This window comes from Nocardiopsis terrae, assembly GCF_014651695.1.
Classification (GTDB): domain Bacteria; phylum Actinomycetota; class Actinomycetes; order Streptosporangiales; family Streptosporangiaceae; genus Nocardiopsis; species Nocardiopsis terrae.
The window spans coordinates 546935-604605 of record NZ_BMXJ01000006.1 but is presented as its reverse complement, the minus strand read 5'-3'; the positions used below and the strand labels follow the sequence as shown (position 1 = coordinate 604605).

50 protein-coding genes (1 of these 50 cut by a window edge) are annotated in these 57671 nt (G+C 70.9%); 10 read left to right on the top strand and 40 right to left on the bottom strand.

The window, feature by feature from the left end; genetic code table 11:
- The 7 genes in view from argH to argC are tightly spaced (at most 51 nt apart) and all read right to left on the bottom strand, a layout consistent with a single transcriptional unit that may run on beyond the window.
- On the bottom strand, nucleotides 1-314 hold the beginning of the coding sequence (gene argH, locus IE195_RS19855) for an argininosuccinate lyase (protein WP_191273639.1). Its footprint begins 1105 nt before the window's first position; 314 of the gene's 1419 nt are visible here — the first part of the coding sequence; it begins with the start codon at nucleotides 312-314; its stop codon lies off the left edge, out of view.
- Nucleotides 315-365: 51 nt separating this feature from the next.
- Nucleotides 366-899: an arginine repressor gene (locus IE195_RS19850; RefSeq protein ID WP_191273637.1), complete on the bottom strand. Its 534-nt coding sequence runs from the start codon at nucleotides 897-899 to the stop codon at nucleotides 366-368.
- A complete protein-coding gene (gene argF, locus IE195_RS19845) occupies nucleotides 896-1843 on the bottom strand; it encodes an ornithine carbamoyltransferase (protein ID WP_191273635.1) in 948 nt (315 codons plus the stop codon). The genes IE195_RS19850 and argF overlap by 4 nt, the downstream gene beginning before the upstream one ends.
- On the bottom strand, nucleotides 1840-3048 hold the full coding sequence (locus IE195_RS19840; protein WP_191273633.1) for an acetylornithine transaminase: 1209 nt from the start codon (nucleotides 3046-3048) through the stop codon (nucleotides 1840-1842). The genes argF and IE195_RS19840 overlap by 4 nt, the downstream gene beginning before the upstream one ends.
- A complete protein-coding gene (gene argB, locus IE195_RS19835; protein ID WP_191273631.1) occupies nucleotides 3045-4046 on the bottom strand; it encodes an acetylglutamate kinase in 1002 nt (333 codons plus the stop codon). Before argB ends, IE195_RS19840 begins: the two co-directional genes overlap by 4 nt.
- Entirely contained in the window at nucleotides 4043-4879 is an 837-nt protein-coding gene (locus tag IE195_RS19830) for a bifunctional ornithine acetyltransferase/N-acetylglutamate synthase (protein WP_191273629.1), read from the bottom strand. Before IE195_RS19830 ends, argB begins: the two co-directional genes overlap by 4 nt.
- Before the next feature lie 28 nt (nucleotides 4880-4907).
- Nucleotides 4908-5936 (bottom strand): N-acetyl-gamma-glutamyl-phosphate reductase, encoded by a 1029-nt coding sequence (gene argC / locus IE195_RS19825; RefSeq protein WP_191273627.1) that lies wholly within the window; start codon nucleotides 5934-5936, stop codon nucleotides 4908-4910.
- A 591-nt stretch (nucleotides 5937-6527) separates the two neighbouring features.
- Here argC and IE195_RS19820 point away from each other — a divergent pair.
- The 7 genes from IE195_RS19820 to IE195_RS19790 all read left to right on the top strand — a co-directional run bounded on the left by IE195_RS19820 (nucleotide 6528) and on the right by IE195_RS19790 (nucleotide 14397).
- Nucleotides 6528-6989 (top strand): hypothetical protein, encoded by a 462-nt coding sequence (locus IE195_RS19820; RefSeq protein WP_191273625.1) that lies wholly within the window; start codon nucleotides 6528-6530, stop codon nucleotides 6987-6989.
- Between the two features lie 31 nt (nucleotides 6990-7020).
- Nucleotides 7021-8223: a hypothetical protein gene (locus IE195_RS19815; protein WP_191273623.1), complete on the top strand. Its 1203-nt coding sequence runs from the start codon at nucleotides 7021-7023 to the stop codon at nucleotides 8221-8223.
- A gap of 26 nt (nucleotides 8224-8249) precedes the next feature.
- Nucleotides 8250-9476: a J domain-containing protein gene (locus IE195_RS19810; RefSeq protein ID WP_191273621.1), complete on the top strand. Its 1227-nt coding sequence runs from the start codon at nucleotides 8250-8252 to the stop codon at nucleotides 9474-9476.
- Between the two features lie 45 nt (nucleotides 9477-9521).
- Entirely contained in the window at nucleotides 9522-11069 is a 1548-nt protein-coding gene (locus tag IE195_RS19805; RefSeq protein WP_191273619.1) for an Hsp70 family protein, read from the top strand.
- Complete coding sequence (locus IE195_RS19800) at nucleotides 11066-11626, top strand: nucleotide exchange factor GrpE (protein ID WP_191273617.1); 561 nt, start codon at nucleotides 11066-11068, stop codon at nucleotides 11624-11626. Before IE195_RS19805 ends, IE195_RS19800 begins: the two co-directional genes overlap by 4 nt.
- Complete coding sequence (locus IE195_RS19795) at nucleotides 11623-13278, top strand: serine/threonine-protein kinase (RefSeq protein ID WP_191273615.1); 1656 nt, start codon at nucleotides 11623-11625, stop codon at nucleotides 13276-13278. The genes IE195_RS19800 and IE195_RS19795 overlap by 4 nt, the downstream gene beginning before the upstream one ends.
- Nucleotides 13279-13587: 309 nt before the next feature.
- On the top strand, nucleotides 13588-14397 hold the full coding sequence (locus IE195_RS19790; protein ID WP_191273614.1) for an FHA domain-containing protein: 810 nt from the start codon (nucleotides 13588-13590) through the stop codon (nucleotides 14395-14397).
- An 8-nt stretch (nucleotides 14398-14405) separates the two neighbouring features.
- Here IE195_RS19790 and IE195_RS19785 read toward each other — a convergent pair whose 3' ends face one another.
- The 19 genes from IE195_RS19785 to IE195_RS19695 form a co-directional block, all read right to left on the bottom strand.
- Nucleotides 14406-15329 (bottom strand): hypothetical protein, encoded by a 924-nt coding sequence (locus IE195_RS19785; protein ID WP_191273612.1) that lies wholly within the window; start codon nucleotides 15327-15329, stop codon nucleotides 14406-14408.
- A 106-nt stretch (nucleotides 15330-15435) separates the two neighbouring features.
- A complete protein-coding gene (locus IE195_RS19780) occupies nucleotides 15436-16857 on the bottom strand; it encodes an NAD(P)/FAD-dependent oxidoreductase (RefSeq protein ID WP_191273610.1) in 1422 nt (473 codons plus the stop codon).
- Between the two features lie 195 nt (nucleotides 16858-17052).
- Complete coding sequence (locus tag IE195_RS19775; protein WP_191273608.1) at nucleotides 17053-17547, bottom strand: MarR family winged helix-turn-helix transcriptional regulator; 495 nt, start codon at nucleotides 17545-17547, stop codon at nucleotides 17053-17055.
- 199 nt (nucleotides 17548-17746) lie between these two features.
- Nucleotides 17747-18973, bottom strand: coding sequence for an aminotransferase family protein (locus tag IE195_RS19770; RefSeq protein WP_191273606.1), 1227 nt, complete (start codon nucleotides 18971-18973; stop codon nucleotides 17747-17749).
- A 482-nt stretch (nucleotides 18974-19455) separates the two neighbouring features.
- On the bottom strand, nucleotides 19456-21945 hold the full coding sequence (gene pheT / locus IE195_RS19765; protein WP_191273603.1) for a phenylalanine--tRNA ligase subunit beta: 2490 nt from the start codon (nucleotides 21943-21945) through the stop codon (nucleotides 19456-19458).
- On the bottom strand, nucleotides 21945-23063 hold the full coding sequence (pheS, locus tag IE195_RS19760; RefSeq protein ID WP_191273601.1) for a phenylalanine--tRNA ligase subunit alpha: 1119 nt from the start codon (nucleotides 23061-23063) through the stop codon (nucleotides 21945-21947). Before pheS ends, pheT begins: the two co-directional genes overlap by 1 nt.
- Nucleotides 23064-23248: 185 nt before the next feature.
- Nucleotides 23249-24487, bottom strand: coding sequence for a sensor histidine kinase (locus tag IE195_RS19755; protein ID WP_191273599.1), 1239 nt, complete (start codon nucleotides 24485-24487; stop codon nucleotides 23249-23251).
- Nucleotides 24488-25034: 547 nt separating this feature from the next.
- Nucleotides 25035-25883 (bottom strand): TrmH family RNA methyltransferase, encoded by an 849-nt coding sequence (locus IE195_RS19750; protein WP_191273597.1) that lies wholly within the window; start codon nucleotides 25881-25883, stop codon nucleotides 25035-25037.
- 25 nt (nucleotides 25884-25908) lie between these two features.
- Complete coding sequence (gene rplT / locus IE195_RS19745; RefSeq protein ID WP_191273595.1) at nucleotides 25909-26280, bottom strand: 50S ribosomal protein L20; 372 nt, start codon at nucleotides 26278-26280, stop codon at nucleotides 25909-25911.
- A 170-nt stretch (nucleotides 26281-26450) separates the two neighbouring features.
- Nucleotides 26451-26645: a 50S ribosomal protein L35 gene (gene rpmI / locus IE195_RS19740; protein WP_191273593.1), complete on the bottom strand. Its 195-nt coding sequence runs from the start codon at nucleotides 26643-26645 to the stop codon at nucleotides 26451-26453.
- A 186-nt stretch (nucleotides 26646-26831) separates the two neighbouring features.
- Nucleotides 26832-27380 (bottom strand): translation initiation factor IF-3, encoded by a 549-nt coding sequence (infC, locus tag IE195_RS19735; RefSeq protein WP_229826313.1) that lies wholly within the window; start codon nucleotides 27378-27380, stop codon nucleotides 26832-26834.
- Nucleotides 27381-27811: 431 nt separating this feature from the next.
- Nucleotides 27812-28648, bottom strand: coding sequence for a shikimate dehydrogenase (locus tag IE195_RS19730; protein ID WP_191273591.1), 837 nt, complete (start codon nucleotides 28646-28648; stop codon nucleotides 27812-27814).
- Nucleotides 28648-31032 carry an endolytic transglycosylase MltG gene (gene mltG / locus IE195_RS19725; protein ID WP_191273589.1) on the bottom strand — a complete coding sequence of 795 codons (2385 nt, stop codon included), beginning with the start codon at nucleotides 31030-31032 and terminating at the stop codon, nucleotides 28648-28650. Before mltG ends, IE195_RS19730 begins: the two co-directional genes overlap by 1 nt.
- A complete protein-coding gene (gene ruvX, locus IE195_RS19720) occupies nucleotides 31029-31517 on the bottom strand; it encodes a Holliday junction resolvase RuvX (RefSeq protein WP_191273587.1) in 489 nt (162 codons plus the stop codon). The genes mltG and ruvX overlap by 4 nt, the downstream gene beginning before the upstream one ends.
- A gap of 511 nt (nucleotides 31518-32028) precedes the next feature.
- Nucleotides 32029-34695: an alanine--tRNA ligase gene (alaS, locus tag IE195_RS19715; RefSeq protein ID WP_191273585.1), complete on the bottom strand. Its 2667-nt coding sequence runs from the start codon at nucleotides 34693-34695 to the stop codon at nucleotides 32029-32031.
- Nucleotides 34696-35044: 349 nt separating this feature from the next.
- Complete coding sequence (locus IE195_RS19710) at nucleotides 35045-35671, bottom strand: hypothetical protein (protein ID WP_191273583.1); 627 nt, start codon at nucleotides 35669-35671, stop codon at nucleotides 35045-35047.
- A gap of 168 nt (nucleotides 35672-35839) precedes the next feature.
- The gene (locus tag IE195_RS19705; RefSeq protein ID WP_191273581.1) at nucleotides 35840-36427 is read right to left on the bottom strand and encodes a hypothetical protein; all 588 of its coding nucleotides are present in this window, start codon (nucleotides 36425-36427) and stop codon (nucleotides 35840-35842) included.
- A 119-nt stretch (nucleotides 36428-36546) separates the two neighbouring features.
- Nucleotides 36547-36831: a hypothetical protein gene (locus IE195_RS19700; RefSeq protein WP_191273579.1), complete on the bottom strand. Its 285-nt coding sequence runs from the start codon at nucleotides 36829-36831 to the stop codon at nucleotides 36547-36549.
- Nucleotides 36828-37220, bottom strand: coding sequence for a DUF948 domain-containing protein (locus tag IE195_RS19695; RefSeq protein ID WP_191273577.1), 393 nt, complete (start codon nucleotides 37218-37220; stop codon nucleotides 36828-36830). The genes IE195_RS19700 and IE195_RS19695 overlap by 4 nt, the downstream gene beginning before the upstream one ends.
- A gap of 392 nt (nucleotides 37221-37612) precedes the next feature.
- Here IE195_RS19695 and IE195_RS19690 point away from each other — a divergent pair, with 392 nt between their 5' ends.
- Entirely contained in the window at nucleotides 37613-39181 is a 1569-nt protein-coding gene (locus IE195_RS19690) for a serine/threonine-protein kinase (RefSeq protein ID WP_191273575.1), read from the top strand.
- An 80-nt stretch (nucleotides 39182-39261) separates the two neighbouring features.
- Here the strand turns inward: IE195_RS19690 and IE195_RS19685 are convergent, their stop codons facing one another.
- Entirely contained in the window at nucleotides 39262-40593 is a 1332-nt protein-coding gene (locus IE195_RS19685; RefSeq protein ID WP_191273572.1) for a replication-associated recombination protein A, read from the bottom strand.
- Nucleotides 40594-40644: 51 nt separating this feature from the next.
- Nucleotides 40645-42681 carry a SpoIIE family protein phosphatase gene (locus IE195_RS19680; RefSeq protein WP_191273570.1) on the bottom strand — a complete coding sequence of 679 codons (2037 nt, stop codon included), beginning with the start codon at nucleotides 42679-42681 and terminating at the stop codon, nucleotides 40645-40647.
- A gap of 576 nt (nucleotides 42682-43257) precedes the next feature.
- Between IE195_RS19680 and IE195_RS19675 the strand changes: the two genes are divergently transcribed.
- On the top strand, nucleotides 43258-43398 hold the full coding sequence (locus IE195_RS19675) for a hypothetical protein (protein WP_191273568.1): 141 nt from the start codon (nucleotides 43258-43260) through the stop codon (nucleotides 43396-43398).
- Nucleotides 43399-43518: 120 nt separating this feature from the next.
- On the opposite strand, the gene aspS is transcribed toward IE195_RS19675, so the two are convergent.
- Nucleotides 43519-45288, bottom strand: a complete 1770-nt coding sequence (gene aspS, locus IE195_RS19670) for an aspartate--tRNA ligase (RefSeq protein ID WP_191273566.1) — start codon at nucleotides 45286-45288, stop codon at nucleotides 43519-43521.
- A gap of 160 nt (nucleotides 45289-45448) precedes the next feature.
- Nucleotides 45449-46126: an MBL fold metallo-hydrolase gene (locus IE195_RS19665; protein ID WP_191273766.1), complete on the bottom strand. Its 678-nt coding sequence runs from the start codon at nucleotides 46124-46126 to the stop codon at nucleotides 45449-45451.
- A 461-nt stretch (nucleotides 46127-46587) separates the two neighbouring features.
- Between IE195_RS19665 and IE195_RS19660 the strand changes: the two genes are divergently transcribed.
- A complete protein-coding gene (locus tag IE195_RS19660; protein WP_191273564.1) occupies nucleotides 46588-47820 on the top strand; it encodes a DUF349 domain-containing protein in 1233 nt (410 codons plus the stop codon).
- Nucleotides 47821-47904: 84 nt separating this feature from the next.
- On the opposite strand, the gene IE195_RS19655 is transcribed toward IE195_RS19660, so the two are convergent.
- The 10 genes from IE195_RS19655 to IE195_RS19610 form a co-directional block, all read right to left on the bottom strand.
- Entirely contained in the window at nucleotides 47905-48990 is a 1086-nt protein-coding gene (locus IE195_RS19655; protein ID WP_191273562.1) for a hypothetical protein, read from the bottom strand.
- 127 nt (nucleotides 48991-49117) lie between these two features.
- Nucleotides 49118-49777 carry a DUF11 domain-containing protein gene (locus tag IE195_RS19650; RefSeq protein WP_191273560.1) on the bottom strand — a complete coding sequence of 220 codons (660 nt, stop codon included), beginning with the start codon at nucleotides 49775-49777 and terminating at the stop codon, nucleotides 49118-49120.
- A gap of 158 nt (nucleotides 49778-49935) precedes the next feature.
- On the bottom strand, nucleotides 49936-51129 hold the full coding sequence (gene metK / locus IE195_RS19645; RefSeq protein WP_191273764.1) for a methionine adenosyltransferase: 1194 nt from the start codon (nucleotides 51127-51129) through the stop codon (nucleotides 49936-49938).
- 309 nt (nucleotides 51130-51438) lie between these two features.
- Nucleotides 51439-52659 (bottom strand): bifunctional phosphopantothenoylcysteine decarboxylase/phosphopantothenate--cysteine ligase CoaBC, encoded by a 1221-nt coding sequence (coaBC, locus tag IE195_RS19640; RefSeq protein WP_505819850.1) that lies wholly within the window; start codon nucleotides 52657-52659, stop codon nucleotides 51439-51441.
- Between the two features lie 140 nt (nucleotides 52660-52799).
- On the bottom strand, nucleotides 52800-53066 hold the full coding sequence (rpoZ, locus tag IE195_RS19635) for a DNA-directed RNA polymerase subunit omega (RefSeq protein WP_191273558.1): 267 nt from the start codon (nucleotides 53064-53066) through the stop codon (nucleotides 52800-52802).
- A gap of 113 nt (nucleotides 53067-53179) precedes the next feature.
- A complete protein-coding gene (gene gmk / locus IE195_RS19630) occupies nucleotides 53180-53770 on the bottom strand; it encodes a guanylate kinase (protein WP_191273556.1) in 591 nt (196 codons plus the stop codon).
- 328 nt (nucleotides 53771-54098) lie between these two features.
- The gene (gene mihF, locus IE195_RS19625) at nucleotides 54099-54422 is read right to left on the bottom strand and encodes an integration host factor, actinobacterial type (protein ID WP_017546565.1); all 324 of its coding nucleotides are present in this window, start codon (nucleotides 54420-54422) and stop codon (nucleotides 54099-54101) included.
- Nucleotides 54423-54802: 380 nt separating this feature from the next.
- Complete coding sequence (gene pyrF, locus IE195_RS19620) at nucleotides 54803-55510, bottom strand: orotidine-5'-phosphate decarboxylase (protein WP_191273554.1); 708 nt, start codon at nucleotides 55508-55510, stop codon at nucleotides 54803-54805.
- Nucleotides 55511-55829: 319 nt separating this feature from the next.
- Nucleotides 55830-56771: a dihydroorotate dehydrogenase gene (locus tag IE195_RS19615; RefSeq protein WP_191273552.1), complete on the bottom strand. Its 942-nt coding sequence runs from the start codon at nucleotides 56769-56771 to the stop codon at nucleotides 55830-55832.
- 61 nt (nucleotides 56772-56832) lie between these two features.
- Nucleotides 56833-57671: dihydroorotate dehydrogenase electron transfer subunit (locus IE195_RS19610; RefSeq protein ID WP_191273550.1), on the bottom strand; the 839-nt coding region annotated here is incomplete at its 5' end.

Below are 57671 nucleotides of genomic sequence, written 5' to 3'. Positions count from 1 at the left end.
TCGGGGCCGACCCGTTCGATGAACCCGCGCTCCAACGCGGTGTGCACGTCCTCGTCCTCCAGCACGGGGGTGAAGTCCCCCGAGGCCACGTCGGCCTCCAACCGGTCCAGGCCGGCGATCATGCGGTCGAGTTCGTCCCCGGTGAGCAGTCCGGCGCGGTGCAGGGCGCGGGCGTGGGCCCGCGATCCGGCGATGTCGTGGCGGGCGAGGCGCCAGTCGAAGTGGGTGCTCAGCGAGAGGCGGGCCAGGGCCTGGTCCGGTCCTCCCTCGAAGCGGCCGCCCCACAGGCGCAGGGCCTCGGGCTGGTCGGCCATCGTGGTCTCCTTCGTGGAAAGTTCGGGTGGTGCGGTACGGCGCGCCGGCCGTCAGGGGCTGCGGTCGGCCAGCCGCAGGAGTGCCGTGGCCAGGTCCTCGCCGCCTCGGGGGTCGCGGGAGATCACCAGGATGGTGTCGTCCCCTGCGATGGTGCCCAGGATGGCGTGGAAGTCGGTGTGGTCGATGGCCGAGGCCAGGTACTGCGCCGCCCCCGGAGGGGTGCGGACGATGACCATGTTGGCGGAGGCCTCCGCCGAGACGAGCAGGTCCTCGGCCAGCCGGGTGAGGCGGGCGCCGGAGACCTGTTCGAGGCTGAGGGTGTCCGGGCGGGTGCGCTGGAGGCGCTCCCCGCCCTCTCCCGGCAACACGTAGGCGAGGTGGCCGTCCGCGGTGCGGAGTTTGACCGCGCCCAGCTCGTCCAGATCCCTGGAGAGCGTGGCCTGGGTGACCTGGACCCCGGCCTCGGAGAGGCGTTTGGCCAGTTCTCCCTGGGACCGGACGTCCTCGCGGGTGAGGACGTCCGTGATGCGGGCGTGCCGGGCGGCCTTGGTCATCGGGGCCGTGGCGCTGTTGTCGTTGGTCATCGCGGTCCGGGGTCGCGTACGTCGCTGCTTTCGAGGAGGAAGGCGAGCAGGGCCTTCTGGGCGTGGCGGCGGTTCTCGGCCTCGTCCCAGACCACGCTCCGGGGGCCGTCGACGACCCCCGCGGTGATCTCCTTGCCGCGGTAGGCGGGTAGGCAGTGCAGCACGACCGCCTCGGGGTCGGCGGCGGCCATGAGCGCCTCGTCGATGGCGTACGGGCGGAAGGGGGCCTCGCGGTCCTGCTTCTCGTCCTCCTGCCCCATGGAGACCCAGGTGTCGGTGGCCACGACGTCGGCGTCTCCGGCGGCCTCGCGGGGGTCGGTGGTGACGGTGACCGATCCGCCGGTGCTCCGGGCGATCTCGGCCGCCCGGGCGAGGACGACGGGGTCGGGGTGGTGGCTCTCCGGTGCGCCGATCCGCACGTGCATCCCGGCGGTGGCGCAGCCGAGCAGGTAGGAGTGGGACATGTTGTTGGCGCCGTCGCCCAGGTAGGCGAGGGCGAGGCCGGTCAGGGAGCCCTTGTGCTCGCGGACCGTCTGGAGGTCCGCGAGGATCTGGCACGGGTGGAACTCGTCGGTGAGAGCGTTGACCACCGGGACGTTGATGTGCCGGGCGAGGTGCTCGATGCCGGTCTGGGCGAAGGTGCGCCAGACGACGGCTGCGACCTGGCGCTCCAGGACCCTGGCGGTGTCCTCCAGGGGTTCGCCCCTGCCCATCTGGGTGCTGGTGGAGTCCAGGACCAGCGGGTTGCCGCCCAGGTCGGCCACGCCCACGGAGAACGACAGGCGGGTCCGGGTGGAGGGCTTGTCGAAGAGGAGGGCGACCGTGCGCGGTCCGGCCAGCGGCCGGTGCGCGAAGCGTTCCTTCTTCATCTCGTCGGCCAGGTCGAGGACGTGGGCCTGCTCCTGGGGTGTGAGGTCGTCGTCACGCAGGAAGTGCCGGGTCATGAGTGGTTCTCCTTCGTCGCGGCGGCCTCGGCCGCGTCCAGGACGGTCGGCAGGGCCTCGATGAACACACCGATCTGCTCGGGCGTGATGACCAGGGGCGGGGCCAGGCGGACCACGTCCGGGGCGACGGCGTTGACGAGGAACCCGCGGACGGCGGCCTGTTCCTGGACGTGCGCGGCGTGCGGCCCGGTGAGCCGGAGGGCACGCCAGAGTCCGCTGCCGCGCTGCCCGGCGAGGAGGGGGTGGTCGATGCCGTCGATCTGTTCGGCGAGCAGGTCCCCCATCACCTCTGTGTGGGCGAGCAGGCCCTCGCTCTCGATGGTGTCGATGACGGCGAGGGCGGCGGCGCAGGCCACGGGGTTCCCGCCGAAGGTCGACCCGTGGTCGCCCTTGTCGAAGGCGTCGGCGAACCGGCCGAAGCCGACGCAGGCTCCGATCGGCAGTCCGCCGCCCAGGCCCTTGGCGAGGGTGAGGACGTCGGGGCGGATCCCCTCCGCCTGGTGGGCGAACCACTGGCCGGTGCGGCCGATGCCGCTCTGGATCTCGTCCAGGACGAAGGCGGCGCCGGTCCGGTCGCACAGGGCGCGGACCCCGGCGAGGTAGCCCTCGGGTGCGGGGACGACCCCGGCCTCGCCCTGGGTCGGTTCGACGAACACCGCGACGCAGTTGTCGTCGACCGCCTCGGTGAGGGCGTCGAGGTCGCCGTGGGGCACGAAGCGCACGTCCATGCCGAACGGGCCGAAGGGTTCGCGGATGGAGTCCTTGCCGGTCAGGGCGAGGGCCCCGGCGGAGCGGCCGTGGAAGCCCTTGTCCGCGGCGACGAAGTAGTGGCGGCCGGGCCCGGCGGCGCGCTTGGCCAGTTTGAGTGCGGCCTCGTTGGCCTCGGTGCCGGAGTTGGCGAAGAAGACCTTGGCGTCGCCGCCCACCAGTTCCACGAGGCGCTCGGCCAGCTCGACCTCGCGTTCGTGCACGAAGAGGTTGCTGGTGTGGGCGAGCGTGGCCGCCTGGTGGGCGACAGCCTTGACCAGGGCGGGGTGCCCGTGCCCGAGGCTGGAGACGGCGATGCCCGCGATGAGGTCGAGGTACTGGCGGCCGTCGGCGTCGTAGACCTCGCAGCCCCGTCCGAGGCTGAGGGCGATGGGCGGGACACCGTAGTTGGGCATGAGTGAGGCGGCGAAGCGCTCCCTCAGTTCGCTGCTGGTCATCGGGAGCCTCCTGTTTGTGCTGCGGTGCTGGTGTGTGCGGGGCGCCAGGGGCGCGGGTAGTGGCCGTTCCCGGCGAGGAGTTCGGCCTCCAGTTCCTCGTCGGCGACCATGGTGCCCACGCCCTGGTCGGTGAAGACCTCGAGGAGCAGGGAGTGCGGGACGCGGCCGTCGATGATGTGGGACTGGGGGACCCCGCCCTCGACCGCGGTCAGGCAGGCTTCCATCTTGGGGAGCATGCCCGCGGACAGGGAGGGCAGGAGGGCGCGCAGCTCGTCCACGTTCAGGCGGCTGATGAGTTCGGTGTTGGCCGGGTAGTCGGCGAACAGGCCCTCGACGTCGGTGAGCATGATGAGTTTGCTCGCGCCCAGGGCGACCGCGAGCGCGGACGCGGCGGTGTCGGCGTTGATGTTGTAGACGCCGCCGTCGTCGGCGCGGGCGACGCTGGAGATGACCGGGATGCGGCCGTCGGCGATGAGCGCGGAGACCGCGCCCGGGTTGACCCCGCTGACCTCACCGACCCGTCCGATGTCGACGGTCTCGCCGTCCACCTCCACGCGCTTGCGTTCGGCGTGGAGGAGGTTGGCGTCCTCGCCGGACATGCCGACCGCGAAGGGGCCGTGCTGGTTGACCAGTCCCACGATCTCGCGGTTGACCTGGCCGGTGAGGACCATCCGGACGATGTCCATGGCTTCGTCGGTGGTCACCCGCAGGCCGGCGGTGAAGGTCGACTCCACTCCGGAGCGGTCCAGCATGGCGCTGATCTGCGGTCCGCCGCCGTGGACGACGACGGGGCGCAGGCCGGCGTAGTGGAGGAAGACGATCGACTCCGCGAAGCGGACCCGCAGCTCCTCGCTGATCATGGCGTTGCCGCCGTACTTGACGACGACCGTGCGGCCGTGGAAGCGGGAGAGCCAGGGCAGCGCCTCGATGAGGTTGGCCGCCTTGCCCATGGCCTGGGCCTGGTCCTGGGTGGGGTCGTCGGGGAGACGGGAGTTCATGAAGTTGCCTGCTTGTCCTCGGGTGGCCTCTGGTCTTCGGGGGCGGGGGCGTCGTCCGGTTCGGGGGTGTCCGCCTCCAGCTGGGCGGCGAGTTCCTCGCACACCCGGGTGAGCAGGTCGGCGACGGCCTCCTCGTCCGGGGCGGTCCCCTCCCCCCGGGCGTCCTGGGCCGCGCCGCTGGCCATGAGCAGGACGGTGTCGTTGGTACCGGTCAGCGGAGCGAAGGTCCTGGCGGCCGCGTCCGCGACCAGGCGCTGGCACTGTTCGCTGCTCAGGGCGGCGTCGGTGGTCAGGACGCACAGGAGCGCCCCGAGGGAGGCGTCCGGCCCCTTGGCCATGCCGCCGACGGTGACGTCCTCGCCGCGCAGGAAGGCGAACTTGGCGACGGTGTCCCCGGTCCGGATGGCGTCGGCGGCGGGGAGCCCGCCGCCCCGGCCCGCCTCGGCGAGCGCGGCGCTCACTCCGGTGTTCAGTGCGTCCGTCGGCAGGTTCGCGCCGACGGGGCCGGCGGAGCACAGCACGATCTCGGCCGCGGAGTCGGACAGCAGGTCGGCCGCGTGCTCGGCCTCGGCGTGGGCCGCCTGGAAGCCGAGTGGTCCGGTGCCCGCGTTGGCGCAGCCGGAGTTGAGGACGGCCGCGCGTACGCGTCCGCCCGAGACGACCTGTTGGGACCACAGGACCGGTGCGGCCCGGTCGGGGTGGTCGGTGAAGACCGCTCCGGCCGTGCGGAGGGGGCCGTCGTTGACGACGACGGCGACGTCTCGGGCGCGATCGGCCCTGATCCCGGCGGTCACGCCCGCGGCGCGGAACCCTTGTGGTGCGGTGACACTCACGTCGGAGCCTCTCCCCTGTCAGCTTTCTCTAGGGCGCGACCGCGGCGAGCGGGAGGCCGGTGTCCTCGGGCAGGCCCAGGGCGATGTTGGTGCTCTGGATCGCGCCGCCCGCGGTGCCCTTGGTGAGGTTGTCCAGGGCGGCGACGGCGACCATGCGGCCCGCGTCGGCGTCCACGGTGACCTGCACGAGGGTGGTGTTGGCGGCGACCGTCATGGCGGTGCTGGGCCAGGTGCCCTCGGGGAGGAGGTGGACGAAGGGCTCGTCGGCGTAGGAGGTCTCGTAGGCCGCGCGGACCTGGTCGGCACTGGTCCCCGGTTTGAGGGGTGCGGTGCAGGTGGCGAGGATGCCGCGGGGCAGGGGGGCCAGGACCGGGGTGAAGGAGAGCCGGACCGGTTCGCCGGTGACGGCGGTGAGGTTCTGGACGATCTCCGGGTTGTGCCGGTGCGCGCCTCCGACCCCGTAGGGGCTGAGTGCGCCCATGACCTCGCTGCCGACCAGGTTCGGTTTGGGGGCCTTGCCCGCGCCGGAGGTTCCGGTGACGGCGACCACGGTGAGGTCGGTCTCGACGAGCTGCTGGGCCAGGCCGGGGAGGAGGCCGAGGGTGGCGACGGTGACGTGGCAGCCGGGGACGGCGATCCGGCGGGCACCGGCGAGGCGTTCCCGCTGCCCGGGGAGTTCCGGGAGGCCGTAGGGCCAGGTTCCGGCGTGGGGCGTGCCGTAGAAGCGTTCCCAGGCGGCGGCGTCGTTGAGCCGGAAGTCGGCGCCGCAGTCGACGACGAGGACGTCGTCGCCCAGCTGCTGGGCGATGTCGGCGGACTGTCCGTGCGGAAGGGCGAGGAAGACGACGTCGTGTCCGCGGAGCTCCTCGACGTCGGTGGGGGCGAGGATCCGGTCGGCCAGCGGAAGCAGGTGCGGCTGGTGCTGGATGAGGGGTGTCCCCGCGTTGCTTCCGGCGGTGACGGTACCGATCTCGATCTCCGGGTGCCCGAGGAGCAGGCGCAGCAGCTCGCCCCCGGCGTAGCCGCTGGCTCCGGCGATGGCCGCTGTGTATCCCATGGTGAGATCCTCTCTTCCCGCTTGGACTGAACCATCATGCATGGCTCTGCAAGTTTATGCAAGCAGGGGCGGGCAATCCCACGGACCTACCCGGTCCACGGGGAGGCGGACCGGGGCCGAGCAGGCGTCATCCCGAGTTCTCGGGAGTGACCGCCGTCCGCCCGCTCGACAGACTTCCTCTTGGAAGCGCGCTTCCTTCCGCACCTCACGGAAGGGAGATCGAGGACATGGACCCCGACGAGTAGCCCCCGACACCACAGAACCGAGCCGACCGGGGTGGCCGCCCCGGACCGCGGCGGCCACCCGCAAGCTTTTGTGCTCCAAATGACCGATCATCCGATTTCGGAGAAAAAAGGCGGACGCCCCGGAAGGTTGGCCATGAATTGTCAGCATTTTCCGGCATCAGCGTTGTTAGTCTCCATGACTGCGAGCCCCGGACCAGCAGAGCAGAGGACCTCGCTCCGGCTGGGCACGCCTTCATGCCGAACACCGCCCGGCTGACCATGTTTCACCGGAACGGGATGAATTCGAACCAGAATCATCGAATGCCCGCTTCAGCGCAGTCTTCACCCCTCAGGCAAGGAGTGCCCCTTGGGAACAGCATTCACACTCTTCCTTCTCTTCGTCACCCTGGCCGTCGTCGGCGGTTTCGCCCTGGCGCGCTGGGAGAAAGGCGTGCACAGGGTGCCGTTGAGCGGCCAACTGAGCGAACCCGCCGAGTGGCTGCCCCAGGCCATGCAGGCCGCCGCCCGCGGCGGGATGATCCGATGGCGGCCAGTGATCGAGACGGTCACCGACAGCAACGGCGACGTCATCGGCTACCACGGCCAACTGCTGAGCTCGGACAACGACGTCATCAGCGTCGACGTGCCCTACTTCCCCGCTGGTGACTACCCCGAGCACGAGCCGGTGGAGGCGGAGATCCAGATGGAGGTGTTCACCGTCTACGGCAGGTTCCGGTTCGGTGCCATGCCCGCCGTCTACATCCGCCGCAGGTGGCGCAAGGCGCGACGCGAGCTGAAACGGCACGCCAACCAGAACATTCCGGTCTGACCCGCGACCGACACCGTCCAGGAGATCCATCGTGCCCGCCCCCCGAACCGACGGCTCGGACTTCGTCGACTACTACGCGCTCCTCGACACCGCTCCCGACGCCGACACCGCAACCATCCGCGACAGGCTCGACGCCCTCATCCTGGAATGGCAGCAGTTCACCGGCTCCAACAAGAAAAACCTGCGCCGCCGAGCCGAGGACATGCTCGAACTCGCCGCCCGAGCCGAGAAGACCCTCCTCGACCCGCGACGACGCGCCGCCTACGACACCACGCACGCCCAACAGGCCAAGGAGAGCACAACCGGCACACCCGGTGGCGAGCGGAGCGGTGAACGGGGAGGTGCCAACCCGGGACGGGAAAGCCTGGACCGCGCCAAGGACGCCTTCTTCGGCGGGGACCACAAGGCGGCCCGGTTCTTCGCCAACCGTGCCGTCGAACAGGACCCCGACCTGGGTGAGGCGTGGTTCATCCTCTTCGCGGCCTGTCTGAGCCTGGGCGATCTGGACGGGGCCGAGATCGCCGGAACCACCGCGGTGCGTTTGGGACCGGCCAACCCGCTCTGGTCCTCCCACGTCGGCGGCTTTCTCGTGGAAGCCCTGGGAGAGACCGAACGCGGTTTCGCACTCTTGGAGAACGCGGTCCGGCACGACACCACCCCAGAGGCCGGCTGCCACCTCGCCAGGCACCAGCGCAGTCGCGGCCTACAGGAGAAGGCTCTCCAGACCATGCGCGACCTCCGTAAGCGCTTCCCCGAGGACACGGACGTGAAGGAGGAGCTAGCCCTGACGCTCCTGGGCTCAGCCGAGGATGTACCCCGAATCCGAGCCGGGGAGATGTACATCATCACCGACGAGAGCGAGATCGAGCTCATGGAAGGGCTGATTCAGGAGGCCAAGAAACTGGGGCCGCAGAACAAGGAGGTGCGCCGGGCACTCAACAACACGGTCAGCCACCTGGACAAATCCAAGGAGACCGTCTTCACCTTCCGTCTGTTCGCGAACGAAGGAGCCTCCACCCTCATCTGGTGGTCTGCCCCCATCGGCCTGCTCCTCGGCGTCATTCTGCTCGCCAACGGTCTACCCGTCGGGCTCCTCCCGTTCTTCGTCGGGCTAGCCGCAGTAACCGTGATCCCTGCCCAGTGCCGCCCTCCCCGCTGGGAACTGAACGCCCGCACCAAGGACGAGAAGTACAGCGAACTGCGCGCCGCCGAGGATCTGCGGTCCCGGCTCTGACCACGCCTGTCGCGAACGGAGACACCATGGCAGCCCCCACCGTGCACACCCCGGGTTTCGTCGACTACTACGCGCTCCTCGACACCGCTCCCGACGCCGACACCGCAACCATCCGCGACAGGCTCGACGCCCTCATCCTGGAATGGCAGCAGTTCACCGGCTCCAACAAGAAAAACCTGCGCCGCCGAGCCGAGGACATGCTCGAACTCGCCGCCCGAGCCGAGAAGACCCTCCTCGACCCGCGACGACGCGCCGCCTACGACACCACGCACGCCCAACAGGCCAGAGAGAGCACAACCGCACCTTCCGGCTACGAGCAGGACGTCCCCGGGCAGCCCGCCCGGGGCAGAACCACCCCGGGCACCGCTGACGCGGCGGAGGACCCCCTGACCCAGATCTCCGAGAGGCTCGACTGCGGGGACTACTTCGGGGCCAGGCACCTGGCGGCCCGGGCCGTCCAGCGGGATCCCGGGCGGGCCGATGCCTGGTTCCTGCTCTTCCGTTCGTGTCTGAGGCTGAAGGACGTCGAGGGGGCGCGGCGTGCGGGCACCAGAGCCGTGTCGCTTCGTCCGGACGAGTTGCCGTGGCTCCTCTCGGTCGGATACTGGCTCGCGGACATCGGCGACCTGGATCTGGCGGCGCCCATGGTGGAAAGGGCCGCGGAGCTCGACACCACGCCCGAGTCCGGGCTGCTCCTGGCCTCGCTCAACCGCCTGAGCGGGCGGCCCAGCAGCGCGGTGCGGAACCTGCGTGAGCTCCGTCGCCGCTGGCCAGGCGCACTCGAGGTACGCGATGCGCTCGCGGCGGCCCTGGTCGAACAGGCCGAGAGGTGTCCCGAGGTCCAGCAGGGCGAGCACTATCTCATCACCTCGCAGGAGGAGGTGACCCGTATGCACGCCCTCCTCCTGGAAGCCAGAGGTCTTCAACCGCAGGACCGGGAGGTACGCGCGGCCTGCCTGAACCTGGCGGAGGCCGTCACACAGGCGCGGGAGCCCCGTCTCACCAGCCGTCTGTACCGGAACGAGGCCCTTTCGGCGTCCGTGTGGGGCAGCGGCGTGGTCATGCCCCTGCTCGGACTCGCCATGTTCTCGTCCAGCGGCGGGGCCGGCCTGCTCATGGTCTTCGCCGGGGTGGGAGCTCTCTGCCTGGCCTTCTCCCGGTGCCGACCGTACGGGTGGGAGGACAACCACCGTCACCGCGACTCGCCCCGTTTCATCTCCGGAAGCCACGAGCCCCACGCGGATCTCCACTAGTCCGGTGCGGAGCGGACAGGACTTCACAGAAAGGACACACCACCAGTGACAGAACCCAGAAGCCCCGTCGTCGGTATCGACCTGGGGACCACGAACACGGCCGTGGCCGTCATCGACGAGACCGGCCGCCCCGAGATCCTGCGCAACAGCGAAGGCGCCAACACCACACCGTCCGCGGTCTACCTGACCAACGGCGAGGCGATCGTGGGCACCCCCGCACGCCACCAGCGCCTGGTGAGCGACACCGACGTGATCGAGAGGGTCAAACCGCACATGGGCGACCCCGAATGGCAGCGGGTGACCAGCGACGGGAAACGCCACACCGCGGAACAGGTCTCGGCGTTCATCCTTCGCAAGGTCTGCGACGACGCCTCCGTCGCGCTGGGGTCACCCGTCACCCGGGCGGTGATCACCGTGCCCGCCTACTTCGACGAAGCTCGGCGGCAGGCCACCAGGGACGCCGGGAAGATCGCCGGGCTGGAGGTCGAACGCATACTCAGTGAGCCCACCGCGGCGGCCCTGGCCTACGGTCTGCGCGAACGCGACGCCGGGAACATCCTCGTCTACGACCTGGGCGGGGGCACCTTCGACGTGACCGTGCTGCGCATCGGGAGCGGAGACTTCGACGTGGTCGCCACCGCCGGTGACGCCCAGCTCGGCGGGGCCGACTTCGACGACCGGCTGGAGAGCTGGGCGAATTCGAGGGTGGTGGAGCGCGGCGGCACCGACATCGACGACAGCGGCGACCCGGGTGCCCGGGGACGGCTGCGTGAGCAGTGTGAATCCGCCAAACACCGGCTGAGCACCACCGAGACGGCCTCGATCTTCACCGAGGTCGGTGAGCTGAGCATCAGCCGTGCCGAGTTCCGGGACCTCATCCACGACCTGCTGCAGCGCACCCGGGTCCTGACCCGGGAGGCACTGCGCCGGTCCGAGGAGAAAGCCGGGATCACCAACGAAAACCTGGACGAGGTCCTGCTGGTGGGCGGGTCCACCCGTATCCCGGCGGTTCGGGAGCTGGTCGCCGAGATCACCGGCAGGACCCCGAACCAGCGGCTGCACCCGGACGAGGCGGTGGCGATGGGCGCCGCCGCGCAGGCCGAACTCCTCGACGCCGAAGCGGACGACCGCGAGTCCACGATCGGCACCCGGTCGGTCAGCGACATCACCGCGCACGGCCTGGGCGTGATCTCCCTCAACGGCGACCAGACCTCGGACGTCAACAACGTCATCATCGCGGGCGGCAGCAAGGTCCCGGCCCAGGCCCACCAGGAGTTCTACACCGTGGTCGAGGACCAGCGGACAGCCCTGATGCGGATCACCGTGGGCGACCACACCGATCCCGAACGGGTCACCGTCATCACCGAGGACCAGCAGGGCGTACCCATCCCGCTGCCCGCCGCCCCCTACCCCAAGGAGTCACCGATCCGGGTGACCATCTCCTACGACGTGGACGCAATCGTGCACGTCACCGCGACGGACGGCCGCAACGGACGCTCCCTCGGGGACATCGAGATCGAACGCGCCAACAATCTCGGCCCGGAAGAGGTCGAGCGCCTCTCCACCGACCTCCAGCGAAGGACCGTGCGTTGAACCCCGACGAGCCCGTGGCACCGCCCGAGACGGAAACCGACCCCTGTCAGGAGGCCCTCACCAGGCTGGGACAGCTCCAGGACCTCTTCGTCCGGCGGCTGTCCGAGGACCGGGACAAACGCCACCTGATCGAGGACCTGAGCGACCGGCTCCGCGCCGCCGAGGACGGTGTGGTCCAGGAGTACCTGACCCCCTTCGTGATCGGTGCCGCCAGGATCATCGACCGCATCGACGCCCGCGCCTTCACCGAGGCGGAGGCCGGGCACCCGCCGGGGAGCCCCGGCGAGCAGCACCTGGCGTTCGTGCGCAGCCTGGGGTCCGAGCTGGTCTCGCTGTTGGAGCAGCACGGGGTGGAACAGGTCCGGGCGCGGGTGGACGATCCGTTCGATCCGCACCTGCACGACATGGTGCACCTGCACGGAGCCAGAGCCGCACACGGTTCGCTACGGGTCCACGCCGTGCTCCGGCGCGGATTCCAGTACCGGTCCCGGCTGCTGCGCCCGGTCCGGGTGGTCGCCTCCGTCGCCGCCGAGGGCACGGAGCACCCCGCCCCGTGAACCGTCGCACCTGGGCCGTGCCGCCCCTCGAACCGCTCAACCCCCTGGACCCCCGGGTGCTGGGCGGACACGTGCTGCTGGGCCGGATCGGCAGCGGCGGCATGGGGGCGGTGTTCCTGGCCCGCACCCCCAGGGGGGCGCTCGTCGCGGTCAAGGTGGTCAAGCCCGGCTACGCCTCCGATCCGGACTTTCGCGCCCGTTTCGCCCGTGAGGTCGCCTTGGCGCAGCGGATCCGGGCCAGGTGTACGCCCGCCATCCGCGACGTCGGGCTCAACGACACCCGGCCGTGGATGGCCATGGAGTACGTGCCGGGACCGACCCTGTCCGCGCTGGTACGGAGGGGAAGGCCCTTCGCCGGAGCGGCGCTGCTGGCCTTCGGTCTGGGGACGGCCGAGGCCCTGGTGGCGATCCACCGGGTCGGGGTCGTACACCGGGACCTCAAACCCGGCAACGTGTTGCTGGGCCCGCAGGGCCCCTGTGTGCTGGACTTCGGGATCGCCCGAGCCTGTGACGCCGCGTCGACCACCCGGACGGGGGCGGTCTACGGCACACCGGGCTATGTCAGCCCGGAGCGGTTCTCGGGGCACGAGGGACCTGAGGCGGACGTGTTCGCCTGGGGGGCCGTGGTGGCGTTCGCGGCGACCGGGCGGCCCGCTTTCGGCACCGGTGAGGAGATGGCGCGCAGGGAGCGGGCCGCACGGGGAAGGGCCGACCTGGACGGGGTACCCGAGCCGCTCCTGCCGCTGGTGCGGGCGTCCCTGGCCCCCGACCACCGGGCGCGCCCGAGCGCCGGGGAAGTGTTCGCCGCCCTGGCCGACACGCTGGACTCGGACACCGCCACAGCGGACGGTGGGGAGAGCCACCGCGACCGTACCGACCGGCTTCTCGCCCGCACCTGGAGCATTCCCGGAAAGAGCGGCGGGCGAGGGCAGACGGTACCGGATCGGCCCTCCCCTGCGCTCCCGGCGCGGGGGGCGTCCCCGGACCGGGAGCGCCCCGGGAAGGCGGGTCCGCCGCAGCGGGTCCGTGTCCCGGGCTCGCGCGCCCCGAGGCCGGTGCCATCGAGACGGCCGCCCGCGCCGCAGCGCGTCCGGCTACCGGACCGGCCCAGGGCACCGGAACGAACACGGGCACCGGAACCCTCCGAACCGAGGGTCTGGGCCCGACTGCGGACGGATCCACCCCGTTGGCGGCAGACGGTGGCGGTGGCGGCGTGCCTTCCGCTGCTGCACCTGTGGTCGCTGGCGGTGGGCATGGTGGCGCAGGCGGCGCAGACCCCCTACACCGCGGACGCCGCGGCGGCGGGGACCGCCATCGGTGCCGACGCGGCGGCCCGCTCGGCCGATCTGTACCTGCCGCTGATGGCCGTGTGCGTGGCCGTCGGCCTGCTCAGGGCACATCTGGTGCGTTGGGCGGTGCCGACGGCCGCGGCCCTGGTCGCGGTGCTGTCCCTGCCCGGCCTACCCCTGCCGGAACTGTGGGCACCGCGGTCCCTGTACTCGGCGCTGGCGACCTTCGGCGGCGGCTGGGAGCAGTGGGTGATGTGGGGCGGCGCGTTCCTGGGCCTGCTGGCCGCGGCGCTGTTGGTGTGGGCGGCGCTGCTGGGCGGTCGGCCCGGCGCACCGATGCGTTCGACACCGCGACAGACCTGACCACTCCGAAGAAGAGCACCGTGAAGGGCACGGTGCCACGAAAGTAGGGAGAAACACCATGGAATGCCGAAAGTGCAACCGCCCGACACACGACTGCAGCGGATGCAACGGCGGTCGTGCCAGCGATTTCGGGAACAGGCTGACCTGTTCCAAGTGTGACAACACCGGCCGGGTCTGCCCGGTACACGGGGGCCACTGGAAGGGCTGAGTCACCCGTTTCGTCGAAGGAGCAGAACATGTCGGCGGCCCTGCCCCACGGGCGGGGCCGCCCCCGGGCGAAGGGAACGACCCAATGGAGAAGAACGGCCCATGACGCGAGAACACCCCTGCGTCCAGGTCATCGGGCCGGACGGCGCTGAACACTCCGTGCCCTCCGGCGCCTGCCTGGTCTTCGGGCGCAGCCGCCACGCCGACCTCGTGGTGCTCGGCGACCCCGGACTGTCCCGGCTGGCCGGGCAGATCACCGTTTCCACGGACGGGGCGCGGATCAACAACCTCAGCCGCAAACACGGTCTGATCGCGGTGGTGGACGGCCAGGTGAGCCAGCTTCCGCCGAGTGGGGCCCGGGACCACGGGGTGCTGTTGGTGACGACCGGGCGGGCCCGGGTGGGTTCCCCCCACATGCACGGCGGCGGATCGATGATCGAAGTGCACGTGGACAGCGGCGCGGTGGCAGGGCCACCGCGGCTGCCGGACGTGGCGGAGGAGACCGAGACCGCCACCCGTATGCGCCTGGGCCCGCACACCAAGGAGTTCGTCACCGCACTCATGCTGTGCCGGGACTGGCTGGGCGACCCCACCCGTTCCCGGGCCCTGCCCACCTCGGTTTCCGTGGCCCGGGAGGCCCTGGCCGCCACCCACACCTGGGACCAGCTGAACCGGTTCGACGCCGGCCAGGCCGACGTACGGGCCAGGATCACCCGGCGGGTGGAAGAGCACCTGCGCCACCTCAAATGGAAACTGGTGGACTCCGGGGCGCTGGAGCAGGGCACCCGGGTCACGAGGGAACGGCTGGCCCACCATCTGATCGCCCTCCGGGTCCTGACCCCGGCGCACCTGCGGTTGCTGGAGGACGAGGAGTGGTTGGCGGCCCAAGCAGAGCTGTGGTGGGATGCCTGAGCAGGCGGTCAGCCCCAGCGGAGGCCGTAGGCGAGCCCTGGGCGCAGGGCGGTGAAATCGGTGGAGTAACCGCCGTCGATCGGAACCAGGGGGTCGCGGGGCAGGTCGTCCACGGCCCCGTGCGGTACCCCGGGCACCCGCCAGGCTCGCGGGGGCGGCTGGTCGGTGAAGCGGACCACCAGGCTGAAGCGGTCACAGCGGCGCAGGGGTCGGAAGACGTACCGCGGCGTGAAACCCTGCTGGGACGGTACGCGCAGGCTCACGGTGAAGACATGCCGCTCCCCCAGGGCCAACGGTCTGGGGAGCCGCACGTGGTGCCGGAAGTAGGTCGGCGTGGGGCGCTCCCGTGTCACCGAGCACGCGCCGGACACGAGCTCCAGCTCCAGTTCCTGCGGGGTCTCGTCTCCGGGTTCGGCTCGGGGCAGATGCGCCGAGACCACCACCTGCTCCAGGTCGTCCACGGTCGCGACGATCTCGCGTTCCTCGAACGACTCGACACCGTGCGCACCCAGGCGGAGCGTGGTGCGCAGTCCGGCCAGCCACCAGCCCGGGGGGACGTATCCCGGCCCAGGAACGGGGGTTACGGCCTCGGACTCCACGTGTTCCACTGCCTGGTCGAGGTAGCGCCGGGCCGTACGGGCAGAGGTGTACAGTTCGCGCGCCACCCACTCCAGCCGCCGGCCGAGGACGGGGGCGTCGGCGTCGGGGTGCACGCCCAGACCGGCGAGGAAGGCCAGCCGCAGGTCCTGGGGAAGGTCCCGGGAGAGTTCCCGCAGCGTGGCGATGACCATGCGGCGTACCTCGGTCGGGCTCTCCGCCCCGGTCAGCCCCACCATTCGGGCCAGGTGCGGACCCACGAGGCGTTCGGGGTGGTCCCCCCGGATGCCCCTCCTCGCCTGGAGCCGCCGCAGCTCATCAGCCAGTACACCCATCCGGCCCTCCCCAAACCATGACAGGTCACCGATTCTGCCACGGGAGGCGGTGCCGGCACCGGAGAACGGGGAGAACCCGCGACCGGCTTCCCGACGCCCGCCGGTGTCAGTTGCCCGGCATCCGGGTGGCCAGGTCGGCCAGGCGGGAGGTGTGCCCCTTGCCCTCGGTCCTGGACTCGCGGCGGTCGGCCGTGCGGTAGAGGCCGCGCACGACCTGTGTGCCCATCCAGCGCAGCGGTTCGGGTTCCCAGCCGCGTACCTCGTGCCCGACCCACGGCAACCGGGTCAGATCGGTGCTGCGGCCCAGGACGAGGTCACGCAGGGTGCGCCCGGCCAGGTTGCTGGTGGCGACCCCGCTGCCCGCGTAACCGCCGGCCCAGCCCAGGCCGGACTCGGCGTCCAGGTTCACGGTCGGGGACCAGTCCCTGGGAACCCCGAGCACCCCGGACCAGGCGTGTTCGATCGGCACGTCCACGAGGTCGGGGAACATCCGGGTCAGGGACCGCCAGAGTTCGGCGATGGCCTGGGGCTGGGTGGCGCCCTCGTTGTCCTCGGAGAACCCGATGCGCTGGGGCCCGCTCCGGCCGCCGATGGCGATGCGGTCGTCCGCGGTGCGCTGGGCGTAGATGTAGGAGTGCGCGGTGTCGCCCAGGACCTCGCGCCCCTCCCAGCCGATGCCCTCCCACAGTTCGGCGGAGATCGGCTCGGTGACGATCATCGAGGAGTACATGGGGCGCCACCGGCGGCGCTGGCCGCGCAGGGTCGAGGTGAAGCCCTCGGTGGCCCGGACCACGTGGTCGGCGTGGACCGTGCCGTGTTCGGTGACCACGGCCGGGCGTTCGGAGCCCGACCGGGGCCGGATCTCGGTCACGGCGGTGTCCTCGAAGATCTCCACACCCATCGCCTCGACCACCCCGGCCAGGCCGGTGACCAGTTTGGCCGGGTGGACGCGCGCGGCGTGCGGCGAGTACCCGGAGGCCACGGCCCCGTTCACGGAGAGCCGGGGCTCGTGGTCGGGGCCCACCATGTGGATGTCGTCGGGCCAGTACCCCCACTCCTGGAGGTACTCGATCTGCCGTTCGAGCCGTTCGTGCTGGGCTGCGTTCGCGGCGACCAGGCGCATGCCGCCCTTGACGATGTCGGCGTCGATCCCCTCGGCCCCGGCGACCGTGACCACCTCGTCCACGGTGGCCATCAGTGCACGCTGCAGGGCGACCATGGCCGCCTTGCCGTGTGACCGTGCGTAGTCCTCTCGGGAGCCCGAGAAGTCAGCCGACAACCACCCTCCGTTACGACCGGAAGCACCGAAGCCGGCGAACTCCCGCTCGAGGACGGCCACCCTCAGGTCCGGCTGGTCCTTCTTGAGGTAGTAGGCGGTCCAGAGGCCGGTGTAACCGGCGCCGACGACGCAGACGTCGTAGTCGGCGCCGCCGGGAAGGGGTGCTCTGCGCTCGGGAAGGCCCCCGTCCCGGAACCAGAAGGAGACCCCGCCGTTGGCGAAACGCGAGGATCGGGGAATCGGCCTCATCTGGGCAGCAGTGGTGAACAGCCTCATCATTCCCCCCGGAACCTCATGCTCCGACCCACCCCGCGTTGGGCCCTCGAACTCTGGCCAACCTACATGGGAACGAAGGCACGTGGGATGTTTTCTACGCATTCGCGAGGATCATCGATCCCAGGAGGTAGGGATTCGACTACGCACAGTTCCATCCTGGTGCTCCGGTCATTCGCGAGAGCTGTCACGGAGAGTACGCGCGATAGTGGCGAGTTGTCGAACCCCTCCCTCTCCGAGCGGGGTGAGAACGTGCTCTCGCAGCCGTTCGACGTGGCGGTCCCGGGCGGTGCCGATGAAATCGAGCCCCTTCTCGGTGAGGGTGGCGTAGACGACGCGGCGGTCGTTGGAACAGTTGTGCCGCTCCAGGTAGCCCTCCTTCTCCAGGCGGTCCGCCAGCTTGGTGAACCCTCCCGTACTGAGGCTGACCTCCCGGGCGAGGCGGCTCATCGGCAGCTGGTGGTCCGGGGTGCGCTGGAGGCGGATGAGGACCTCGAACCACGGGCCCGCCATGTCCTTGCCGTCGGGGGTGATCCCGTACAGCAGCCGGGGCTGTATCTCGTTCATCGCCTCGTGCACCAGGCCCCAGGCCGTGATCAGGTCGTCGTCGCTGGGTCCGGCGCCCCCGCGTGAGCGCTCGTCGGTCCCGCTCGGCCGTGTGCTCATACCCTGCCCCCTGTCGTGCCCTCGGGGGAGGCATCCCACCCCCAAAGAAGTATCTTCCCAGTAAATATTACTCTAGGGTAGCGATTTTTGACAGAGGTTTCCCGAGGGAACGAAAAAACCCACCGCCGCACACGGCAACGGTGGGACCCACAGGGGTTTCTCGGACGGGGAGCCCGAACGGCTTCCGGGCTCCCCGCCCTCAGTGACGGGCCATCACGGCGTCCAGGGCCGCCGACAGGGTGGACACCAGATGGTCGATCTGCTCCCAGGTGACGATCAGGGGCGGCGAGACCAGCAGGGCCTTGGGAACGGGCCGGACGACGACCCCGCGCGTACGGGCCTCCGCGAAGACCTCGGCCGTGGTGATCCCCCGGCCCGTCAGGGCCTCCTCCGTGAGCTCCACCGCACCCATCACCCCCACCCCGGAACGGACCTCGGCGACCAGCGGGTGGCCGGCCAGGCCCTGCAGCGCCGAGTCCAGGTGGGTCTCCACCTCGCGGGAAACGGTGAACAGGTCCTCGCGCTCCAGGATGTCCAGGTTAGCCATGGCCGCCGCGCAGGCCGTCGGGTGTCCCGCGTAGGTGGTCCCGTGCAGGAACGGGTTGCCCGCCTCGTTCCAGAACGGGTCGGCCACCCGGCCGCTGACCACGACGCCGCCCAGCGGCAGGTATCCGCTGGAAACGCCCTTGGCGAAGACGATCATGTCCGGGTTCACCCCGAACCGCTCGATCCCGAACCAGTTCCCCATCCGGGCGAAGCCGCAGATCACACTGTCCACGATGAACAGCACGCCGTACTTCTGACAGATGCGCGCCACGTCCGTGAAGTAGTTCTCCGGTGGAAGGAACACGCCGCCCGCACCGATCACCGGCTCGGCGAAGAAGGCGGCGACCCGGTCCGCGCCGACCCGCAGGATCTCCGCCTCCAGCGCGGCGGCGGAGTCGTACGGCACCACGGAGGTGTCCTCGATGAGCTTGCCGTAGCCGGTACGGAAGCGCTCCATCCCGATGATGCTGGTCCCGAAGCCGTTGAGGCCGTGGTAGCCCCCGGTCCGGCTGATCAGGTGCTGGCGCCCGGGCTGCCCCTGGGTGACCCAGTAGCTGCGGGCGAGCTTGGCGGCCGTGTCGATCGACTCGCCGCCCCCGCAGGTGAGGATCACACGCGGGTCCTGGACCGGTGCGTGCGCGGCCAGGCGCTCGCTGAGCTCCATGGCGGGTACGTTCGCGAAGTCCCCGTAGACGGTGTAGGCGTCCAGGGTGCTCATCTGACGGTGGACCGCGTCCGCGATCTCAGCGCGGCCGTGGCCGACGTTGCAGTACCAGAGGCTGGCCGTACCGTCGAGGTAGCGGTCACCGAACTGGTCCCAGAGCCACGCGCCCTCGGCGCGGGCCACCACGAACTCCGGGCCCTTGGCCACGGCGTTCATATCGCAGAAGGTATGCCAAAGACGGCTGGGCTCCCGGTGTTCCTTGGGAGTGAGCGCGGACGAGACAACCGTTTCGGTCATATGGCGACCTCCGAGCCGTGACATGCGCGAGAGCGCGCAGCGGAAAACGGATCTGACCCTCACCCGGGCGCCCAGGTTGTGGCAGCTAACTGCAGGCTAAGTTCTAGGGACGCTCCGCAGCAAGAGCCAAAACGAGCTTTCATGCCCCGAAACCCAAACTTCATTCCAGCTACCCTCGGCTCTTCGCACCAAAACCCCTACTGCGCTGGAAAAACAGCCCGATAATTTTCTTGGAATCCGGGTCCTGAGACCCGCTGTTTCGCAACACACCGGGCTCTGCGGAGGCTTCCGAGCCGGAGCACGCGGCCCCGGAACGTCATCCCGTCACACGGGGGCGGGGCGGGCCTCCCCGTAGGAGGAACCCGCCCCGTCCCACCGTGTTAACAGTGTGTTTCCCGAGGCTAGCCGCGCAGGACCGCACCCGTCCGTTCGGTGGCCAGGGCCACGGCGGCATCACGGGCGGCACCGGCCTCCTCCGCCGTCAGCGTGCGGTCGCCGGCACGGAACCGCAGGGCGAAGGCGACGGACTTGCGCCCCTCCCCGACCTGCTCGCCGGTGTAGACGTCGAACAGCCGCACGCTCTCCAGCAGCTCGCCGGCGCCCTCCGCCAGGGCCGCGCTGACCTCGCCGACCGGAACCGAGGCGTCGACGACCAGGGCCACGTCCTGGGTGGCCACCGGGTAGGCGGACACCTCGGGGGCGGTGACCTTGGTGCGCGCCCGCTCGACCAGGTCGAGGTCGAACTCCGCCGCGGCGCTGCGCTCGGGCAGCCCGAAGGCCTTGACCGTGCGCGGGTGCAGTTCACCGGCGTGTCCGACCAGGACTCGCTCGCCCTCCACCCGCACGAACAGCGCCGCGCAGCGGCCCGGATGCCAGGGGGCGTACTGGGCGGCCTCGACCTCCAGGTCCACCCCGGCCACCCGGGCGACGTCGCGGACGGCCTGGATCGCGTCGGCCCACCCGGCCTCCCGGCCCGGGCCCCACCAGCCGGCGTGCTCGGCGGCACCGGAGAGCACCACACCCACCCGGCGCGGCTGCTCCGGCAGGGCGGCGTCGACCAGCTCCAGCTCCTCGGCGCTGGGGCCGCGGTCCACCGGCAGCAGCGGGGCACGGCCGGCCCCGGCCCTGGGCAGGTAGACCAGCCCCATCTCGAAGAGGGCGACGTCGTTGAGGCCGCGGCCGACGTTGCGCGCCAGGGTCCTGAACATCCCCGGCAGCAGCGTGGTGCGCAGCAGCGGCTCCTCGTCGTTGAGCGGGTTGGCCAGCCGCATGCTGACCCGGCGCGGGTCGTCGGCCGCCAGCTGGAGCCCGTCGAGGTCGCGCTCACCGAGGAAGGGGTAGGTGAGCACCTCGTTGTGGCCGCTCGCGGCCAGGGCCCGGCCCACGGCCCGGCGCAGGCGCTGGCTCCCGGTCAGGCCGCGGCCGAAGCCCTTGAACCCGATCGAGGGGATGTTCTCGTACCCCTCCAGCCGGATGACCTCCTCGGCGAGGTCGTTGGGGTCGGTCAGGTCCGGCCGCCAGGACGGCGGGGTCACCGTGAGAACGTCACCGTCGGCCTCGAAGGAGCAGCCGACGGCGCGCAGCCACCGCTCGGTGGTGCCCTCGGGGTAGTCGACCCCGGCGACGGCACCGGCGTGGCCGGTGCGGATCGTGATCCTGGTCGGCTCCACCGGAAGGCTGACCTCGGTGTAGGCCGTCTCGACGTCCGCCCCGCCCAGTTCGGCGAGCAGCTCCACCGCGCGGGTCGCGGCCGCCAACTGCACCCGGGAGTCGATCCCCCGCTCGAAGCGGCGGGAGGCCTCCGAGGAGAGCTGGTGGCGGCGCGAGGCCCGGGCGATGTGCCGGGGGTCGAAGTGCGCCGCCTCCACCAGCACGGCGTTGGAGGACAGGCCGATCTCGGTGTCCAGGCCGCCCATCACACCGGCGACCGCCTGGGAGCCGGTCTCGTCGGCGATGACGATGTCGTCGGGGTCCAGGGAGCGCTGGACGTGGTCCAGGGTCTCCAGCTTCTCGCCCGCCTCGGCGGCGCGCACGGTGAGGGTTCCGGTGAGGCGGTCCCGGTCCCAGGCGTGCAGCGGCTGGCCGAGTTCGAGCATCACGTAGTTGGTGACGTCGACGGCCAGGGAGACGGGGCGCACCCCGCTCTGGTGCAGGCGGCGCTTCATCCACAGCGGGGTCGGCGCCTCGGGGTCGAACCCGGTGGCGCCGCGCAGCACGATCCGGTCCGCCAGGGCGGGGTCGGCGATGGCGGCGGGGTGGCCGGGGCCGACCGGTCCGGCGATGTCGACCTCGGCGGGGTCGCGGAAGTCGACCTGGTAAAGGGCCGCGGTGTCGCGGGCCACACCGCGCATGGACAGCGCGTAGCCGCGGTCGGGGGTGACCGCGATGTCGAGCACGTCCTCGCGCAGGCCGAGCGCCCCGATCGCGTCCGCGCCGACCTCACCGAAACCCTCGGGCAGGACGACGATGCCGGTGTGGTCCTCCCACAGGCCGAGTTCGGTGGCCGAGCAGATCATGCCCGCCGACGTCTTCCCGTAGGTCTTGCGGGCGCCGATCCGGAACCCGCCGGGCAGTTCGGCCCCGGGCAGGGAGACGATGACCAGGTCACCCTCGGCGAAGTTGCGGGCTCCGCAGACGATCTCCTGCGGTTCGCCGGTGCCGTTGGCCCGTCCGACGTCGACCCTGCAGTAGCGGATGGGCTTCTTGAACCCCGTGAGCTCCTCGATCTCCAGCACACGGCCGAAGACGACGGGTCCGGTCAGGTCGGCGCCGAGCTCGTCGACGGTCTCGACCTCCAGGCCCGCCAGGGTCAGGCGGGAGGCCAGTTCGCGGGCGGTGACGTCGGCGGGGAGCTCGACGTACTCGCGCAGCCAGGTCATGGGAACACGCATCAGATCTCACTCCCGAAGGCCGAGGTGAAGCGCACGTCACCCTCGACCATGTCGCGCATGTCGCGCACGCCGTGCGCGAACATCAGTGTTCGTTCGATTCCCAGGCCGAAGGCCCAGCCGCTGTAGACCTCGGTGTCCACGCCCGCGGCGGTCAGCACGCGCGGATTGACCACACCGCAGCCGCCGATCTCGATCCAGCCCTCGCTGGAGCAGGTGCGGCACGGCTCGTCGGGGTTGCCCACCGACCTGCCGTGGCACACGAAGCACTCCATGTCCACCTCGGCGGAGGGCTCGGTGAACGGGAAGTAGGAGGCGCGGAACCGGGTCCGCAGGGCCTCGCCGAAGAAGGACTCGACGAAGGTGTCGATGGCGCCGCGCAGGTGGGCCATGGTGATGCCCCTGTCCACGACCAGGCCCTCCAGCTGGTGGAAGACCGGGGTGTGGGTGGCGTCGAGCTCGTCGGTGCGGAAGGTCTTGCCGGGCGCGACCACGTACACCGGGAGCTCCCGCGAGAGCAGCGCGCGAACCTGCACCGGGGAGGTGTGGGTACGCATGACCAGGCCGGACTCCCCACCCTCGGGGCCCTCCACGAAGAAGGTGTCCTGCATGGTGCGGGCCGGGTGGTCGGGCTGGAAGTTGAGCGCGTCGAAGTTGAACCACTCCGCCTCGACCTCGGGGCCCTCCGCCACCTCGAAGCCCATGCCGACGAACACGTCGGCCATGCGTTCGGCGATCGTGGTCAGGGGGTGGCGGGCGCCGCGGGGGGCGCGGTCCCAGGGGAGGGTGACGTCGACGCGCTCCTCCACCAGGACGCGCTCGTCGCGCTCGGCCTCCAGGACCGCCTGGCGGGCCTTGAGCGCCTGCCCGACGTCGCGCCGGGCACCGCCGACACGCTTGCCGGCGTCGGCCTTGGCGGCCGGGGGCAGCGCGCCGATCTCCCGGTTGGCCAGGGCCAGCGGGGAGCGGTCCGAGGCGTGCGCGAGCCGGACCTCCTTGAGTTCGGCGAGATCGGCGGCGGCCTCGATGGCGGCCAGCGCCTCCTCGCGCATGCGGGCGACCTCGTCGGGGTGCAGGGGGGTCACCTCGACCGGATCGAAGGAATTGTTCGGTGCAGACATGGTTGGTTGCCTCGCCGTCACCACTCCCCGATCAGGGGAGCGGGACGGCAGTCACGGTCCGCCACAGGGCGGACGAAGCCGACAGGAAAAGCACAGGCGGTTCTCGGGCAGCCCGGGAAGGGTCCGTCGCGGGGTCCGGGACATGCCGAGTGCAGCCCGCCGGGGAGGCCGAGGGTTCTGAGGGCTCAGACGAACTCGGGGGTCCCGGCGGGCATGGTAAATCGGAACTCGGCGCCGCCGTTGGGGGCGCGTCCGACGGTGATCGTGCCGCCGTGGGCCTCGACGAGGCCCTTGACGATGAACAGTCCGAGGCCGGTTCCGCCACGGCGCTTACTGCGCCAGAACTGGCGGAAGACGCGCGGAATGGTCTCGGGTGCTATGCCCTGGCCTTCGTCGCGCACCGACACCGCTGCTCCTCCCTCACACGGCTCGATCACGATACTGACAGTACCAGCGCCGTGCCGCACCCCGTTTTCCACGAGGTTGGCGAGGATCTGTTCGAGTTTGTCGGCGTCCAGCCACATCTGGGAGAGTTCGCCGTGGGTTTCGACCCGGAAGCGCTCCTCGGCCTCCCCGGAGGCGACGCGGCTGGCGACGACGCGGCGCACCATGGCGGGCAGGTCGACGACCTGGCGGCGCACCTCCAGCCGCCCGGACTCGATACGTGAGACGTCCAGCAGGTCGTGGATGAGCCGGGTGACGCGGTCGGCGTCGGCGTTGACCGTTTCCAGCATGAACAGCTTCTGCTTGTCGGAGAGCCGTTCCCACTTGTTGAGCAGGGTGGAGGTGAAGCCCTTCACGCTGGTCAGCGGGGAGCGCAGCTCGTGGGCGACCTCGGAGACGAGGTCGGCCCGGGAGCGTTCGGCCCGCGCGGAGGCGTCCCTGAGGGTGACGACGAGGCGGACGAGCGCACCCCCGGGCCGGGCCCGCACGTAGCGGGCGGCGACGAGGATCTCGCGTTCGTCCGGCAGGCAGAGCACCCGTTCGGGCTGGCGGGTGCGGTCCCGGTCGCCGCCGTAGGGGTCGCTGGACTCCCACCAGTCGTTGCCGTCGAGTCCGTTGAGGGGCAGTGCGGCACGGTAGTCGCGGCCGAGCGCCGCCTCGGCCGGGACCCCGATGAGCTGGGCGGCCTGAACGTTGAAGAGGACGACCCGGCCCCTGGCGTCCGCGACGACCACCCCGTCGGGCAGGTCGTCGGCGTGCAGGGAGGGACCGACCGCCCCGCCGAGGGCGGAGTCGACGTCCCAGAGGGCGGGCGCGGGGCCGTGCTGGTCCCCGGTCCTGCTCTCCGGTTCCGTGGTCCTCTCCCGTCCGGCGGAGTCGTCGGCGCCGGGTTCGACCTCGGGGACGGGGGTCCGTGAGGGTTGCGCCGCCGCACCGTCGGAGTCCTCCGCCGGTTGGCCCGCCTGCCGGCCGCTGCCCACGCCTCTCCCCGCTCCCCTCCGAAGGTCCGCGACCACAGGACTCCTGGGTCGGGATCGCTGACCGGTGGTGTCCGTCGTACCTCTCCCCCGAACACCACCGCAGACCTACCCTGCACTCCCACCTGGTACGCCTGATGATCCGGGATACGGCGGCGCGGGCGGAGCCGGGCTGACCGGCACCACCGCACCGTCATCGGCCCGAAGGCGCCACCCCCGGCCGCCCGCGTCCGGTCTGCGAGCACCGTGTGCTCACACCCTGTCGCCAAGCCTGCCGGGGTACCACGGCCGTGCGCACGGCCCTACCCGTGACACGGGTCGGGTGAGGGCGCCCACGCCGGATCCGCATGAACCTCGGTGGTACGGGTCCGACCCTATCGACACTCGAAGCCCGTGCACGTGCATTTCGGGTGGTTGAGACCACCTGTTACCGAGCGTGTACATCCCCCCGCCGTCCGACCTGGGGCGAGGGCAAGGTAGTCACTGAGCGTGATTGCCTTCAGTGCGCCCACGACATGCGGAAAAGACCTCGGACGGTCGCGGTACGGCCTCAGGGGCGGCGCTGCTGCCTCGCGGTCGTGTACAGGCAGACCGCGGCGGCCGTAGCCAGATTCAGGCTTTCGGCCCCGCCGTAGATCGGAACGCTGACCGCGCCGTCGGTCAGCCGCACGATCTCCTCGGGCAGGCCCCAGGCCTCGTTTCCGAAGACCCAGCCCACCGGACCGTCCAGGTCACCGTCGTCGGCGAGCTGGTGGAGATCCCGGTCTCCGCCCCCGTCGGCGGCCCAGGCCCGGGCCCCGGTGCCGTGCAGGAAGTCGACCGCCCGGGCCGCCGGCACCCCCACCACCACCGGCAGGTGGAACAGGCTTCCGGCGGAGGCCCGCACGCACTTGCCGTTGTAGGGATCGACCGAGGCGTCGGTGAAGATGACGACGTCGGCTCCGGCCGCGTCGGCGGTGCGCAGGACCGTTCCGGCGTTGCCGGGGTCGCGCACGTGGGAGAGGACGACGGCGAGCCGCACGTCGGTGACGCTCTCCAGGGGCACGTCGACGAACTCGCAGACCGCGATGACCCCCTGCGGGGTGATGGTCTGCGCCAGTTCGGACATGACGTCGAGACTGACCCGGTGGGTGGGCACGCCCGCGGTGTGGGCGGCGTCCATGAGGTCGATGTGGCGCCGCATGGCCTCCGCCGTGGCGTAGACCTCGACGACACCGTGGGCGGCCCCACCGTAGGGGGACCGCCCGTCACCGCCGTTGACGGCGGCCAGTGCCTCCCGCACAGCCTGCGGCCCCTCCGCGAGGAAGCGCCGCTCACGCTGGCGGAAGGTGCGCTTGGCGAGCCGCCGAACCCCCTTGATCCTGGGTGACCGGACACTCGTGAACTCGTGGCTCGCCATCGCTACCTGTCTGCTTCTGTGCCCGCTAGGCCGCGGCGGAGGTGGGGAGGGCCTGCTTGGCCTTCTCCACGAGCGCGGCGAAGGCGGCCTCGTCGTTGACGGCCAGCTCGGCCAGCATGCGACGGTCGACCTCGATCTCGGCCAGCTTCAGACCCTGGATGAGACGGTTGTAGGTCAGGCCGTGAGCGCGGGAGGCGGCGTTGATCCGCTGGATCCACAGACGACGGAACTGCCCCTTGCGGTCCTTGCGGTCCCGGTAGGAGTAGGTCATCGAGTGGAGCATCTGCTCCTTGGCCTTGCGGTACAGACGCGAGCGCTGCCCGCGGTAACCACTGGCCCGGTCGAGAACGACCTTGCGCTTCTTCTTGGCGTTGAGAGCCCGCTTCACGCGTGCCACAGTGACTCCCTCATTGGTTCTTCCGGCGCGCACGGCGCGCCGACCGGTCCGGCCAGGACGGGCCCGGCGGCCGTGTTCGCTTCAGGTGGTCGTCCTCCGAGCGCCTGGCGCGCGCCGACCTGGTCGTACGCACGGGCAACTGCCGAGGAGGACGGGAGGTTCTCCGGTGTTTACTTGCCCAGGAGCTTCTTGATGCCCTTGGTGTCAGCCGGGGAGAGCACGGCCTCGTTGCCCAGCTTGCGCTTGCGCTTGGAGGTCTTGTGCTCAAGGATGTGGTTCTTGTTGGCACGGCGGCGCATGATCTTGCCGGATCCGGTGACCTTGAAACGGTCCTTGGCTCCGCTGTGGGACTTGTTCTTCGGCATGTCGCCGTCGTCTCCTACTCCGTCGGCGCGCCCCCCGTCTCGTCTGACGGGTGACGCGGTTGTTCCGCTGCTACGGCGGGATCTGCGTCGCACACCGGTGCATCACAGGCTGTTCGCGCACAGCCCACCCCACCGCCCGGTTCCGGCCTTCGCGACGGCCGGGCGGTGGGGGACTTCCCCTGGCGCCTACGCCTGGTCGCGCTCTTCGCGGCGGGTCTTGTCCCCCGCCGCGGCACGGGCCTCGGCCTTGTGCTCGGAACGCCGCTTGTGCGGACCGATCACCATGACCATGTTGCGGCCGTCCTGCTTGGGCTGGGACTCGACCGTGCCAAGATCCTGGACGTCCTGGGCCAACCGCGCCAGCAGCCTGCGCCCGAGTTCGGGACGGGACTGCTCACGACCACGGAACATGATCGTCACCTTGACCTTGTCCCCGCTCTTGAGGAACCGGACGACGTGACCCTTCTTGGTCTCGTAGTCGTGCGGATCGATCTTCGGGCGGAGCTTGATCTCCTTGATGATCGTGTTCGACTGGTTCTTGCGCGACTCACGGGCCTTGACCGCGGACTCGTACTTGAACTTGCCGTAGTCCATCAGCTTCGCGACCGGCGGGCGCGCGGTCGGCGCGACCTCGACGAGGTCGAGGTCCGACTCCTGGGCGAGACGCAGGGCGTCCTGCACGGAGACGATTCCGACCTGCTCACCGTTGGGCCCGACAAGTCGGACCTCGGGCACCCGGATACGGTCATTGATGCGGGGCTCTGTGCTGATGAGACCCCTCCCTAGCTTTCTCGGATTACCTGGGACCGGCCGTCCACCGTGTGGTGGTCGGCCTGTTCGACCGGGTCGCCCGTGCTTGTTCAGGCCACCCGCCCGCGTTGGGATCTCACCAAAAAGCGAAAACCCCGCCAGCGTGTGCAAGCGGGGTGATCCGACCGGATGTTCACGACGGAGACCCCGCACGTTCCGCGGACACCCCTGCAGGGGAGGCCGGCGAACACGGCGCGGTACGCCCATCGTCTGACCGGGACCCACACGGGCGGTGCCCGGTAGGTGGGAGGATCATCTCCGCTTGCGGCTGCCGGTGTGCGGAGCACACCGGACCAAGTCGATTACGTCCAATATAGCAGGGCCAGGCGACCGGCTGACCACCGATCCCTCCGGGGTCAGGAGCCGGCCGGCGCGGAGCGCCGGGCCAACTCCGCCTCGCCCGCGGCCCGCATGGCGCCGACCGGGACGTCCTCGACCCCGGTCATCAGCCTGACCTGGGCGGCGGCCTGGTGCAGCAGCATCGGGAAACCGCCGACCACGCGCCCGCCGCGGGCCGCCACCGCTCCGGCGGCCACGGTGGGCCAGGGGTCGTAGATCACATCGAACAGGTCGGCCCGGCAGGCCGCGAGCTGCTCGGCGTGCGCGTCCGCCGCCCCCGAGGGCAGGGTGGAGAGCACGAGGTCGACGTCCAGGTGCCGGGGGGCCTCCGCCAGCGGCGCCACCCGTACCGGACGGCCCAGGCGCTCGGCCGCCGCGGTGACCTCGCCGGTGCGCCCGGTGTCACGGGCCAGGACGGTGACCGGGCCGGGTGTGCCCAGTTCCCGCAGAGCCGCGAGGGCGGAGGCCGCGGTGGCCCCCGCGCCCAGGACGACGGCGTCGCGCGGGGCACCGGCCCCGGCCTCGGTCAGGGCCCGGGCGATCCCCGCCACGTCCGTGTTACGGGCCGCCCAGCCCGCGCCCCGCCGGACGAGGGTGTTGGCACCGCCGACCGCCGCGGCCAGGTCCTCGACCTCGGCGGCCAACTCCATGGCCCGGCGCTTGAGCGGCATGGTCAGGGAGAGCCCGGCCCACTCGGCCGGGTCCAGCCCGTCGAGGAAGGGCGCCAGCCCCTTCTCGTCGCATTCGAACAACCCGTAGGACCAGTCCCGCAGCCCCATGGCCGTGTAGGCCGCGGAGTGCAGGACCGGGGAGAGGGAGTGGGCCACCGGCGAGCCCAGGACCGCGGCGCGCATCAGTTCCCACCACCGCCCCAGGTCTCCTCGAAGCGCTCCTTGAGGACCTCGAACTCCTCGTGGGTCTCGGCGAACTCGGTGACGCCGTTCTCCGGGTCGGTGGCCACGAAGTACAGCCACTCGCCCTCGGCCGGCTCCAGGGCCGCCTCGATGGCGTCCTGCCCCGGTGCCACGAACGGCCCAGGGATGAGACCGGGCTTGTGATAGGTGTCGAACCCGCTGGTGTCGGCCTCACAGGCGGCGAGCTGCTCGCTGTTGAGCGCGATGCCGTACTCCCCGATCGCGTAGAAGCACGTGCTGTCCATCTGGAGCGGCATCTCGATGTCCAGGCGGTTGTGGACGACCCGGGAGATCTTGGGCATGTCCTCGGTTCCGCCGCTCTCGGCCTGGACGATGGAGGCGATCGCCATGATCTCGTTGGCGTCGTAGCCGAGTGCGGCGGCCTTGCCCTCCAGGTCGATCTCCGTTGCGACCTGTCGGTGCTGGGTGACCATGGTGCGCAGCATCGCCAGGGCCTCGGTGCCGGGCTCGAACTCGTACGTGGCCGGGAACAGGTAGCCCTCGGGGCCCTCCGTCGCGTACTCGGGCAGACCGAGCTCGTCCGTCTGTTCGTAAGCCGCCCGGAGTTCGTCCAGGTCCAGGCCCGTGTTGTCGGCGAGGTGCTCCAGAACCTGTTCGGAGCGCAGGCCCTCCCGGATGGTGATCCCTCCGCCGAGCCGGTTCGCCGGGTCGAGCAGGGCCGTCACCGCGCTCTGGCCGCTCATGCCCTCGGCCAGGGAGTAGGTGCCGGGCACCAGGCCCTCACCCAGTTCCTCCTCGGGCATCGCGTTGAGCGCGTTGGTGAAGGCCCGCACGCTGGCGACGACGTCCTGGTCCACCAGGCGCTGGGCGATGGCGGTACCGCTCTCGCCCTCCTCGATGGTGAAGACGACCTCGCCCTCGCCCTCGCCCGAGTGGTCGGCCGGGAACACGTAGGTGCGCATGACCCCGTAGCCGCCGCCGGCCACCACGAGCATCAGGACCAGGGCGAGCAGGATCATCAGGCCCTTGCTCCTGCGCCTTCGGGGTTTGCCCGCGGCGCGCCGGGCCGCCTGCGCGGCCTTGGCCCTCCTGGCTCTTTTGCGGTTGGCGCGGCTGTTCCCGTAGGCGGCCGCGATGTCCTCCAGCCGCTCCTCCTCGTAGAGGTCCTCCTCGGCCTCGTCCTCCACCGGGGGCTCGGGGTCGGGTGCGCCGCGGCGGGAACGGCGGGCACGACGGCGGCCACCGCGACGACCTGCGGGTTCCTCGTCCAGCGGGGCGGCGAAGGAACCGGTGTCACGCGAGGGCTCCTCCTCGGACGGGTCCGCGGGGGCCTCGGCGAAGGAACCGGTGTCGGCGGGTTCCTCCGCGGCCGCACGGCGGGAACGACGGCGGCCCCCTCGACCGGCGGGTTCCTCCTCCTGCGGAGGCGAGGCGCGGAACGCGCCGGTGTCGGCGGGTTCCTCCGCGGCCGCACGGCGGGAACGGCGACGGCCCCTGCGGCCCGCGGGTTCCTCCTCCTGCGGGGCGGCGAAGGAACCGGTGTCACGCGAAGGCTCCTCCTCGCCCCCCCTGGCCCGTTTGCGGCGAGAGCGCCGGCCCCTGGGCTCCTCCTCGGGCTCGTCGGCCAGGAAGGCGGGGACCGGTTCGTCGGGGTCGTCGTCCCAGAGGGGCGAGCGCGGCTCCGCCGGTTCCTCGGCGCGGGCGCGCCGGGCCCTGCGGGGCGGTTCCTCGTGGGACGGTTCCTCGGCCTGACCGTGCCCGCGCTCACCGGGACCGCCTGCGCCGCCGAAGGCACTGGGGTCACCGGGGCCGCTGGGGGCACCGGAGTCGCCGGGGACAGTGGGGGTGGTGGGGGCACCGCCGAGGTTGGCCAGGGCGGCGAGTGCCTCCTGGGTCGGGTCGCCGCCCGGGCGCTGATGGCTACCGGTGTCCGAGGGAGAACCCGTCCCGGGCCGCTGGGGGTCCTGTCCCCCGCCGCGGGCGGCACGGCTGCCCCGTAGCGCTTCGGCCGCACCCGAACGCCGGGGCGGCGCCGTCGGCCGTTCTCCGGTCCACGGTGCCTCGTCCGCGGGCGGTTCGGCCCTGCGGCGGCGCCCGGGCCGGCCCTGCGGGTCGAACTCCCCGGAGGGCGGGGAGGCGTACCGGGGGGTGCGGAACTCCCCGGTGGACGGTCCGGTGTGTCCGAACTCACCGGTGCCCGGCTGCTCCGGCCGGGGGGCGGACGGAGGTTCCGGGCGCGCCCGGCGCCCGCGCGGCGGCGGCTGCGCGGGCAGCGGGTCGGACAGCGGGTCGTAGTCGTAACCGCCTTCGCGGTCGGCACGCCCACGATAGGGATTGTCGGGGTAGTCATCCCTGTCGTTCATGAGTCTCCCTGGCTGGAGCGGACGATCTCGCCCGGGGGATGGCCTGTTGACCGTTCCTGGTCCAAAGCGCTCTGGAGGAGGACCGTGGCGGCTGCCTGGTCGATGACCGATCGGCGGGCCCTGCCCCCCTTGGCTCCCTTCTTACCGAAGGAGGCACCGGAGAGGAGCTGGCCCTGGGCGGTCACGGTGGTGAGTCGTTCGTCTACCAACCGGACGGGCACGGGGTGCAGGAGCTTGGCGAGCGTACCGGCGAACTCCCGGGCGGACCTGGCGGCCGGCCCCTCGCCGCCGGACAGCGAGGCGGGGTAGCCCACGACGACCTCGCGTGCCTCGCGTTCCAGGACCAGCAGGGCGATCCGTTGGATGTCGCCCCTGCCGCGCGGGACGGTCTCCACCGGGCTGGCGAGCATACCGCCGGGGTCGCTCGCCGCGACCCCGATGCGGGCGTTGCCTGGGTCGACGGCCAGGCGCACACCGTTCCTCAAGAGGACGTCTCCCCCGGACCGGGGACGGTTCGCGGGCGGGCTGTGCCAGTACGGGCACGGCACCGCGGCTGGGAAATCCTCAACACGGTGGTCCTGTTCATCAGCGTGGATCGCGGGCTGGGCCGCGCAGAGAGCCGTGTGCTCGGCTGTGACGCGCCACAGTATGCCCGATTCGGTGACGGTGCGCAGAATCGCTGTTCGTCACCTGCGTGGGTGTGCTCCGCCGGGGGTCGCGGTGCGCCGTGTCGGACGGGCCGCGACGGGGCCCGGATCTGGGCACGTACCGTCAGAGTGTAGGCCACTCCGGTAGGACGTTGGGGCACCCCCGGTCGCCGTGGCACGGCTCCGCCCGGTACGGCGGGGCCGCGCACGGCCCCGATCCGGCCGGAACCGGCCCCTGCGGCGGTGGGCGGCGGACCCCGGGTGGGCCGACGACAGCGGGTGTGGAGCCCTGCGGCCCCACACCCGTCACCGTCGTCTCACCGGCCGCCCCGCGAGGACGGCACCGCTGCTAGGCCGAGGCGACGCGCGCCTCCACGGCGCGCAGGGCCTCGTCCACCTTGCTCGCGTCACTGCCGCCGCCCTGGGCGATGTCCGGCTTGCCGCCGCCACCGCCGCCGAGGGCGCGGGCCGCGATCCCCACGAGCTCGCCCGCCTTGATCCCGGCCTTCTGCGCGGCCTTGTTCGCCGCGATCACCACGACGGGACGGTCCTTGGGCACCGCCGTCATCGCCACGACCACGGGCTCGTCCTCCCCGAGGCGACCACGTACGTCGAGCACCAGCTTGCGCAGGTCGTCGCCGCTGGCGCCTTCGGGCGCCCCGGTGGCCACCACCAGGGCCGAACCGTGGCGGCGCGCACCCGCCGCGATCTCGCCGGCGGCCTGGAGCACCTGCGCGGCACGCAGCTTCTCGATCTCCTTCTCCGCGGTGCGCAGTCGGGAGACCATCGAGTCGATCCGCTCGGGCAGCTCCTCACGCGGCGTCTTGAGCTGCTCGGAGAGCTGGCCGACCAGAGCCGACTCCTTGGACAGGCGCTTGAACGCGTCCACGCCCACGGCCGCCTCGACCCGGCGCACACCCGAGCCGATGGAGGACTCCCCCAGCAGTTTGACGATGCCCAGCCTGCTGGTGGACCCGACGTGCGTGCCACCGCAGAGCTCGACCGAGTAGTCGCTCATCTCCACGACCCGCACCTGGTCGCCGTACTTCTCGCCGAACATGGCCAGGGCGCCCATCTTCAGCGCCTCGTCCAGGCTCCTCTCCTCGGTCCGGACCTCGATGTCGCCGGCGAGGACGGTGTTGACCTCCTCCTCGACCTCGGCCAGGCGGTCCCCGCCCAGCGCGTTGTCGGCGGTGAAGTCGAACCGCAGCTGGCCGGGCCGGTTCTCCGAACCCGCCTGTCCGGCCGAGGGGCCGAGCGTGTTGCGCAGCGCCGAGTGGATGAGGTGGGTGGCGGAGTGGGACCGCTCGATGGCGTGACGGCGCCCGGTGTCGATCTCCGCGTGCACGGTGTCGTCCAGGACGATCTCGCCCGAACGGACGGTGCCCCGGTGCACGAACAGGCCCGGGAGCGGTTTCTGGACGTCCTCGACCTCCACCGTGCCGCGCCCGTCCACCGACAGGGTGCCGGTGTCGGCGAGCTGACCGCCGCTCTCGGCGTAGAACGGGGTGCGGTCCAGGACGATCTCGACCCTGTCGCCGGTGCGCGCGGCCGGGACCCCGACCCCGTCCACGACGATGCCCTTGACGTGCGACTCGCTCTCGGAGTCGGTGTAGCCGAGGAAGTCGGTGTTCCCGGCCTTCTCGTGCATCTGTGCGTACAGGGAGATGTCCGCGTTGCCGAGCTTCTTGGCCTTGGCGTCGGCCTTGGCCGTGTCCTTCTGGCGCTGCATGAGCTCGCGGAAGGAGCCCTCGTCCACGCTCAGGCCCTGTTCGGCGGCCATCTCCAGGGTGAGGTCGATGGGGAAGCCGTAGGTGTCGTGGAGCTGGAAGGCGTCCGCGCCGGAGAAGACGGTGCCGCCCGCGGCGCGGGTGCGCTCCGCGGCGCGCCCGAAGAGCGTGGTGCCCGCGCGCAGGGTGTCCGCGAAGTTGCGCTCCTCGTTGTCGATGACCCCGTGGACGACCTCGGCCTTGTCGAGCAGGTCGGGGTAGATGTCCTTCATCGCGTCGATGCTGACCTCGGTCAGCTCGTGCAGGAAGAAGGACTCGGTGCCCGAGAGCAGGCGCAGGTTGCGGATGGAGCGGCGCAGGATGCGGCGCAGGACGTACCCGGCCTTCTCGTTGCCGGGCTTGACGCCGTCGCCGACGAGCATGACGGCGCTGCGCACGTGGTCGGCGACCACGCGGAGCATCACGTCCTGCTCGTTGTCGTCACCGTAGGAGGTGCCGGTCAGCTCCGCGGCCCGGTTGAGCACCCGGCCCATGATGTCGGTCTCGTAGATGTTGTCGACGCCCTGCAGGACCGCCGCCAGACGCTCCAGGCCCAGACCGGTGTCGATGTTCTTCTTGGGCAGGTCGCCGAGGATCGGGTAGTCCTTGCCGCTGCCCTCACCCCGCTCGTACTGCATGAAGACGAGGTTCCAGATCTCGATGTAGCGGTTCTCGTCCGCCTCGGGGCCGCCCTCGACTCCGTACTCGGGGCCGCGGTCGTAGAAGATCTCGGAGCAGGGGCCGCAGGGACCGGGCACGCCCATGTCCCAGTAGTTCTCGTCCATGCCCATGCGCTGGATGCGTTCGGGGCGGACCCCGACCTCGTCGCGCCAGATCCGGGCGGCCTCGTCGTCGTCGAGGTAGACGGTCACCCACAGCTTCTCCGGGTCGATCCCGAAACCGCCCTGGTCGACCGGGCTGGTGACGAGCTCCCACGCCAGCGGGATCGCCTTCTCCTTGAAGTAGTCGCCGAAGGAGAAGTTGCCCAGCATCTGGAAGAAGGTGGCGTGCCGGGAGGTCTTGCCGACCTCCTCGATGTCCTTGGTGCGGATGCACTTCTGGACGCTGGTGGCGGTGCTGTAGGAGGGTGTGCGCTGACCCAGGAAGTAGGGCTTGAAGGGGACCATGCCTGCCGGAACCAGCAGCAGGGTGGGATCCTCGGCGATCAGGCTTGCCGAGGGCACCACGGTGTGTCCGTTCTTCTCGAAGAAACTGAGGAAGCGGCGCGCGATCTCTGCCGTCTCCATTGATGCCCTCCTGTGCTTGGCTCCGCCGCCGGGCGGCGGGGTTGTCCCTGGGTGGGACCGTGGTCACGCGTGGTCGATAGGGGCCCATCGTAGAGGGAACCGCCACGCCTGCGCGCATGGTTTGCTGTGGCCGCCGGGCCCCGCACCGTTAGGACAACGGCGGTGGTCCGGCCATTCCAAGGCTATCGCCGCCGGCTACCGGCGGATCCGTGCGGAGGCCGCCGCGGCCGGGGCCCGGTGCGGACGCGCGGCCCGGTGCGGGAACACCGAAGGGCCCGGCGTGATGAGCCGGGCCCTTCACCGGTCGGTCCGGCGCCCGTACCGGGTCGACCGGCCGTGAACGGGGCGCCTAGACGCCGTAGAACGCCCGCACCTTCGGAGCGAACATGAGGCCGGTCATCGTCGCGTGGAAGACGAACGGGATCAGCGACCCGGGAGCCCCTTCCATGGAGATCGCAGCGAACACGTGGAGCACCAGGATCAGCAGCGCGACGATGTTGAAGGCGACGACGCCCCAGTAGACCCCGGTCCTGCGGCGGCCCATGACGGCGGCGAGCCAGGTCGAGGCGACGCCGTAGACCAGAGGGATCAGTGCGACGAGCGCGCCCAGGGCGCCCAGGACGCCCAGGGCGGCGGTGAGCTCGGAGCCGGACGCCTCGGACGCGCTGCCGGCGGCGGCGCCGACGCCGACGCCGAGCAGGGTGACGCCGCCCAGGATCAGGCCGAGGATGATGCCGATCGGGCCGCCGATGAACATCAGGACCCGGACCGTGGTGGCCGCACCCGGCATGGTGTCGGGTGCGCCCGGAGCGGCGCCGTACTGGGGCGGGGGCGGGACCGGGCCGCCCGGAGCACCGTAGGGCTGGCCGGCCGCGGGACCCTGGGGGTAGCCGCCGTAGCCGCCCTGCTGGGGGTACTGCGGCTGCTGGCCCTGGCCGGGGGGCTGGTGGGGGTCGGGGGAAGACGAGGGATGCACTGTGGTCCTCTCTGGGAAGACTGGGGGACGGCGGAGAAATCCTACAGATGCGGGCGGGCGCCGGCCGGGACACGGCGAAACCCGCTGCCGGCGGCCCGGCCCCGGTCGTGGGGCGGGGCCGCCTGGGAGCGCCGGGGGCTCAGGTCGGCCCGTCGGCGCCCGGGCCCGTCAGTACCCCGTGTAGGGGTTGACGGGCTGAGGGCCGTAGTAGGCACGGGTGACGGGGAGCACCATCAGGACGATCATGCCGACCGCGAAGAGCAGCGGGAGGACACCCAGGAAGCCGCCGGTGGCGACGCCGAAGACCAGCGAGAGGGCGGCCAGTGCCTGGAAGACGACGGTCATCCACAGGACCACCGCGCTGCGCCGGCCCAGGAACGAGGCCAGGGCGGTGGACACGAGGCCGTACAGGAACATGATGCCGCCCATGATCGCCATCACGATGGCGACCTCCCCGGGGCTGACGTAGGTGCCCGATGTCTGGACGCCCTCGGCGAAGCCCTGGGAGAACTCGTTGTCACCACCGGCCAGGAGCGCCACCACCAGGAGGAGTCCGCCGAAGATCAGGCCGGAGACACCCCCGATGAACATGAGCACCCGGACGGTGATGGCGGTGCCGGGCATCTTGTCGGACTGCTGCGGCGCACCGGGGAACCCGGGCGGACCCTGTTGGTAGGGGCCCTGTTGGTAGGGGCCCTGTTGGTAGGGGCCCTGTCCGCCGGGGACTGGACCATAGGACTGTTCGGGCGGGTACATGGCTTTTCCTCCATCATTGACTGGTTCGTCAACCGTACAGACGCACGGTGGAGGAAACCGGTTCGCCGTGGTGACGTCACAGTTTTGACCAGCCCGGTTCCGTCCCGCAGCCGTGGCGTTCAGCGGCTACCCGTGTCCGGGGAGTTCCCCGGCGGGGTGTCGGCGGAGCGCAGGGCCCGGTTCCCGGGCGCGTAGCGGCGCAGCATCTCGGCCTCCTCCCGGCGCACCGCCTCGGTGAGGTCCTCGTTGAGCTCCTGGAGGGCTCCCCGGTACTCGCTGACCCGGCCCTCGACCCGGTCCGCGATGCCGCCGGGGGTCAGGGCGTTGCGGGCCCGGTTGACGCGGTGGACCACGTAGCCGCCGAGCGCGGCGCCCGCGGCGAGGTAGAACAGTCTGCCGATCACCGGTTCTCCCTCCGCCTGCGGCCGCGCATCACGGCCAGGGCCTTGCGGCGCCCCAGGACCTGGCGGACGGCGTAGGAGAACGAGGCGACCCTCACCAGCGGGCCGGTGAACACCGACCGGGTCAGCGCGGTCATGGTGGAGACGTCCTCCGAGGAGGCCTGCACGTTGGCGGTGATCTCCTCGACCCGCTCCAGCGAGGTGTTGGTGCGTTCCACCGTGGAGGCCACGTCGTCCAGCAGCGGCGGGGTACGGTCCCCCAGTTCCGAGACGACCTTCGTGGTCTCGTTGATGAGCTTGATCAGTTTGACGAGCGCCACGCACATGAACGTGGCCAGCACCGCCCAGACCACCGCGGCGACGAGCGCGGCGACCTCTCCTCCGGTCAGCATGAAGGCTCCGTAGGGCAGATAGAGGGTTGCTTCGAGGGTGTGCGAACGGTCGCGGCACGCGCGGGGCGCGCACCGGTACCGCGAGGCGGGTACGGGGGGCCAGCGACTGCGCCGGGTCGGGTCTCCCGAGCCGTGTCCGCCGCCCCCGCCGGTGGGGCCGAGGCGGTCGGTTTCGGCTGACCCTATCGCGTCCCCCACACGGACGTGCGGGCACGCCACGGTGCGGCCCGTCGGTGAGTCCGGTCACGCTCGGGCCCTCCCCGGCCGGTGGAGGCCCCGGGGATCGACGGAAGCAGGTGTCTTCCGGGAGAATCACTACAGAGCGGGAACTTCACTACGATGTCCGGACACCTCAGCCGCTCATTGGCCTCAGAAGCACCGACAGGACACGCATGAGCCCTCGTTCTCCCCGAGAGATCTCCGTACTGGTACCACCGGACCTGGCACCCCTCTACCCCGACGATCCGACACGGATCGGCCCCTATCTCGCCCTGGGACGCCTGGGGCAGGGCGCTACCGGTACCGTCTACGCCGCGGTGGACACCTCCTCCACCACCGCGGGTGACCGACTGGTCGCCGTGAAGGTGCTCCGGTCCCCCGAACTGGAGTCACCCGACGTCTACCCCGCCCTCGCCCAGAGGCTGCGCAACCTGTCCTCCGTCGACCCCCAGCGGGTGGTCGCCCCCCTGAACTTCGACGCGGACGCCAACCCGCCGTGGCTGGCCATGCCCTACCTCGCCGGCCAGCGGCTCTCCCACTACGTGACCAAACGGGGCGGCCTCGGCACCGGAAAGCTGGTCGCTCTGGCCATCGGGCTGGCCGAGGGGTTGTCCGCCCTGCACGCACGCGGGGTGGCACACGGTTCGCTGCGGCCCAGCGAGGTCCTCCTGGAGTCGCACGGTCCGCACATCATGGAGTGCGCCGTCGCCGCGGACTCCGAGCGGCTGCGCGGTTCCGGGGCCACATGGCTGAGCCCCGAGCGCTATCGGGGCGGTGTGGCGACCCCGGCCGCGGACGTCTTCGCCTGGGGCGCCGTCGTGGCGTTCGCCGGGACCGGGCGGCTGCCCTTCGGCACCGGCGAGCCCGAGGAGATCTCCCAGCGGGTGGCGTCCGGTTCCTTCTCCCTGGACGGCCTGGCCAAGGGGTTGCGCCCGGTCGTGGGCCGGGCCCTGGACCCGAACCCGGACCAGCGGCCCAGCCTGCGGGAGGTCATCGGCGCGGTCATCGCGGTCTGGCAGGCCGAGAACACCGAGCAGGGTGCGGTCCCCGCGCCCGGGGACCGCGAGGAGATCGGGCGGATCCTCGAACGCGAGTGGCACGCCGTGGAACCCGCCCCGCGTGTCCCCGAGGTGATCCGGTTGGAGGGGCGGCTGTCCAACCACCGTCCCTCCCGAGCCCTCTTCCTGACGGGTGTGGTGGCGGTGGCCGGCGTGCTCATCGGCGGCGGCGCCTGGGGGATCGCCCAGGTGACCGGTGGCGGCACCGAAGCCGGTCCGGTGGCGGAGGAGGTTCCGGAGGAGCCGGAGGAGACCGCCTCGGAGGAAGAGGAGGACCCGCGCACCCTGGTGGTCCGGTTCGATCCCGCCGAGCAGGAGGAGCCGGAAGACGGGGACGGGGAACGGGTGTGGGTGTACACCCCGGTCACCCGGGACGGCGAGATCCCGCGCAACCAGGGGATTCCGAGCCACGAGGCCTGGTCCGAGCAGTGGGAGGAGGCCGGGGAACCCGGTCAGGCGGTCATCCGGACCGACGCCGAGGTGCTGTGCGCCAGGTTCTGTGCCGCGCCCGAGCACGTCTTCCTCGACGAGGAGGCGCGCGGCACCTGGGAGCTGAGCGGGAGCGACTTCATCGACTACCTCTCCTGGGGGCCGGTGATGATCGTGGAGATCACCTTCGCCGAGGACCAGGAGGGTGAGGGGCCCCGCGAGGTGGTGGAGGTCGTCGAGCTGTTCTCCGACTGAACCGCGGCCCGGAGCGCGGCCCGCCGGGGCCCCCGGCGGGCCGCACGCGTTCCCCGGCCCCGGGGCCGCCCGCCGGTCCCCTAGCCGCCCTTGAGGACGTTCCTGATCCGTTGGAGGACCTCGGTGAACCGCCGTTCGGTCCCGTGCTGGGTGGGACGGTAGTACTCGCGCTCGGTGAGCCCCTCGGGGGCGTGCTGCTGCGGAGCGACCCCGCCCGGGTAGTCGTGGGCGTAGCGGTAGCCCTTGCCGTGCCCGAGATCGGCGGCGCCCTTGTAGTGGCCGTCGCGCAGGTGCGGCGGGACCGGGCCGGCCCGTCCCGCGCGCACGTCCGCCATCGCCTCGTCGATGGCGGTGATGACCGCGTTGGACTTGGGGGCCAGGCTGATGTGGATGACCGCCTGGGCCAGGTTGATGCGCGCCTCGGGCATACCGATGAGCTCCACCGCCTGGGCTGCCGCGACCGCGGTCTGCAGGGCCGTGGGGTCGGCCATCCCCACGTCCTCGCTGGCGTGCACGACCAGGCGCCGGGCGATGAAGCGGGGGTCCTCTCCCGCCTCGACCATGCGTGCCAGGTAGTGCAGGGCGGCGTCGGGGTCGGATCCGCGCATGCTCTTGATGAAGGCGCTGATGACGTCGTAGTGCTGGTCGCCGGAGCGGTCGTAGCGCACGGCGTGGCGGTCGACGGCCCGTTCGACGTGGTCGGCGGTGATCTCCACGGGTTCGGCGCCCACCGGGCCGGAGACCAGCGCGGCGGCCTCCAGGTAGGTCAGGGATCGGCGCCCGTCTCCCCCTGCCAGGCGGATGAGGTGGTCGCCGCCCTCCTCCGTGAGGGTGTAGCGGCCGTCCAGCCCGCGCTCGTCGGTCAGTGCCCGGTCGACCAGGGCCCGGACGTCGGAGTCGTCGAGGGACTCCAGGGACAGCAGCAGGGAGCGGGAGAGCAGTGGGCTGACCACGGAGAAGAAGGGGTTCTCGGTGGTGGCGCCGATGAAGCTGACCCAGCGGTTCTCCACCGCGGGCAGCAGGGCGTCCTGCTGGGTCTTGTTGAAGCGGTGCACCTCGTCGACGAAGAGCAGGGTGCGGGTGCCGTGCATACCCATGCGGCGTTTCGCCTCGTCGACGACGGCCCGCACGTCCCTGACCCCGGCGTTGACCGCGGAGAGCTCCACGAACCGGCGCTGGGTGACCCGGCTGACCACGCTGGCCAGGGTGGTCTTCCCGGTCCCCGGCGGCCCCCACAGGAACACGGACATGGGCGCGTCGTCCTCGACCAGGCGGCGCAGCGGGCTACCCTCGCCCAGGAGGTGGCGTTGGCCCACGACCTCGTCGAGGGAGCGCGGCCGCATGCGTACGGCCAGCGGTTCCTGCCCCTTGGCGGCCTCGGCCCCGGCATCGTCGAACAGTGTTTCGGACACCTACCCAGGTTAGGTGAGGCCGAGGACGCTCCCGGCCGGTTCCGGTGTTCCTCAGCCCGCGTTGACGGGCAGGTTCTCCGGGCTCTCCGCCTGCTCGGGAGGCGGTGTCGCGCGCGGGATCATCCGGGTGACCAGGAGCGCGATGTCGTCGCCCCGGCCCGCGGGCGCCATCTCGGCCAGGACCTGGGCCGCGGCCCTGGGGTTCTCCCCGTGTTCGGCGAGCGCCTCCCCGACCTGGGCCAGACCGTCCTGCATGGTGACCTCGGAGCTCTCCACGAGCCCGTCGGAGCACAGCAGCAGCGTGGTGCCCGGGGCCAGGACCCGGGTGGTCACGGTGTACTCGGTGTCCGCGAGCACGCCCAGGGGCGGGCCGGTCTCGGGGGCCCACAGCTCGTAGCTCCCCCTGGACGCGAGCACCGCGGGGGGCTGGCCCGCCCAGGCAGCCTGCATGACGCCGCTCCCCCGGTCCACCACGAGGTAGCCGCAGGTGGCGAAGACGATCTCACCCGTCTCGGTGAGCAGCCGGTTGGTTTCGCCCAGGACCACGCCGGGGTCGGACTGGTTGGTCGCGTAGGCGCGGAAGGCGACACGGATCTGGCCCATGGCCGCGGCCGCCTCCACCCCGTGGCCCTGCACGTCCCCGACGAGGAGTCCCACCTTGTTGTCCGGGAGCTCGATGACGTCGTAGAAGTCGCCGCAGATCCGCCACTCCGCGCGGGAGGGCAGGTACTTGGTGGCGATGTCCATGTCGGGAAAGCTCGCCACCTGGCGGGGCAGCATCCGGCGTTGCACGGCATCGGCCAGCTCGAGCTCGGCCTGCTGGGCCTTGATCCGCTGGAGCGCCTGACCGGCCAGGCCCGCGAAGGTGAGCATGAGTGCGCGTTCGTCGCGGCTGGCGTGGTGGGGCCGGTCCCAGACCATCTGCCACACCCCGAGGGCGATCTTGCCGTCACCGAAGATCGGCACGGTGGCCCAGGCCTGGCCGCGGACCGAGCGCATCAGTTCGACCGCGGCGGGGAACCGGCTGACGATCTCGGCACGGCTCTCGAAGAAGCGGGGCTGGCGGTCCTGGATGACCGCGCCCATCGGGAAGTCGGTGTCGTCGGCGCGACGGCCGTCGATGTGCTCCACGTAGCCGCGCTCGCGGGCGCTGGGCGAGGTGCGCAACAGCCCCTCCTCGACGTAGAGGGCCGCGGCGCCGGTACCGCCGAAGATCGGCAGGAACTCCTCACTGAGCAGGTCCATGACCTTGTCGACGGTGGTGGCCGAGACGAGTTTGGAGGACAGTTCGGTGACCAGGCGGCCGTGTTCGGCCTCGGTGCGGCGGCGGTCGGCGAGTCTGCGCACCAACTGGACGTGCTCGGTGACGTCGTCGACGATCCCCACGAGGCGGTCGGGCTGCCCGGGTACGTACCGGGCCCGCACGTGCAGGGAGCGTTCGTCGCCGAGGCGGTCGAAGATCCGGAAGCGCTGCTCGTAGTCGCGCCCGGCGAAGGAGACCGCGATGGCGTCGCGCACACGGGCCGTGTCGTCCGGGTGGACGCGTTCGAGGATGTGTTCGAGCTCGCGGTCGTCCCCGGCCAGGAGGCCGCCCAGCGGGGTCGGGCCGAAGAGTTCCCGGAGGCGGCCGTTGCTGAGGTCCAGGCTCCACAGGACGGAGTCGGAGTTGTCGGTGCGCAGGTCCCCGACCACGCGCAGGTCGGCCTCCTCGGTGGACAGCGCGTGGAAGAGCACGATCGCACCGGAGGCGGGCCCGTGGTCGTCGGTGAGGGGGCGCAGCCCGATCTCCGCCATCCGGGAGGATTTGTCGGTGACCGCCAGGCGCAGGCGGGATCGGCGGGCCCAGTTCCCGGAGACCGCCTCCTGATGGGCCCGTGCCCCGTGCTCGACGTCATGGGATTCCAGGAGGTCGAACCAGGGCCTGCCGGTGAGTTCCGCCTCGTCCGCGCCGAACAGTTCGGTGAGCGCCTGGTTGGCGTGCTGGATCGCGCCGTCGGCCCCGGTGACCGCCATGGGCTCGGGTGCGTGGCGGAACGCCTCCGCGAGAGCGTTCTCGGAGCCACCGCCTGAAGCGCGTTTTCCGTTCACGTATGACTCATCCTCATGTCGGCTCGGACGTCACACCCGCGCTCCGGCGCGGTCACCCCTGGAACGTACCGATTCGGCTCATTGTAGTGTCCGGCGGCGGCCCCGGCCCGGGTGGGAACCGGGGCGGGCGTATCGGCGCCCCGCCCGTCGGCTGCACCGCCTCGTCGGGCACGGACCCTCATGGTCCATCAACGCGACGGGGTAACGGCTGCTTCCGCTCCGGTGGCCGCACCCTACCGACCCCGAGGCGTGAATCGTTACGCTCGTGTGACTCGGCGGCACAGAAATGCACTCCGCTCCCACCTCGCCCCGAATGGGGGCGGTCCCGCTGGTGCACCGTGTTCACTCCAGGACACGTGCGATTCGCGGCGTGGGAGGGTGATTCGCCCCCAACGGTAGGGGATGACGGGCCCGACCGCATCCGGGTGCCATCGACTTCCCCTTTACGGGCGGACTATTTGACCTGTTAATCACCTTTTCTTCGCATTCTGACCGAATGTGGCAAGTTCGAAGTGCGGTTATTACGGGCACCGAACTGTTCAGCCGAGAACTCGTCCGACCCCCCGAGGACTCACCATGCACCCTGCACGCGCCCGCTCCGTGACGGGACGGCTCCTTCACGGCACCACGTGGAACTGGACCTGTCGGCTCTGCACCTACAGCAACCCCGACGACGAGGACATCTGCTGCCAACAGTGCGGCGCGGCCAAACGCTGAACGACGGCGGGGCGGCACACGGCAGAACCGTGTGCCGCCCCGTGGCGAACGCTCCCGGAGGAGGGGCGGGGCCGCCGGGCTCCGGGTGGCTCCGGACTCCGACGCCCCGCTGTCGCGCGTCTACTTCTTCTGGTCCTTCGGCGGAACCACCGTGCGGATGTGCACGTCCTTCAACTGCTGGTCGGAGACGGCCGCGGGGGCGCCCATCATCAGGTCCTGCGCGTTCTGGTTGAGCGGGAAGGCGATGGTCTCCCGGATGTTGGGCTCGTCGGCGAGGAGCATCACGATCCGGTCGATGCCGGGGGCGATGCCGCCGTGCGGCGGGGCGCCGAACTTCAGCGCCCTGAGCATGCCGCCGAACTCGGCCTCGACCGCTTCCTTGTCGTAGCCCGCGATGTCGAAGGCCCGGTACATGATCTCGGGCGAGTGGTTCCGGATCGCCCCGGAGGACAGCTCCACACCGTTGCAGACGATGTCGTACTGCAAGGCGAGGATGTCCAGCGGGTCCTTGTTCTCGAGCGCGTCCATTCCGCCCTGAGGCATGGAGAACGGGTTGTGGCTGAACTCGATGTGGCCCTCGTCGGAGCGCTCGAACATCGGGAAGTCCACGATCCAGCAGAAACGGTAGACCTTCTCCTCGAAGAGGTCGGCGCGCTTGCTCGCCTCCACACGGACCGGGGCCATGATCCGGTTGATCTCGGCGTCGTCCTCGCTGGCGCAGAAGAACAGGCCGTATCCGGGACCGGCACCGAGGGTCTGGAGGAGCTCGTCGGTGATCTCGGTGACGAACTTGGCGATGGGACCGGTCAGCTCGCCGTTCTCGCCGACCTTCAGCCAGGCCAGGCCCTTGGCGCCGTTCTCGACCGCGAAGTCGCCGATGCCGTCGAAGAACTTGCGGGGCTTGTCGCCCACCTGGGGCACGGCCAGGGCCCGGACCCTCTTGCCCTCGAAGGCGCGGAAGTCGGTCTTGCCGAAGAGCTCGGTGACGTCGAGCATCTTCATCGGCGCACGCAGGTCGGGCTTGTCGGTGCCGTACCACTCAAGGGCGTCGCGGTAAGCGATGCGCGGGTAGGGGGACGTGATCTCCCAGTCCGTGGAGAACTCCCGGAAGACCTCGGTCATGACCTTCTCGATGACCTCGAAGACGTCCTCCTGCTCGACGAAGCTCATCTCCACGTCGAGCTGGTAGAACTCGCCGGGCGAGCGGTCGGCGCGGCTGTCCTCGTCACGGAAGCAGGGGGCGATCTGGAAGTAGCGGTCGAACCCGGCGATCATCAGGAGCTGCTTGAACTGCTGCGGCGCCTGGGGCAGGGCGAAGAACTCCCCCGGGTGCAGGCGCGAGGGCACGAGGAAGTCGCGGGCACCCTCGGGGCTGGAGCTGGTCAGGATCGGGGTCTGGAACTCGTTGAAGCCCAGCTCCGTCATCTTCTGGCGGATGTAGGCCACCACCTGCGAGCGCAGCATGACGTTGCGGTGCATCCGCTCCCGGCGCAGGTCCAGGAAGCGGTAGGTGAGGCGGCGCTCCTCGGAGGTGTTGTCCTCGGGGAAGACCGTCAGGGGAAGCTCCTCGGTGGTGCCGAGGACCTCCACCTGCGCCGCCTCGATCTCGATCTCACCGGTGGGCAGGTTCGGGTTGACGTTCTCGGCGCTGCGCGCGCTGACCAGCCCCGTGACCTGGATCACCGACTCCTTGGAGATCCGGCTGAGCTCCTCGAACACCGGGGACTCGGGGCGGGCCATGAGCTGCGTGACGCCGTAGTGGTCGCGCAGGTCGACGAAGAGCAGGCCGCCGAGGTCACGGCGGTTGTGCACCCAGCCAGAAAGGCGCGCTTGCTGCCCGACGTGCTCCTTACGGAGCTGACCACACGAATGAGTCCTGTAACGATGCATGAGTTACCAAGTCCACTAACTACACGGCTGAGCGAGGATGCCGGGGAGCCCGTGACCGGGCCCGGCTGAAGGCATGGCATTGCCCCTTGAACATCTGGAATCCTACCGCCAACGGCACCACCTGGCCTCCTGGTCGGAACGGCGGGGCAGGGCCGGGAGGTCAGCCCGCGACGCCGCGCAGGTACGGGTTGGTGGCGCGCTCGCGCCCCACCGTGGTGGCGGGACCGTGCCCGGGCAGGACCTGGGTGTCGTCGCGGCGGGCCAGGACCGCCCTGGCGAGGCTGGCCGTCATGGCGGCGCCGTCGCCGCCCGGGAAGTCCGTGCGGCCGACGGACCCGGCGAAGACCAGGTCACCGGCGAACATCACCGGCACCCCGTCCTCGGTGTACGTGACGTAGACGACCGAACCCGGGGTGTGCCCCGGGGTGTGCTCGACGGTGAACTCCATCCCAGCCAGGCTGAGCACCGCACCGTCCTGGACCTCGACCAGGTGGGCGGGCTCGGGGTGGGGGCCGGGCCCCAGGAGCATCTGGAGCTGGGCGGCGAAGCCCGCATCGACTCCGGCGGCGGGCTCGGTGAGCAGACCGCGGTCCGCACCGTGCAGGTGCACCGGAATCCCGTGGCGGTCACCGAGTTCGGCGGCCGACCAGACGTGGTCGAAGTGTCCGTGGGTCAGCAGGACGGCGGTCGGGGTGAGCCCGTGTTCGGCCAGGACTCCGGCCACTTGGGGGGCGGCGTCCTGGCCCGGGTCCACGATGACGCAGTCGCCGCCCGGGGCCGGTGCGAGCACGTAGCAGTTCGCGGAGAGGGGCCCGGTGGGAAGTGCGGCGATGAGCACGGCGGAGGTCATCCTGTCCTGGTGGTTTTCACTGGCCACGGGGGACGCCCGAACACGGCCGGGCCACAGGCCCCCGGCCGCAGAGCCTACCGAGCCGGGTCGGGACGGGCGAACCGGTGGCTTCTCGGCGAACGCGTTTGATCACCATTCGATCACCGCGCGCGCCCGGGCTCTTTGCCAAAGCGCGTGGTAGTGCCATATTGGTCACCGTCGTCGTGTACACCGAGGTCTTCGACCTGTGCCTCCCTTTTCGGGGCGGGTGCCGAACCCGGCCGACGGCACGACAGCGGGAGCAGACCTCTCGATCTGCGTTGATGTGAGACACGGCGCGTCGTTGTCCGCCGAAACGTATGGATATCGTGCTGGTGCACGGTGGTTCCCATCACGAACAGGCACGGATGCCGCCGCGACGACCCGAACCCGACCCCGACCGGCCGGGTTCATGACAGCAGGAGGACACGGTGACCACGGACCCTTGGGGCCGCGTAGACGAAGACGGCACGGTCTATGTGCGCACAGGCGAAGGCGAACGGGTCGTCGGATCCTGGCAGGCGGGCGCGCCAGAGGAGGCCCTGGCCTTCTTCCGACGCAAGTACGACTCTCTGGTCACCGAGGTGGAGCTGCTGGAGAAACGGCTCCGCAGCACGGATCTGTCCGCCACCGCGGCGATGGCCAACATCGACAAGCTGCGTACGGCGGTCAAGGACGCGAACGCGGTGGGTGACCTGGACTCACTGTCCCAGCGACTGGACAAGCTGGCCGACCGCGCCGAGGAGCGCAAGGTCGAGCAGAAGCAGGCCCAGGAGCAGGCCCGCAGCCAGGCCCGCGAGATCAAGGAGCGGATCGTCGCCGAGGCCGAACGGGTCGCGGTGGAGACCACGCACTGGAAGTCCGGCGGCGAGCGCATGCTCCAGCTCATCGAGGAGTGGAAGAAGGCCCCCCGGGCCGACCGCCCCACCGAGCAGGCTCTGTGGAAGCGCATGTCCGCGGCCCGCAACTCCTTCTCCAAGCGGCGCAAGACCTACTTCGCCAATCTGGACCAGCAGCGCGAAGGCGTGCGTGCCGAGAAGGAGCGCATCGTCTCCGAGGCAGAGGCCCTCTCGAACTCCACGGACTGGGGGCCCACCGCCCGCGCCTACCGGGACCTGATGCAGCGGTGGAAGGCCAGCGGCCGGGCTGACCGGAGCAGCGAGGACAAGCTGTGGGGCCGCTTCAAGGCCGCCCAGGACGTCTTCTTCGACGCGCGCAACGCGACCTTCGCCGAACGTGACGCCGAACTGCGGGTCAACGCCGAGGCCAAGGAGCGCATCCTGGCGGAGGCCAAGGACGAGATCCCGGGTATCTCCGACCCGCGCCGTGCCCGCGCCCGTCTGCGTGACTTCCAGGAGGCCTGGGAGGAGGCCGGTGAGCTGCCCCGGGACGTACGGGACCAGCTGGAGGGCGCGTTCCGGCAGATCGAAGACGGGGTGCGCCGGGCGGAGGACGCGGAGTGGGAGCGCACGAGCCCCGAGGCACGTGCCCGCGCCAAGGACACCGTCGACCAACTGTCGACGGCGATCGCGGGGCTGGAGGCCAAGCTGGAGAAGGCCAGGGCCGCTGACGACGCCCGCCGGATCAAGGAGCACGAGGCCGCTCTGGAGGCGCGCCGCTCCTGGTTGGCCGAGGCGGAGAAGGCTCTTGACGAGATGAGCTGACGCTCCGCAGGAAAGGCCACGGGCCGCACCCCCGAGCAGGGGTGCGGCCCTTTCGCGCTCTCGGACCGGTCGTGACCGGGTGCGCTAGCTGTCGTCCTCCTCCGTGGCGGGACGGCGGCGCCCGATCACCATGGCGCCGATACCGGTCAGGGCCGCCAGAAGGCCGCTCACCGCAGGGATCGCGGCGGACGCACCGGTCTGCGCGAGGACGGGCTCGGCATCGTGTTCGGGGGCTTCGTGCTTGTGGTCAGGGTGCTCGTGGCCGTCGTGCCCGTCGTGCCCATCGTGGCCGTCGTGCCCATCGTGGCCGTCGTGCCCATCGTGGCCGTCGTGCCCGTCCTTGCCGTCCTTGCCGTCCTTGCCGTCCTTGCCGTCCTTGCCGTCCTTGCCGTCCTTGCCGTCCTTCCCGTCCTTGCCGTCCTTGCCGTCCTTGCCGTCCTTCCCGTCCTTCCCGTCCTTCCCGTCCTTCCCGTCCTTCCCGTCCTTGCCGTCCTTCCCGTCCTTCCCGTCCTTGCCGTCCTTCCCGTCCTTGCCGTCCTTCCCGTCCTTGCCGTCCTTCCCGTCCTTGCCGTCCTTCCCGTCCTTGCCGTCCTTCCCGTCCTTCCCGTCCTTCCCGTCCTTCCCGTCCTTGCCGTCCTTCCCGTCCTTGCCGTCCTTCCCGTCCTTGCCGTCCTTCCCGTCCTTGCCGTCGTGGCCGTCGTGGCCGTCGTGGCCGTCGTGGCCGTCGTCGCCGTCGTGGCCGTCGTGGCCGTCGTGGCCGTCGTCGCCGTCGTACCCATAGGACTTGCCGGGCTTGTCCCCGCCGAGCTTGCCGGGCTCGCTCTCAGCCGAGGCCCCGGTGCTCTCGGCGAGATCCTCCGCAGGAGCCTGGGCAGGCTCCGGAGGGACCTCAACGGGCTCGACCGAGCGCGTGGGCTGCTCCGGCATCGTGTTCTCGACAACCTGGGGAAGCTCGACGTGCACTGGGCCGGCAGGGGCCGTGTCCACCGTGGTGACCGACTCGACCGCCTGCTCGACACGGAGGGTGTCGTCAGCGAGAGCCGGGGTCATCCCCCACAGGAACGGGGCCACGATCGCGGCACTCGCGGAGACAGCGGCCATGCGGATCAGGCTGCGAGCACTGACGGTGGATTCGGGTGCCTTGGGCGCGTACTTGGAGCAATAGTTCATACGAGGATTGTGCACAGATCGCTACTCAAAGTGACTAAGCAACATCAGCAAGTCCCGGAAAAAAGTGGTAAACCGTCGATACACGCCGATGGGCCGCGTCCTCTCGGATGCGGCCCATCGGTCCGGTCTAGCGGTGCGCGTCCAGATGGTAGACGGGCGCCCGCTCTGACGGAGCGCCGATATCGACTACGGGATCAGGGCCGGGACCACTGGGTGCCTCCGGCGCCGGACGCGGCTTTCGTGTGCCCCGGTAGCGCAGAAAGCCTCCGACGGCGACCGCGACGGAGAGGACGAGAAGCAGGCCCGCCGCCACCCAGGCAAACGGCAGTACGCGATGGACCTGGTGTACGGAGGAGGCGCAGGAGGCGAGTTGGGCCTCGACCCCCGGGCGCAAACACACGGTGCTGACCGGCTGCCGCCCCCGCTCGGGGGTCTCGGTGATCTCGGCGGTCACCGAGAGAACAGCGCGCTCACCCGGCTCCAGGGGCTGGTCCCACTCCGCCCCACCGGCCTCGGCCCCCTCGGGGGCACCCGAGACGTAGCGCATCGAGGGCGGCAGGTACTGCACGACCTGGGCCCCGGGCGCAGCCTCGTACCCGGCGTTGCGCACCCTGATCGTGTACTCCACCCGGCCACCGGCACGGAGCGGTTCCTCCGACCGCCCCTGGACGGTGACGTACAGGCTTCCCGCGCCGGGGACCGGCCCCTCGCCCTCCTGCAGCGGCTGCCCGGGTGCCGCGATCAACGCGGCCAGACCGACTGCCGACACCACCGCTGGCACGGCCATGGTGTTCCCCCTCCGCACGGCGGCACAACTAATGACTTTCTACATTTATTTGATAACACAAAGTAGTCATATTGGGCTTGTGCCATGCGGAGCCCCCGAACACACCGAAGGCGGGCGGCCGCGTACGGCCACCCGCCCCCGGGCGGATTCGTCCCCGGTCAGAGCCCCACGAACGACCGCAGCGCAGCGGCGCGGTCGGTGCGCTCCCAGGTGAACTCCGGCAGCTCACGGCCGAAGTGGCCGTAGGCGGCGGTCTTGGAGTAGATCGGGCGCAGCAGGTCGAGGTCGCGCACGATGGCGGCGGGACGCAGGTCGAAGACCTCCTTGACCGCCTTCTCGATCAGCTCCGGAGCCACCTTCTCGGTACCGAAGGTCTCGATGAACACACCCACCGGATGCGCCTTGCCGATCGCGTAGGCCACCTGGACCTCGGCACGCTCGGCCAGCTCCGCGGCGACGATGTTCTTCGCGACCCAGCGGGTGGCGTAGGCGGCGGAGCGGTCCACCTTCGACGGGTCCTTGCCGGAGAAGGCGCCGCCGCCGTGGCGGGCGTAGCCGCCGTAGGTGTCGACGATGATCTTGCGGCCGGTCAGCCCGGCGTCGCCCATCGGACCGCCGATCTCGAAGCGACCGGTCGGGTTGACCAGGAGTCGGTAGTCGTCCGACTCCAGGCCGTAGGCGGCCACGACCGGTTCGATGACGTGCTCCCGGATGTCCGGGGTCAGCATCTCCTCGAGGTGGATGTCCGCGGAGTGCTGGCTGGAGACCACGACGGTGTCCAGACGGACCGGGGTCTGGCCCTCGTACTCGACGGTGACCTGGGTCTTGCCGTCGGGTCGCAGGTAGGGAACCGTGCCGTTGCGGCGCACCTCGGAGAGCCGCTCGGAGAGCGCGTGCGCCAGCTTGATCGGCAGCGGCATGAGCTCGGGGGTCTCACGGTTGGCGTAGCCGAACATCAGGCCCTGGTCACCAGCGCCCTGCCGGTCGAGGACGTCCTCCTCGTGCTCGACACGCGCCTCGTAGGCGGTGTCGACGCCCTGGGCGATGTCAGGGGACTGTGCGTCGATGGAGACGTTGACCCCGCAGGAGTCACCGTCGAACCCCTTGGCGGAGGAGTCGTATCCGATCTCGAGGATCTTCTCGCGCACGATGGCGGGGATGTCGACATAGGTCTGGGTGGTGACCTCACCCGCGATGTGGACCTGACCGGTGGTGATCAGCGTCTCGACCGCGACCCGACTGCTGGGGTCGCTGGTGAGCATCGCGTCGAGGATCGCGTCACTGATCTGGTCGGCCATCTTGTCGGGATGGCCTTCGGTGACCGACTCGGAGGTGAAAAGGCGGCGGGACACGTTGCGTGACTCCTTGCAGCGGCTGCTGGCTGACATGTGTCGGGCGGTTTCGCTCCTCCACGGCTCCTGCCGGGGCGGCAATACCGACCGACGCGGTTGGTTATTCGTCCACTGTAACCGGACTGGTGGGGGTGGACGCCCACTGCTCGGCCTCGTCAGCCGTGCACGGACACCCGAAGGAAGTGTGTCGTACTCAGCGGTAGGAATCCAGCGTGGCGAGCAGGAGATTTACCTCCCCTCCACCACGGGCCGACCGCGGGCCGGGTACTCGGGCCGCGGCCCCGGGCCGGGCGGGCGAGCGGCCGGGGCTCAGCCCGGGAGCCGTTCGGCCACCAGGTCCCACACCCGGTCGGCGAGGTCCTCCTTGGGGCCCGTGGGAACGTCCACGACGGTTCCGTCGGCGCCCAGGACGGTCGCCTTGTTGTCGTCGGTACCGAACGCTTTCCCTCCACCGACCTGGTTGACCACGAGCAGGTCACAGCCCTTCCGGGCCAGTTTGGCCCGGCCGTTGGCGATCACGTCGTCGGTCTCCGCGGCGAAGCCCACGATGGTCTGGGCGGTCCCCTCCCTCTCCCGGGAGACGACCAGGCCGGCGAGGATGTCGGGATTCTCCACCAGTTCGATGGGGGCCGGCGCCGTACCGGACTTCTTGATCTTGGAGGCGGCGCTGTTCACCGGGCGGAAGTCGGCGACCGCCGCGGTCATCACCACCGCGTCGGCGCCGGCCCGCTCGGCCTCCACCGCCTCGGCCAACTCCACCGCCGACCCCACTCTCACCAGGTGTACGCCGGCGGGGTCGGGCAGGCCGACGTTGGCGGCGACCACGGTCACGTCGGCGCCACGAGCGGCGGCGGTCCGTGCCAGGGCGTACCCCTGCCGCCCCGAGGAGTGGTTGCCGATGAAACGGACCGGGTCGATGGCCTCGCGGGTGCCCCCGGCGGAGATCAGCACGCGCTTACCGGTGAGGTCGGGTTCCACGGCCCCGCGGCGGAGCACGAGGCGGGCGGCCTCGAACAGCTCCGCGGCCTCCGGCAGCCGCCCGCGCCCGCTGTCGGCTCCGGTGAGGCGGCCCACGGCCGGGTCCAGGACCAGGGCTCCGCGCGAGCGCAGCGTCGCCACGTTGGCCTGGGTCGCCGGATGCTCCCACATCTCGGTGTGCATCGCCGGGGCGAACACGACCGGGCAGCGGGCGGTGAGGAGGGTGTTGGTCAGGAGGTCGTCGGCCAGACCGGCGGCCGCCTTCGCCAGGATGTTGGCGGTGGCGGGCGCGACGAACACGAGGTCGGCCGTCTGGCCGATGCGCACGTGCGGAACCTCGTGGACCTGGTCCCACACGCCGGTGTCGACGGGTTGACCGGACAGGGCGGCCCAGGTGGGCTCACCGACGAAGCGCAGGGCGTCGGCGGTGGGCACGACCCGGACACGATGGCCCGACTCGGTCAGCCGACGGAGCAGCTCGCACACCTTGTAGGCGGCGATGCCCCCGCCGACGCCGAGGACCACCTGGGGAACGGATTCTGTGTCACTCACACAAGGAGTTCTACCAGGCCCGCACCCCGGCGTTTCCCGGGGACGCCCCCCGGGGACGACCGCGCCCTCCGCGCGCCCCTGACGGGCGCCGCGGAGGGCGCGGTGTTTACGACAACGACCCCGAGGGGGTCGGCGAGGGATCAGGCGCCCTCGTACGGCTCCGCGGTGAGCAGACCGGACTTGACCTCGCGCAGGGCGATGGACAGGGACTTCTCCTGGACCTGGGTCTCCACCAGCGGGCCGACGTACTCCAGCAGGCCCTCGCCGAGCTGGGCGTAGTAGGCGTTGATCTGGCGGGCCCGCTTGGAGGCCATGGTGACCAGGCTGTACTTGCTGTCGACGCACTCCAGCAGGTCGTCGATCGGCGGGTTGGTGATGCCTTCGGCGACGGGCTCGGTACCAGCCACTTTGTTACCCCCAGGGACGGTCTCCGGCTCGTCGAAAGCCGTGACGTTGGTTGGATGGAACGGTTCTCGGGGCCCGAGGCGGGGCGCCGCAGCCGGGGCCGACGCGGCCGCTATCACACCTTGGGCGCGGTCATCAACGCTAGCAGCTCGTCGCACACTTCCTGTACGGACGTGTTGACCAGGGTCGTGTCGAATTCCTTCTCCGCGGCCAGCTCGACCTTGGCGACCTCCAGCCTGCGCTGGACGACCTCGTCGGACTCGGTGCCGCGGCCGGTCAGCCTGCGTACCAGCTCCTCCCAGGAGGGCGGTGCGAGGAAGACGTGCAGGGCGTCGTCCATGGAGTCGCGCACCTGGCGCGCGCCCTGGAGTTCGATCTCCAACAGTACGGGCACCCCTCGGGCGAGCCGTTCCTCGACGGGGCCGCGCGGGGTCCCGTAGCGGTTGCCGGCGAACTGGGCCCACTCCAGGAGCTGGTTCTCGGCAACGAGGCGGTCGAACTCCTCGTCGGTGACGAAGTAGTACTGGACCCCGTCCCGCTCACCCGGCCTGGGCTTGCGGGTGGTCACCGAAACCGACAGCCACACGTCGGGGTTGACCTGGCGCAGGTGTGCGACGACCGTGCTCTTTCCCACGCCGGAGGGGCCGGAGAGGACGGTCAGCCGCTTCTCGGCCGGTCGGGACTGGTCTGCGGTCTGCGCAGGCATGTGAGATCAGGCTTCCATTCGGCTCTCCGCCACGCGGTGGGCCGCGGGCGGGCCTGGTGTGCGCTGCCTGGGGCCGGGCTCGCGGTCCGACGCGTCACCGCGCGGGCGGCTCGTGCTGGCGTTGTGGTGCGCAGCGTACGGTCGCGGGAAGCTCCCTTTATACCACCGGGCCACGGTGCGACGGACGGAGTGTGACCTGGGGCCCACCCGCCCGCCGACCGCGGCGCCGGGTACTGCTCACCGCCTGCCGCCGCCTTGGCTGCGACGGCCCCGCGCGACTGTGGGGGACGCGACGGGTGCGGTGTCGGCCGGTCTCGACGGACCGGTGTTACTTGGTGAGGTCGCCGAACTCGCTCTCCAGGGCGGCGCGCTGGTTGGTACCCAGGCCCCGGACACGGCGCGACTCAGCGATGTTGAGCCGCTCCATGATCTGTTTGGCGCGCACCTTGCCGACACCGGGGAGGGATTCCAGCAGAGCCGAAACCTTCATCTTGCCGATGACGTCGTCCTTGAGGCCGTTGGAGAGCACCTCGGACAGCGAGATGCCGCCGTTCTTCAGCTTGTTCTTGACCTCCGCACGCTCTTTTCTGGCCTTGGCGGCCTTCTCGAGAGCCGCGCTGCGCTGCTCGGGTGTGAGGGGAGGAAGGGCCACGCCGGGTCACCTCGGATTTCTACTCGTTTGTAGAGGGCGGACGCCTGCGCAAGTTAGTAGGTCTGACCCCTGTTAGGCAACGTAAAGTGCCCTTTCAAGGGCTATTTCATCGAAGGAACTACACAGGGTTACCGGTCCATAGCTTTAAGAGACGAAAAACAGGACTTTGGTCCCGATTGATGACCAGGGAAAGCGTGTCACCAGCGCAGGTCACCCAGCGGTGACGCGGGTCACTCTTTGCCATGGTTTCCTAGTTTCGGACAGACCCAATTAGTAACCGTCCGTGACCCACAACTGTGGGTGATGGGGCGGGTGCGCCGAGACGCCCGCCCCCCTCTCCCCGGCCGAACAGCGCAGCCCACGGGCCCGCGGCCGAAGGATCAGACACGGACCCCGGCACGCCGTACGGCCGCCGCGATGGAGGCCGCCGCCGCACCGGGGTCCGCGGCACGGGTGATCGGACGACCGATGACCAGAAGGTCCGCCCCTGCCTCGATCGCCTCCTCCGGGGTGGCCACCCTGGACTGGTCACCCGCGTCCGCCCCGGCCGGGCGTACGCCCGGGGTGATCAGGGTGACGTCCGGGCCCACCTCGGCACGCACGAGCGCGACCTCCTGGGGCGAGCACACCAGTGCGCGCGCGCCCGCGCCCACCGCGAGCACCGCCAGGCGTCGCACCGCGTCCCGTGCCGGACCGAGCAGCCCCACCTGCTCCAGGTCCGTCTCGTTCATGGAGGTGAGCACCGTCACCGCCGCGATCTTGGTGTCCGGCGCGGCCTCCACCGCGGCCCGGACCATGTCCGCTCCCCCACCCGCGTGAACCGTCAGGATCGAGGGCCGCAGGCCCGCCACGCTGCGCGCCGCGCCGGCGACGGTGGCGGGGATGTCGTGCAGCTTCAGGTCCAGGAAGACGCCGACGCGGTTGGCGCCGCGCACGGCGCTGATCACCTCGGGGCCGTACCGCAGGTACAGCTCCAGGCCCACCTTCACCGTGCTCACGTGCGGTGCGACCGAGGAGGCCCAGGTGGCCGCGGTCTCGATCTCGTTGGCGTCGATCGCGACGGCGATGGGCGCGGAGGGCGCGGTCATGTCGGTATCTCCAATCGTGTGCCACCGGCGGTCGGCGCCGGTGCCTGAAGCATCCGCCAGTACTTACGTCTGCGATTACAGAAGCACCGGCCGATGCACGTCCACTGTCATGTGCACACCATCAGGTGTGCGATTCCCCGGATGGGGCGCTTCATGCACCCATCCCGTGTCACTTCCCCGTAACGGCCGCTGAAACGACCCTGGGGACGCTTTCCCAACGAACCCAGCCCCTGTGTCCCGAATGCACCCGTTCGGCCACACAGAGCCATCTCAGCGCCGTTCAGGCCGGTCAGGGCGCTGTCGATCCGTGAAGCCGTCGTCACACACCGGTTCCCGGCCGGTGCGCGGCCCCCACCACGTCCGAGGCCCTGGAAACCCCCCGGGCGTCCAGTGCCTCGGTGAACTCCCTCAGCACCCGCACACAGGCCGAGGGGTCGGCGAAGTTCACCGTCCCCACCGCCACGGCGCTCGCCCCCGCAGCCATGAACTCCAGGACGTCGGTCCCGGTACGCACCCCGCCCGTCCCGATGATCGGCACCTCGGGAAAGACCTCGTGGACCCGGTAGACGCACCCCACCGCCAGGGGACGGATCGCCGGACCGGAGAGCCCGCCCATCCCCCCGGCCACCGCCGGGCGCAGGGTCCGGGTGTCCACACTCATCCCCCGCAGGGTGTTGACCATGGTCAGCCCGTCGGCGCGGGCCGCGACGCAGGCCCCGGCGAGCTCGACGACGTCGGGGACGTCCGCGGCGAGCTTGGCCAGGACCGGCACGTCGGACCGGGCGTGCGAGCGCACCGTCTGCACCACCGCCGCGGCCTGGGCCGCGTCGTCGGCGAAGTGGCGCCCCGACGGGTCCGCCGGGTTCGGGCAGGAGAGGTTGACCTCGATGGCGCCCACGCCCTCCGCCTCGGAGACCCGTCTGGCCAGCTCGCCGAACTCGCCCGCGCCCGACCCCGCGAGGGAGACGATCGCCCTCCCTCCTCGGGAGAGCAGCCACGGCAGGTCGCGCTGGAGGAAGACGTCGATCCCGGGCCCCTGCATACCCGTGGCACTGAGCATCCCGCTGGGAGTCTCCGCCATACGCGGCGCGGGTCGGCCCGCACGCGGCTCCAGCATCAACGACTTGGTGGTGACTGCGCCGATCTCGGCGATGTCGAAGAACTGCGCCAGCTCGCGCCCCGACCCCGCGCACCCGGCGGCGGTCACCACCGGGTTCGGGAGTCGCAGGGAGCCCAGTCTGGTCCTGAGGTCTGCGTTCAATTGCCTTCGCTCACTCGTGGCCTGTCAGCACGGCCCTGCTGTGGTCTCTACGGCGCTGGGATCAGGCGATGTCGCGGGCCGACTCGGCGGCGCGGGCCGCGCTGGACCCCTTCCAGCCGGGCGCGCCCAGGGCGTCGAAGGGGATCGTGCCGACATCGTCGAAGCGCACGTGTTCGCCCCGGAAGACCGGACCGTCCACGCAGGAGCGCACCATCCGGGTGATGCCGTCCTCTCCCACCACCGGGATCACGCAGCTCATACAGATACCGACACCGCACGCCATGGCCTCCTCCACCGCGACCTGCACGGGGAGCCCGTGGCTGCCCGCCACCGCCGTGACCGCCCGCAGCATCGGCATCGGACCGCAGGCGTAGACCGCGTCGGACCTGGCCTCCTCGATCACCCGGCCCAGCACGTCACAGACCCGGCCGCGCGTGCCGAAGGAACCGTCGTCGGTGGTGAAGGCGGCGGTTTCGGCGATACGGCGGGCGGTGATGGCGCTGAACACACGGTCGGCGGAGGTCGCGCCCAGCACGAAATCCACCCGGCAGCCCCGCCGGCGCAGCGACTGTGCGAGCGGGAACAGGGGCGCGCTCCCGGAGCCCCCGCCCACCAGCACGCAGTTGACCGGGTCCCGGGGCAGCGGGAAGGGGCGGCCGAGGGGGCCGACCACGTCGAGCAGATCGCGCGATCTTCGTTCGGCCAGCCAGGCGGTCCCGCTACCGCGCACCGCGAACAGGAACTCGACGGTGCCGCCGTAGTCGGGCTTGACGTCGTGCACGGCGAAGGGGCGGCGCAACAGGGTGCTGGAGTGGTCGCCGCCGACCGCCACCGACACGAACTGCCCCGAACGGAACCGTTCGGCGATACCCGGAGCGACGACGGTGATGGCGTAGTAGG

What these genes read in the sequence shown, in the direction of transcription:
- IE195_RS19850 (WP_191273637.1), bottom strand. Translation starts at nt 899, where the DNA reads ATGACCAACGACAACAGCGCCACGGCCCCGATGACCAAGGCCGCCCGG.
- argF (WP_191273635.1), bottom strand. Translation starts at nt 1,843, where the DNA reads ATGACCCGGCACTTCCTGCGTGACGACGACCTCACACCCCAGGAGCAG.
- IE195_RS19840 (WP_191273633.1), bottom strand. Translation starts at nt 3,048, where the DNA reads ATGACCAGCAGCGAACTGAGGGAGCGCTTCGCCGCCTCACTCATGCCC.
- argB (WP_191273631.1), bottom strand. Translation starts at nt 4,046, where the DNA reads ATGAACTCCCGTCTCCCCGACGACCCCACCCAGGACCAGGCCCAGGCC.
- argC (WP_191273627.1), bottom strand. Translation starts at nt 5,936, where the DNA reads ATGGGATACACAGCGGCCATCGCCGGAGCCAGCGGCTACGCCGGGGGC.
- IE195_RS19810 (WP_191273621.1), top strand. Translation starts at nt 8,250, where the DNA reads ATGGCAGCCCCCACCGTGCACACCCCGGGTTTCGTCGACTACTACGCG.
- IE195_RS19790 (WP_191273614.1), top strand. Translation starts at nt 13,588, where the DNA reads ATGACGCGAGAACACCCCTGCGTCCAGGTCATCGGGCCGGACGGCGCT.
- IE195_RS19785 (WP_191273612.1), bottom strand. Translation starts at nt 15,329, where the DNA reads ATGGGTGTACTGGCTGATGAGCTGCGGCGGCTCCAGGCGAGGAGGGGC.
- IE195_RS19780 (WP_191273610.1), bottom strand. Translation starts at nt 16,857, where the DNA reads ATGAGGCCGATTCCCCGATCCTCGCGTTTCGCCAACGGCGGGGTCTCC.
- IE195_RS19775 (WP_191273608.1), bottom strand. Translation starts at nt 17,547, where the DNA reads ATGAGCACACGGCCGAGCGGGACCGACGAGCGCTCACGCGGGGGCGCC.
- IE195_RS19770 (WP_191273606.1), bottom strand. Translation starts at nt 18,973, where the DNA reads ATGAACGCCGTGGCCAAGGGCCCGGAGTTCGTGGTGGCCCGCGCCGAG.
- pheT (WP_191273603.1), bottom strand. Translation starts at nt 21,945, where the DNA reads ATGCGTGTTCCCATGACCTGGCTGCGCGAGTACGTCGAGCTCCCCGCC.
- pheS (WP_191273601.1), bottom strand. Translation starts at nt 23,063, where the DNA reads ATGTCTGCACCGAACAATTCCTTCGATCCGGTCGAGGTGACCCCCCTG.
- IE195_RS19750 (WP_191273597.1), bottom strand. Translation starts at nt 25,883, where the DNA reads ATGGCGAGCCACGAGTTCACGAGTGTCCGGTCACCCAGGATCAAGGGG.
- rpmI (WP_191273593.1), bottom strand. Translation starts at nt 26,645, where the DNA reads ATGCCGAAGAACAAGTCCCACAGCGGAGCCAAGGACCGTTTCAAGGTC.
- IE195_RS19730 (WP_191273591.1), bottom strand. Translation starts at nt 28,648, where the DNA reads ATGCGCGCCGCGGTCCTGGGCTCGCCGGTGGCCCACTCCCTCTCCCCG.
- mltG (WP_191273589.1), bottom strand. Translation starts at nt 31,032, where the DNA reads ATGAACGACAGGGATGACTACCCCGACAATCCCTATCGTGGGCGTGCC.
- alaS (WP_191273585.1), bottom strand. Translation starts at nt 34,695, where the DNA reads ATGGAGACGGCAGAGATCGCGCGCCGCTTCCTCAGTTTCTTCGAGAAG.
- IE195_RS19705 (WP_191273581.1), bottom strand. Translation starts at nt 36,427, where the DNA reads ATGTACCCGCCCGAACAGTCCTATGGTCCAGTCCCCGGCGGACAGGGC.
- IE195_RS19695 (WP_191273577.1), bottom strand. Translation starts at nt 37,220, where the DNA reads ATGCTGACCGGAGGAGAGGTCGCCGCGCTCGTCGCCGCGGTGGTCTGG.
- IE195_RS19690 (WP_191273575.1), top strand. Translation starts at nt 37,613, where the DNA reads ATGAGCCCTCGTTCTCCCCGAGAGATCTCCGTACTGGTACCACCGGAC.
- IE195_RS19675 (WP_191273568.1), top strand. Translation starts at nt 43,258, where the DNA reads ATGCACCCTGCACGCGCCCGCTCCGTGACGGGACGGCTCCTTCACGGC.
- aspS (WP_191273566.1), bottom strand. Translation starts at nt 45,288, where the DNA reads ATGCATCGTTACAGGACTCATTCGTGTGGTCAGCTCCGTAAGGAGCAC.
- IE195_RS19655 (WP_191273562.1), bottom strand. Translation starts at nt 48,990, where the DNA reads ATGAACTATTGCTCCAAGTACGCGCCCAAGGCACCCGAATCCACCGTC.
- IE195_RS19650 (WP_191273560.1), bottom strand. Translation starts at nt 49,777, where the DNA reads ATGGCCGTGCCAGCGGTGGTGTCGGCAGTCGGTCTGGCCGCGTTGATC.
- gmk (WP_191273556.1), bottom strand. Translation starts at nt 53,770, where the DNA reads ATGCCTGCGCAGACCGCAGACCAGTCCCGACCGGCCGAGAAGCGGCTG.
- pyrF (WP_191273554.1), bottom strand. Translation starts at nt 55,510, where the DNA reads ATGACCGCGCCCTCCGCGCCCATCGCCGTCGCGATCGACGCCAACGAG.